Annotated in this window: 40 protein-coding genes; 12 read left to right on the top strand and 28 right to left on the bottom strand. The window is 64.1% G+C overall.

Going from position 1 to position 43,903, the window contains the following annotated elements; translation table 11 throughout:
• Both ACIQ67_RS08520 and ACIQ67_RS08525 read left to right on the top strand, forming a co-directional pair.
• A partial coding sequence (locus ACIQ67_RS08520; protein ID WP_397533937.1) for an FAD-dependent oxidoreductase occupies positions 1-474 on the top strand: 474 nt, incomplete at its 5' end.
• A gap of 90 nt (positions 475-564) precedes the next feature.
• The gene (locus tag ACIQ67_RS08525; RefSeq protein WP_397533938.1) at positions 565-2,115 is read left to right on the top strand and encodes a methyl-accepting chemotaxis protein; all 1,551 of its coding nucleotides are present in this window, start codon (positions 565-567) and stop codon (positions 2,113-2,115) included.
• A 47-nt stretch (positions 2,116-2,162) separates the two neighbouring features.
• Here ACIQ67_RS08525 and rpiA read toward each other — a convergent pair whose 3' ends face one another.
• The 4 genes from rpiA to ACIQ67_RS08545 form a co-directional block, all read right to left on the bottom strand.
• Complete coding sequence (rpiA, locus tag ACIQ67_RS08530) at positions 2,163-2,834, bottom strand: ribose-5-phosphate isomerase RpiA (RefSeq protein WP_397533939.1); 672 nt, start codon at positions 2,832-2,834, stop codon at positions 2,163-2,165.
• Between the two features lie 81 nt (positions 2,835-2,915).
• On the bottom strand, positions 2,916-4,385 hold the full coding sequence (locus ACIQ67_RS08535) for a carotenoid oxygenase family protein (RefSeq protein ID WP_397533940.1): 1,470 nt from the start codon (positions 4,383-4,385) through the stop codon (positions 2,916-2,918).
• Positions 4,386-4,394: 9 nt separating this feature from the next.
• A complete protein-coding gene (locus ACIQ67_RS08540; RefSeq protein WP_397533941.1) occupies positions 4,395-4,838 on the bottom strand; it encodes a DUF2141 domain-containing protein in 444 nt (147 codons plus the stop codon).
• Between the two features lie 145 nt (positions 4,839-4,983).
• The gene (locus ACIQ67_RS08545) at positions 4,984-6,108 is read right to left on the bottom strand and encodes a 3-deoxy-7-phosphoheptulonate synthase (RefSeq protein WP_397533942.1); all 1,125 of its coding nucleotides are present in this window, start codon (positions 6,106-6,108) and stop codon (positions 4,984-4,986) included.
• Between the two features lie 96 nt (positions 6,109-6,204).
• Here ACIQ67_RS08545 and ACIQ67_RS08550 point away from each other — a divergent pair, with 96 nt between their 5' ends.
• Both ACIQ67_RS08550 and ACIQ67_RS08555 read left to right on the top strand, forming a co-directional pair.
• Positions 6,205-7,245, top strand: coding sequence for a quinone-dependent dihydroorotate dehydrogenase (locus ACIQ67_RS08550; RefSeq protein ID WP_397533943.1), 1,041 nt, complete (start codon positions 6,205-6,207; stop codon positions 7,243-7,245).
• An 88-nt stretch (positions 7,246-7,333) separates the two neighbouring features.
• Positions 7,334-7,837, top strand: a complete 504-nt coding sequence (locus ACIQ67_RS08555) for a hypothetical protein (RefSeq protein WP_397533944.1) — start codon at positions 7,334-7,336, stop codon at positions 7,835-7,837.
• A gap of 24 nt (positions 7,838-7,861) precedes the next feature.
• On the opposite strand, the gene parC is transcribed toward ACIQ67_RS08555, so the two are convergent.
• Genes parC through ACIQ67_RS08570 form a run of 3 tightly spaced genes read right to left on the bottom strand, consistent with a single transcriptional unit; the run spans position 7,862 to position 13,270 of the window.
• Complete coding sequence (parC, locus tag ACIQ67_RS08560) at positions 7,862-10,201, bottom strand: DNA topoisomerase IV subunit A (RefSeq protein WP_397533945.1); 2,340 nt, start codon at positions 10,199-10,201, stop codon at positions 7,862-7,864.
• A gap of 43 nt (positions 10,202-10,244) precedes the next feature.
• The gene (locus ACIQ67_RS08565) at positions 10,245-11,282 is read right to left on the bottom strand and encodes a histone deacetylase family protein (RefSeq protein WP_397533946.1); all 1,038 of its coding nucleotides are present in this window, start codon (positions 11,280-11,282) and stop codon (positions 10,245-10,247) included.
• A complete protein-coding gene (locus ACIQ67_RS08570) occupies positions 11,282-13,270 on the bottom strand; it encodes a DNA topoisomerase IV subunit B (RefSeq protein WP_397533947.1) in 1,989 nt (662 codons plus the stop codon). The genes ACIQ67_RS08565 and ACIQ67_RS08570 overlap by 1 nt, the downstream gene beginning before the upstream one ends.
• Positions 13,271-13,345: 75 nt before the next feature.
• Here ACIQ67_RS08570 and ACIQ67_RS08575 point away from each other — a divergent pair, with 75 nt between their 5' ends.
• From ACIQ67_RS08575 to ACIQ67_RS08600, 6 genes are all read left to right on the top strand, one after another.
• Positions 13,346-14,569, top strand: coding sequence for an MFS transporter (locus tag ACIQ67_RS08575; RefSeq protein WP_397533948.1), 1,224 nt, complete (start codon positions 13,346-13,348; stop codon positions 14,567-14,569).
• Positions 14,570-14,577: 8 nt separating this feature from the next.
• Positions 14,578-14,703, top strand: a complete 126-nt coding sequence (locus ACIQ67_RS08580; RefSeq protein WP_397533949.1) for a hypothetical protein — start codon at positions 14,578-14,580, stop codon at positions 14,701-14,703.
• A gap of 31 nt (positions 14,704-14,734) precedes the next feature.
• Positions 14,735-15,349 carry a class I SAM-dependent methyltransferase gene (locus ACIQ67_RS08585; protein ID WP_397533950.1) on the top strand — a complete coding sequence of 205 codons (615 nt, stop codon included), beginning with the start codon at positions 14,735-14,737 and terminating at the stop codon, positions 15,347-15,349.
• 55 nt (positions 15,350-15,404) lie between these two features.
• Positions 15,405-16,286, top strand: a complete 882-nt coding sequence (gene dapA, locus ACIQ67_RS08590; RefSeq protein WP_397533951.1) for a 4-hydroxy-tetrahydrodipicolinate synthase — start codon at positions 15,405-15,407, stop codon at positions 16,284-16,286.
• 80 nt (positions 16,287-16,366) lie between these two features.
• Complete coding sequence (gene bamC, locus ACIQ67_RS08595; RefSeq protein WP_397533952.1) at positions 16,367-17,560, top strand: outer membrane protein assembly factor BamC; 1,194 nt, start codon at positions 16,367-16,369, stop codon at positions 17,558-17,560.
• Between the two features lie 114 nt (positions 17,561-17,674).
• Positions 17,675-18,463 (top strand): MBL fold metallo-hydrolase, encoded by a 789-nt coding sequence (locus ACIQ67_RS08600; protein ID WP_397533953.1) that lies wholly within the window; start codon positions 17,675-17,677, stop codon positions 18,461-18,463.
• Positions 18,464-18,565: 102 nt separating this feature from the next.
• Here ACIQ67_RS08600 and ACIQ67_RS08605 read toward each other — a convergent pair whose 3' ends face one another.
• The 3 genes from ACIQ67_RS08605 to ACIQ67_RS08615 all read right to left on the bottom strand — a co-directional run bounded on the left by ACIQ67_RS08605 (position 18,566) and on the right by ACIQ67_RS08615 (position 20,556).
• Positions 18,566-18,760 carry a hypothetical protein gene (locus ACIQ67_RS08605; protein WP_397533976.1) on the bottom strand — a complete coding sequence of 65 codons (195 nt, stop codon included), beginning with the start codon at positions 18,758-18,760 and terminating at the stop codon, positions 18,566-18,568.
• Positions 18,761-18,927: 167 nt separating this feature from the next.
• Complete coding sequence (locus ACIQ67_RS08610; protein WP_397533954.1) at positions 18,928-19,422, bottom strand: hypothetical protein; 495 nt, start codon at positions 19,420-19,422, stop codon at positions 18,928-18,930.
• A 15-nt stretch (positions 19,423-19,437) separates the two neighbouring features.
• Positions 19,438-20,556: a JmjC domain-containing protein gene (locus tag ACIQ67_RS08615; RefSeq protein ID WP_397533955.1), complete on the bottom strand. Its 1,119-nt coding sequence runs from the start codon at positions 20,554-20,556 to the stop codon at positions 19,438-19,440.
• Between the two features lie 41 nt (positions 20,557-20,597).
• Between ACIQ67_RS08615 and ACIQ67_RS08620 the strand changes: the two genes are divergently transcribed.
• The gene (locus ACIQ67_RS08620; protein WP_397533956.1) at positions 20,598-21,119 is read left to right on the top strand and encodes a peptidylprolyl isomerase; all 522 of its coding nucleotides are present in this window, start codon (positions 20,598-20,600) and stop codon (positions 21,117-21,119) included.
• 22 nt (positions 21,120-21,141) lie between these two features.
• On the opposite strand, the gene dut is transcribed toward ACIQ67_RS08620, so the two are convergent.
• Together dut and coaBC are read right to left on the bottom strand one after the other, a co-directional pair.
• On the bottom strand, positions 21,142-21,591 hold the full coding sequence (dut, locus tag ACIQ67_RS08625) for a dUTP diphosphatase (protein ID WP_397533957.1): 450 nt from the start codon (positions 21,589-21,591) through the stop codon (positions 21,142-21,144).
• Positions 21,588-22,805 (bottom strand): bifunctional phosphopantothenoylcysteine decarboxylase/phosphopantothenate--cysteine ligase CoaBC, encoded by a 1,218-nt coding sequence (coaBC, locus tag ACIQ67_RS08630; protein WP_397533958.1) that lies wholly within the window; start codon positions 22,803-22,805, stop codon positions 21,588-21,590. The genes dut and coaBC overlap by 4 nt, the downstream gene beginning before the upstream one ends.
• Before the next feature lie 82 nt (positions 22,806-22,887).
• On the opposite strand from coaBC, the gene ACIQ67_RS08635 reads away from it, so the two are divergent.
• Positions 22,888-23,631, top strand: coding sequence for a YoaK family protein (locus tag ACIQ67_RS08635; RefSeq protein WP_397533959.1), 744 nt, complete (start codon positions 22,888-22,890; stop codon positions 23,629-23,631).
• On the opposite strand, the gene trmB is transcribed toward ACIQ67_RS08635, so the two are convergent.
• The 16 genes from trmB to ACIQ67_RS08715 all read right to left on the bottom strand — a co-directional run.
• Positions 23,606-24,334, bottom strand: coding sequence for a tRNA (guanosine(46)-N7)-methyltransferase TrmB (gene trmB, locus ACIQ67_RS08640; protein ID WP_397533960.1), 729 nt, complete (start codon positions 24,332-24,334; stop codon positions 23,606-23,608). The two genes, ACIQ67_RS08635 and trmB, sit on opposite strands and share 26 nt — an antisense overlap.
• Before the next feature lie 35 nt (positions 24,335-24,369).
• Positions 24,370-25,686 carry a thymidine phosphorylase gene (deoA, locus tag ACIQ67_RS08645; RefSeq protein WP_397533961.1) on the bottom strand — a complete coding sequence of 439 codons (1,317 nt, stop codon included), beginning with the start codon at positions 25,684-25,686 and terminating at the stop codon, positions 24,370-24,372.
• Positions 25,687-25,690: 4 nt separating this feature from the next.
• A complete protein-coding gene (gene deoC / locus ACIQ67_RS08650) occupies positions 25,691-26,455 on the bottom strand; it encodes a deoxyribose-phosphate aldolase (RefSeq protein ID WP_397533962.1) in 765 nt (254 codons plus the stop codon).
• Positions 26,452-27,303 (bottom strand): purine-nucleoside phosphorylase, encoded by an 852-nt coding sequence (locus tag ACIQ67_RS08655; protein WP_397533963.1) that lies wholly within the window; start codon positions 27,301-27,303, stop codon positions 26,452-26,454. Before ACIQ67_RS08655 ends, deoC begins: the two co-directional genes overlap by 4 nt.
• A gap of 19 nt (positions 27,304-27,322) precedes the next feature.
• Positions 27,323-27,748 carry a cytidine deaminase gene (cdd, locus tag ACIQ67_RS08660; RefSeq protein WP_397533964.1) on the bottom strand — a complete coding sequence of 142 codons (426 nt, stop codon included), beginning with the start codon at positions 27,746-27,748 and terminating at the stop codon, positions 27,323-27,325.
• Between the two features lie 4 nt (positions 27,749-27,752).
• A complete protein-coding gene (locus ACIQ67_RS08665; RefSeq protein WP_397533965.1) occupies positions 27,753-28,727 on the bottom strand; it encodes an ABC transporter permease in 975 nt (324 codons plus the stop codon).
• Entirely contained in the window at positions 28,720-29,841 is a 1,122-nt protein-coding gene (locus tag ACIQ67_RS08670) for an ABC transporter permease (protein ID WP_397533966.1), read from the bottom strand. Before ACIQ67_RS08670 ends, ACIQ67_RS08665 begins: the two co-directional genes overlap by 8 nt.
• Positions 29,838-31,436 carry an ABC transporter ATP-binding protein gene (locus tag ACIQ67_RS08675; protein ID WP_397533967.1) on the bottom strand — a complete coding sequence of 533 codons (1,599 nt, stop codon included), beginning with the start codon at positions 31,434-31,436 and terminating at the stop codon, positions 29,838-29,840. Before ACIQ67_RS08675 ends, ACIQ67_RS08670 begins: the two co-directional genes overlap by 4 nt.
• A gap of 82 nt (positions 31,437-31,518) precedes the next feature.
• Positions 31,519-32,505, bottom strand: a complete 987-nt coding sequence (locus tag ACIQ67_RS08680) for a BMP family protein (protein ID WP_397533968.1) — start codon at positions 32,503-32,505, stop codon at positions 31,519-31,521.
• A 238-nt stretch (positions 32,506-32,743) separates the two neighbouring features.
• Complete coding sequence (locus tag ACIQ67_RS08685) at positions 32,744-33,427, bottom strand: serine protease (RefSeq protein ID WP_397533969.1); 684 nt, start codon at positions 33,425-33,427, stop codon at positions 32,744-32,746.
• A gap of 77 nt (positions 33,428-33,504) precedes the next feature.
• A complete protein-coding gene (locus tag ACIQ67_RS08690; RefSeq protein ID WP_397533970.1) occupies positions 33,505-34,815 on the bottom strand; it encodes a GNAT family N-acetyltransferase in 1,311 nt (436 codons plus the stop codon).
• Between the two features lie 113 nt (positions 34,816-34,928).
• Positions 34,929-37,670 (bottom strand): XrtA/PEP-CTERM system TPR-repeat protein PrsT, encoded by a 2,742-nt coding sequence (prsT, locus tag ACIQ67_RS08695; protein ID WP_397533971.1) that lies wholly within the window; start codon positions 37,668-37,670, stop codon positions 34,929-34,931.
• 61 nt (positions 37,671-37,731) lie between these two features.
• Complete coding sequence (gene prsR / locus ACIQ67_RS08700; protein WP_397533972.1) at positions 37,732-39,099, bottom strand: PEP-CTERM-box response regulator transcription factor; 1,368 nt, start codon at positions 39,097-39,099, stop codon at positions 37,732-37,734.
• On the bottom strand, positions 39,096-41,234 hold the full coding sequence (gene prsK / locus ACIQ67_RS08705) for an XrtA/PEP-CTERM system histidine kinase PrsK (protein ID WP_397533973.1): 2,139 nt from the start codon (positions 41,232-41,234) through the stop codon (positions 39,096-39,098). Before prsK ends, prsR begins: the two co-directional genes overlap by 4 nt.
• Before the next feature lie 99 nt (positions 41,235-41,333).
• On the bottom strand, positions 41,334-42,719 hold the full coding sequence (locus tag ACIQ67_RS08710; protein WP_397533974.1) for a TIGR03013 family XrtA/PEP-CTERM system glycosyltransferase: 1,386 nt from the start codon (positions 42,717-42,719) through the stop codon (positions 41,334-41,336).
• Positions 42,720-43,295: 576 nt separating this feature from the next.
• On the bottom strand, positions 43,296-43,903 hold a 608-nt coding region (locus ACIQ67_RS08715; RefSeq protein WP_397533975.1), incomplete at its 5' end, for a branched-chain amino acid ABC transporter substrate-binding protein.

A 43,903-nucleotide genomic window follows, 5' to 3' on the forward strand; every position in this document is an offset into this window, starting at 1 on the left:
CACGGCTGGCCGGTGCCGCTGCTGCCGGTGGCCGGCGCTGGCTACGCGATTGCCGATGGTCGCGGCGGTCTGTGGTGCGGTGCCACTGCGCAGGACGAGGATCTGGATCCCAGCCTGCGCGTCAGCGACCACACGCTGAACTTGGCGCAGTACCGCAGCCTGGCCGGAATGCCAGAGGTGCCAGCGCTCGACCTGCCGCCGCAGGGACGCGTCGGCTGGCGCCTGCTGAGCCCGGACCGGCTGCCGGTGCTAGGGGGCTTGGTCGACCCCGCCTACGCCGGGCGTGATGATCAGGTGCGTCTGATGCCGCGGCTGCCGGGCCTGGCGATCTGCACCGCGCTGGGCTCACGCGGCATCGGCTGGGCGGCCCTGTGCGGTCAGGTCCTGGCCAGCCGGCTGAGCGGCTCGCCGGTGCCGCTGGAGGCAGGGCTGTTAGACGCGCTGGATCCTGGGCGCTGGCCGCACAAGACATGAGGCGCAAGCCTCATGCCGGGGCCAGTTTCTGCCGATAACCAGCTGCGATGCAGCAAATCCACCGCCTGCGCGCCCGCAACGGAAACCAGCATGTTCGAATTCTTTCACCACCGCAGCATCGGCCAGAAGCTTGGCCTAGCACTAGGCACCGTCCTGCTGGTGTCCTTCATCGGCGCCGGGCTGGGTTACACCGCGCTGGCACGCGTGGCGCACCAGTCGGAACTGATGTATGGCCAGGACCTAGCGGCCGAACGCGCGGCAAGCGACTGGTACCGGAACATCACCAATGGCGTGAACCGCACCAGCGCGATTGCCATCAGCACCGACGCAAGCCTTGCCGAGTTCTTTGCACCGTCAGCGGCCGCTTCCACCAAGCAATCCAGCGAACTGCAGAAGGAGCTGGATGGGTATATGGTGAGCGCAGCTGAGCGCAGCATGTTTGACAAGCTCTCAGAGACTCGCAAGGCCTACCTTGCCAGCCGCGACGCCGTCAGCGCCGCTAAGAAGGCTGGCGATGCCGAAGCGGCTCGAAAGATCTTCGATCAACAGTTCCAGCCGGCGGCCGCTCAGTTTCAGGAAGCTATCCAGGGCATCGTGCAGCACAAGCGCGCCGCACTTGATGCCGCTGCCAAGCACGTCAGCGAGACCAACTCACGTGCCCGCACTGCACTGTTGGTGTTCTCTCTGATCGCCCTGGGCATGGGCGTGTGGATGGCGCTGGCCCTGTCGCGAAGCATCGCATCGCCCCTGCGCGGTGCTGTCGGCGTTGCGGAGTCGATTGCTCACTTTGACCTGACCCGCCAGGTACCCCACGGCTCGGGCGACGAGACCGGTCATCTGTTGCATGCTTTGCGGGAAATGCAGTCCCAGCTCCTGAAGCTGATCGGCGATGTGCGCGGCTCGGCTGAAAGCATCAGCACCGCCAGTGCCGAGATTGCCACCGGCAATCACGATCTGTCGGCGCGCACCGAGCAGACCGCCTCCAACCTGCAGGAAGTGGCGGCGTCGATGAGCCAGCTGACCGGCACTGTGCGGCAGACCGCCGACTCGGCGATGACAGCCAACCAGCTGTCCGCCTCTGCCGCCGAGGCCGCGCAGCGCGGCGGCAAGGTCATGGGCCAAGTGGTCTCCACCATGGACGACATCAGCACCAGCTCGCGCAAGATCTCAGACATCATCGGCGTCATCGATGGCATCGCATTCCAGACCAATATCCTGGCGCTGAATGCAGCGGTCGAGGCCGCGCGTGCTGGCGAGCAAGGCCGGGGCTTCGCGGTCGTGGCCAGCGAGGTGCGTTCGCTGGCACAGCGCAGCGCCGATGCGGCCAAGGAAATCAAGACCCTGATCAATGCCAGCGTCGAGCGCGTGGACAGCGGCTCACGCCTGGTACAGGACGCCGGCGGCTCCATGCAGGAAATCGTCGCCAGCGTGCAGCGGGTTGCAGACATCATCGGCGAGATCAGCGCCGCCGCGCGCGAGCAGGCCGACGGCATCAACCAGGTCAACGCAGCCGTCACCCAGCTTGACCAGATGACGCAGCAGAACGCAGCGCTTGTCGAGGAATCGGCCGCAGCAGCGGAAAGCATGAAGGACCAGTCGCAGCGCCTGGGTGAGGTGATCTCGGTGTTCAGGCTGCGCTGAGCCCGGCAGCACTCAGGCGCTTGGCTTGAAAGGCTGCCTGCACAGACTCAGAAACTCAGCGTCTTCACGCCTTCAGCGGTGCCCAGCAGGCAGACCGAGGCGTGGTTGCGGGCGAACACGCCCACCGTCACGACGCCGGGCCACTGGTTGACGTCGGCCTCGAAGGCCTGGGGGTCGTTGATCGCCAGGCCGCGCACATCGAGGATGTGGCCGCCGTTGTCGGTCACCACGCCTTCGCGCAAGGTGGCCACGGCACCCAGCGCCGCAAAGCGGCGTGCGATCTGCGCCGCCGCCATCGGGATCACCTCCACCGGAAGTGGGAACTTGCCCAGGGTCTGCACCAGCTTGGATTCGTCGGCGATGCAGACGAAGCGCTCGGCCAGGTCGGCGACGATCTTCTCGCGCGTCAGCGCGGCGCCGCCGCCCTTGATCATGTGGCCCTGGTGGTCGATCTCGTCGGCGCCGTCGATATAGACCGGCAGGCTGGCGACATCGGCCGCCTCCAGGATGCGGATGCCCAGCGCGCGCATGCGCTCGGTGGATCGCACCGAGCTGGACACCGCACCGGCGATGGCGCGGTCGCTGGCGGCCAGCGCATCGATGAACTTGTCTACGGTCGAACCGGTGCCCACGCCGACGATGGAGCCCGGCTGCACATACTGCAGCGCGGCCTGGCCGACGAGGGTTTTCAGTTCATCTTGGGTCAGAGGCTTGTTCATGGGATCGGGGGCAAAGCTGCTAAGGAGGAGATAGGCGCATTATCCCAGCGCGCCCCCAAGCCCTGCCCCCATCAGACCGAATCAGCTCGCGTAGAACTTGCCGTGGAAGCCATAAGGCACCCAGTACGGCAGCCAGACGCGCGCCAGCGGCCCGGCACTCAGCGCTTCGGCATCGAACACGCTGGCGAAGCTGAGGCGGCGGCGCAGGTCGTAGCCCATGCCGACCAGCCAGCCCTCGCCCTCACGCTGGCTGCCGGGCTTGGGCACCAGCACATGCTCTTCCACCACCACGTCGGCGCCGAACACGAAACGCTCGCGCTGGCCGCTGTCCAGGTCCAGTCGCATCAGCGCATTGGCGCCCCAGCGCGCGGCCGCATCAGCGGCATGGGTATAGAAGACCTGGCGATGGCGCTGCGCCACCACGCGCGGATCTACCACCGGAAACTCCACCGCCTCATCGCGGCTGTCCTGGCGCAGGCGGCCGCTGGACAGCGACAGATGCAGCACAGCAGGTGTCGAGGCACTCTCTGCCGGCCGCTCGCCGCGCATCAATTGGCCCGCTTCCACATTGAACTCGGTCATCGGCGGCGAGCGCACATAGTCGAGGTGGATCTCGTCGCCCTCGTCCCAGGCGTTGCCGAAGTGGAACATCATCGTGGCCGGCATCTCCAGCAGGCGCTGGCGCTGGAAGTCGGCCTTGTCGATGACCAGCACGCGCGTGGCCTCGCCGGCCTGCCAGCGCATCGCCTGCACCATGCTCTGGCCGGCGCGGACCGCCTGCATGTCCAGGCTGAGCGGCGGCAGGAGGAAGATCAGATGGCGCTGCGAGACCACAAAGTCATGCACCATCGCCGGCACTGGCAGCTTCAGCACCGCATGCCTCAGCAGCTGTCCGCGCGGAGAGATCTGATAGACCACCAGGCGGCCGTTCATCGTGCCGAAGTTCCACAGCGTGCCGTCAGGCTCCAGCTTGGGATGGGCTGAGAAGGGCATGCCTTGCAGATCAGGCGCCCAGGCCTTGGGGCCGCGGGTCTGCAGGTTCTGCGCATCCAGCTCATAGGCGCTGCCGCCCTCCCACAGCGCATACAGCCGGCCATCGAGCTGCATCACGCTGGTGTTGGCGGTATTCAGACTGTCCGCGCCGCGGATCGGCAGTTCCGGCTTGATCGCCGTGCCCAGGGTGGGCAGCATGAAGCGGCCGGCCTCTTGCTCGGCGCGGAACTTGTTGGTGTTGACGAAACGCGCCTGGTGGCGCACGCCGCCATCTTCAAAGTGCCAGGCCTGCAGCAGGCCATCGCCGTCGAACCAATGCTCATAGCGGCGCCCGGCGCGTTCCATCAGGCCGGGCCCGTTGCGGTAGTACACGCCGCGCAGACCCTGCGGCAGGCGGCCCTCGATGCTCAGGCCCTGCGCCTGGCGGCCTTGGCCGTCCCAGCCTGCCAGCGGAGCCAGTTCCGGTGCGCCGGCCGCGAAACCTGCAGGCGCCGCGGCGATCGCCGATGAGCCGAGCAAGGTGCAGAGGCCCGCCATCAACAACTCACGTCTTTGCATGGCGGCCCCTCAGTTCAGCTTGACAGCGACACGGGAGCCGTTGGCGGTCGAAAGCACCGCCGCTTCGAAGCTTGGTGGGCCGAAACCACCGGCGGCATTGTTGGAGAAGCCGAAGGGTTCGAGCGGCATGCCAACCGGATTCATGTCCAGCCGGCCGTTGCCGTTCAGGTCATGGACGATGCTCAAGGCCAGCGCCCCTTCGGGCAAGCCGCTCATCTGAATCGTCAGTTTCCCAGCGATTGCCGACGCGGCTGCCGCACGCTGCACCGCCACGGGCTTGCGCAGCCAGTTCTGCGCATCGGCGAAGACGGCTACGAGCAGATGGCCCTCGGTGGAAGCCAGGCCCTGGACTTCGACTTCCAGATCGGCCGCGCGGGCAGCGCCAGTCAAGCCCAGGCCAAGAGTTGCTGCCAGCAGGGCCGCCAGCGGGCGCTTCGTGAGATCGTGTCGCATGCCTCATCTCCAGGTTCAGTGAAAGTAGCTGAACTCTAGAAAGACAAGGTGTGGCCTGCGAGCCACCTGCGACAAAACACAAGCGCATGTCGCCAACAGCTGCTGGCGCGGCGCGAACGGCTTGCGCCGTCAAGCCGCCTTTGGATCAGCGGCTGCGACGCGCGCGCACCGCGGCAGCCAGTTCGCGCAGCAGTGGCTCGGTCTGGGCCCAGCCAAGGCAGGCATCGGTGATGGAGACACCCGGCTTCAGATCGGCCTTGGTCTGGCCGTCCAGCAGGTCCTGACGGCCCGGCTGCAGATGGCTCTCGATCATCACGCCAGTAATGCGGGCGTCACCGCCGGCGATCTGGCCTGCGACATCGCGGCCCACATCGATCTGGCGCTCATACTTCTTGCTGGAGTTGGCGTGCGAGAAGTCCACCATCACCTGCTCGCGCAGGCCGGCGGACTTGAGCGCGTCGCAGGCAGCGGCCACCGACGCCGCGTCATAGTTCGGCGCCTTGCCGCCGCGCAGGATCACATGGCAGTCGCGGTTGCCACGGGTCTCGAAGATCGCGGCCACGCCCATCTTGGTCATGCCCATGAAGGCATGGCTGGAGCTGGCGGCCAGCACCGCGTCCGACGCCACCTTGATGCCGCCATCGGTGCCGTTCTTGAAGCCCACCGGGCAGGACAGGCCGGAGGCCAGCTGGCGGTGGCTCTGGCTCTCGGTTGTCCGCGCGCCGATGGCGCCCCAGGCGATCAGATCGCTGATGTACTGGGGCGACAGCAGATCCAGGAATTCGGTGCCCGCCGGCAGGCCCAACGCCGTCACGTCCAGCAAGAGCTGGCGCGCAAGCCGCAAGCCCTCGTTCATGTGGAAGGAACCATCCAGGCGCGGATCATTGATATAGCCCTTCCAGCCCACCGTGGTGCGCGGCTTCTCGAAATAAACGCGCATCACCACCAGCAGATCCTGGCTGAGCTCGTCGCGCAGGGTCTTCAGCAGGCGGGCGTAGTCCATCGCCTGGTCGTGGTCGTGGATGGAACATGGGCCTACCACCACCAGCAGACGGTCGTCCTGGCCGTGCAGCACGGCGCTGATTTCCTGGCGCGAACGCTCGACCAGATCCAGCGCGGCGTCAGGCACGGGCATTTCATCGAACAGCAGGGCCGGTGAGATCAGCGGCCGCACCGCGCCAATGCGTGTGTCGTCCGTGCGGGTGCTGTCGATTGTGGCGTCGACGGAACCGACCTCGCGGTCGTGCTGGTGGTCATCAAGAGGCTTCATGGCAGGGTTCGCGAATCAGGGTTGCGGGCATTATCGGCGCCACCAGGGACTGGATGGGGCGATGCGACAATTCAGACACCTCTTCGTCTGCGCACCATGGCCCTCGTCCCCTACGCCCTCACCCGCCCCTTTCTGTTCGGTCTGGATCCTGAACATGCCCATGAGCTCACCCTGGGATCCATCGCCCGGCTGCAGAACACGCCGGCCCAATGCCTGTGGGCGCAGGCCCGCATCGACGACCCGGTGATGGTGGCCGGGCTCAAGTTCCGCAACCGCATCGGCCTGGCCGCCGGCCTGGACAAGAACGGCCGCTGCATCGACGGCCTGGGCGCGATGGGCTTCGGCTTCATCGAGGTGGGCACGGTGACGCCCAAGGGCCAACCGGGCAATGACAAGCCGCGGATGTTCCGCCTGCCGCAAGCCGAGGCGCTGATCAACCGCCTGGGCTTCAACAACGAGGGGCTGGACAGCTTCATCGCCAACGTCAAGCGCGCACGCAGCTTCCGCGCGGGCGGCGGCCTGATCGGCCTGAACATCGGCAAGAACGCCGCCACGCCGATCGAGAACGCGGCGGACGATTACCTGATCGGCTTGAACGGCGTGTTCCCGCATGCCGACTACATCACCGTCAACATCTCCAGCCCCAACACCAAGAACCTGCGCGCGCTGCAGAGCGACGAAGCGCTGGACGCCCTGCTGTCGCAGTTGCAGACGCGCAAGCAGCAGCTGGAAGCAGCCAGCGGCCGCAAGGTGCCGATGTTTGTGAAGATCGCCCCTGATCTGGACGAGGCCCAGGTGGCGGTGATTGCGCAGACCCTGCTGAAGAACCGCATCGACGGCGTGATCGCCACCAACACCACGATTGCCCGCGACGCCGTCAAGGGACTGCCGCATGCCGAGGAGACAGGCGGCCTGTCCGGCCGGCCCGTCTTTGAGGCCAGCAACCGGGTGATCCGCCTGCTGCGCGCAGCGCTCGGCACCGGCTACCCCATCATCGGCGTCGGCGGTGTGCTCAGTGGTGAGGATGCACGCACCAAGCTGCAGGCGGGTGCCGATCTGGTGCAGCTCTATACCGGCCTGATCTACAAGGGCCCGGCCCTGGTTCGCGAGTGTGCCCAAGCCATGGCTCGCGCTTGAGCGGAAGCGGACTGTCGGCCGTTTGGCCAGGGCCTGCGTTGTGCATGGGTTCTGCCCGTCGACCCGCAGCAAGCGCAGGAGCTCGCGAATGAATCAGCAAACAGCCCTCCATTGGCTTGTCGCCACCAGTGTCGCCCTGTGGGGTGCCGCATGCGCCGTGGCCGCCCCTGCAACGCCATCGCCGGAAGGCCAGCCCAGCGAGGCCTTGTGCACCGCCCACTACGACCAGCAGTCGCGCCAGCTGGCCAAGCGCCTGGTCGAAAGCCCGGACGCCACCAAGGCCTCGCTGCGGGCCGAGCTGCAGCAGGTGCTGCGCCGCGGCACAGCCTTCGTGGGCCATGCCTACCTGGACTCCACCCCGGAGGCACAAGCCAAGGCCAAGCTTGAGCAAGCCAAGCAGGAACTTGCGCGCCTGACTGCGGCAGAGTTGGCTCAGATCGAGCCCGTCTGCGCACGCATGGCCGCCGCACTCCGCAAGGACGCGCCCGGCTGGCAGCGTCTGATCGCCGATCGGCTGGCCGAACGCCGCGCCGAACGGCTGCTGACCAGCGCGCAAGCCGAAGCGGACAAGAAGAAAGTGCCGGGCCCGTGACCAGGCCGGCCCGCTGACGGCCCGTCAGCCGCCCGACAGCACCCTCAGCACCTTCTGCAGCCCTTCAACCGATTTGCCTTTGCGCGCCCGCTTGCCGGCATAGCCTGCCAGGGCCGCACCCTTGATCAGTTCTTCCTTGGGCTTGCCACCGCGGCCGCTGCCCTGCACAAGCAGGGTCTGCGTGAAGGCCGCGGTGCTGACCAGGGCGTCTTTGGCTTCCAGATCGATCAGCGTGAGCCCGCGCCCGCCCTTGGGCTGGTGTTTGAGCTCGTCCAGCGGATAGGTCAGCAGCCGGCCTTCCAATGACAGGCATGCCAGCTGCACACCCAGCACCTCGCCAGCTGGCACCGGACTGGGCGGGAGCGGCTTCTCCTCGCCTTCCAGGCTCAGGAAGGTCTTGCCGGCCTTCTGACGCCCGACCAGATCACCCGTCAGCGCGATCAGGCCAAAGCCCCCTGTGCCGGCAAGCACCAAACGCTGAGTCGATGCGGCTGCAAAGTAGTGCGCGATCGAGGTGCCCGACTCCAGCTCGATCAAGGTGGTAATGGGCTGGCCATCGCCACGCCCACCCGGCAACAGGGACACCGGCACCGAGTAGACCCGGCCGTTGCTGCCGAACACGATCAGCGGGTCGACGCTGCGGCAGGGGAAGACGCCGTAGAGCTGGTCGCCGCTCTTGAAGGAGAGCGCGGCGGCATCGACCTCATGGCCTTTGAGCGCGCGCACCCAGCCCTTCATCGACACCACCACGGTGACCGGCTCGTCCACCACCTTGATCTCGGCGACGGCCTTCTTCTCTTCCTGGATCAGCGTGCGGCGCTCGTCGCCATAGGTCTTGGCGTCGGCCTCGATCTCCTTGACGATGGTGCGCTTGAGCACGCCGGGGTTGGCGAGGATGTCTTCCAGCTTGGCCTGCTCGTCGCGCAGCGCCTTCAGCTCCTGCTCGATCTTGATCGCTTCCAGTCGTGCCAGCTGGCGCAGGCGGATTTCGAGAATGTCCTCGGCCTGGCGGTCGCTGAGATTGAAGCGTTCGATCAGCGCGGCCTTGGGCTCGTCGCTGTTGCGGATGATGCGGATCACCTCGTCGATGTTCAGCAGAACCAGCTGGCGGCCTTCAAGCACATGGATGCGATCCAGCACCTTGGCCAGGCGGTGCTGCGTGCGGCGATGCACCGTGGCCTGGCGGTAGCCCAGCCACTCGACCAGGATCTGGCGCAGGCTCTTCTGCACCGGCCGGCCATCGGCGCCGATCATGGTCATATTGACCGGCGCGCTGCTTTCCAGGCTGGTCTGCGACAGCAGCGTGGTGATCAGTTCCTGCTGCTCCACGGTGCGGCTCTTGGGCTCGAACACCAGGCGAACCTTGGCCTCCTTGCTGGATTCGTCGCGCACACCGTCCAGCACCGACAGCAGGGCCGCCTTGAGCTGCAGCTGCTCTGCGCTGAGCGCTTTCTTGCCGGCCTTGACCTTGGGGTTGGAGAGTTCCTCGATCTCTTCGAGCACGCGCTGAGAAGAGACACCATGCGGCAGCTCGGTCACCACCAGCTGCCACTGGCCGCGCGCCAAGTCTTCGATCTTCCAGCGTGCGCGCAGCTTCAGCGTGCCGCGGCCGCTGCGGTAGGCGGCCTTGATGTCATCGCTTGATGAGATCAGCTGGCCACCGCCCGGATAGTCAGGCCCCGGCAGCAGCGCGAACAGTTCGTCGTCGCTCAGCTTCTCGTTCTTCAGCAGCGCCACGGCGGCGGCGGCGACCTCACGCAGGTTGTGGCTGGGCACCTCGGTGGCCAGGCCCACGGCAATGCCGCTTGCGCCGTTGAGCAGCACGAAGGGCAGGCGTGCGGGCAGCTGCCTGGGCTCCTGCGTGGAGCCGTCATAGTTGGGAGTGAAGTCGACCGTGCCTTCGTCGATCTCGTCCAGCAAGAGGCGCGTGATCGGTGCCAGCCTCGCTTCGGTGTAGCGCATCGCGGCAGCGCCGTCGCCGTCGCGGCTGCCGAAATTGCCCTGGCCGTCTATCAGCGGATAGCGCTGGCTGAAGTCCTGCGCCATGCGCACCAGGGCGTCGTAGGCGGCCTGGTCGCCATGCGGGTGGAAGCGGCCCAGCACATCGCCGACCACGCGGGCGCTCTTCACCGCCTTGGGGCCGCTGGCCGTGGTGAAGGCCAGGCCCATGCGCTCCATCGAATACAGGATGCGGCGCTGCACCGGCTTCTGGCCGTCGCAGACATCGGGCAAGGCGCGACCCTTGACCACAGACAGCGCGTACTCGAGATAGGCACGCTCGGCGTATTGGGCCAAGCCGGGATCGTCACCGCTGGCCGTCGGCTGCGGACGGGGATCGTCGAAATCGAAAGTGTTCTGGTTCATGTTCGTTCGCTGGCACCGGACAGGCCGGCGCCTGTGGGGTTCTTCAGCTCAGGTCCTCGAAACCCTGCAGCACTGCCACGACGTTGTGGCCAATCGCTTCGGTGGCATAGCCGCCTTCCTGCACGAAGAGCGTTTGCAACTGCATCGAGCGCAGCGCCTGCCCCATGCGGCGGAACTCGGGGCGGTCCAGCTTGAAGTGCGAGATCGGATCGCCGCCGTAGGTATCCACCCCCAGCGAGACGATCAGCAGCCCGGGCGCGTAGGCGTTGAGCTGGTCCAGTGCCTTCTCGAAGGCCTCGAACCAAAGCTCATTGCTGCTGCCCGCCGGCAGCGGTAAGTTGGCATTGAAGCCCAGGCCGGCGCCGGCACCGCGCTCGTCCGCATGGCCGAGGAAAAAAGGGAACTCGGTCTGCGGGTCGCCGTGCACGCTGGCGTAGAACACATCGGCGCGCTCATAGAAGATCGCCTGCGTGCCGTTGCCATGGTGGTAGTCAACATCCAGGATGGCGACGCGCTCCACGCCGGCGTCTCGCGCGGCTTGCGCCGCGACGGCTGCGTTGTTGATGAAGCAGTAGCCGCCGAAGAAATCCGCGCCAGCATGGTGGCCCGGCGGGCGGGTCAGTACATAGGCGCTGCGTTCAGCGTCCTTTAGCAGCAGATCAAGCCCGGTCAGCGTAGCCTGGGCGCCCCAGTAGGCAGCCTCCCAGGTACCGGCGGTCAGCGGCGAGCCGCTGTCCATCGAGTACAGGCCCATGCGGGCCGCAAAGCTCTTGGGTTCGACGTCCGAGCGCAGTGTGCGCACCGGCCAGACAGCCGGAAAGGCTTCGCCCTCGCCGCCCGTGGCCAGCCATTCGGCATACGCCCCTTCGATGAAGCGCAGATAGGCAGGCGCGTGGACGCGCTCGAGCGGCGCGCGGCCGTGGTCGACCGGCGGCAGGATTTCGCCCAGGCCGCTGGCCTGCAGCGCCTTCAGCACATAGTCGGCCCGCGCCGGCACCTCGAAGGCTTCGACCAGGCGGCCGCGGAAGAACTCCTTGCTAGCGGCGTGCGCGCCGTGGTGTCCGTTGTAGATGCTGCGCATCAGATGTCCACCTCGACGGAGTCGCCATGCAGCTCCATCAGCTCGCGCCGCGAAGCGGCCTCGCCCTTGCCCATCAATTTGTTGATCGCCTCTTCGGTCTGGCCAAAATCCAGCGCGCCGTAGGCGATCGGCATCAGTCGGCGGGTTTCGGGGTTCAGCGTGGTGTCCCACAACTGCTCGGCATTCATCTCGCCCAGGCCCTTGAAGCGGCTGATGGTCCAGCTGTTTTCCTTGGCGCCTTCCTTGCGCAGCTTGTCGAGTGCGGCCGTCAGCTCGCCCTCATCCAGCGCATAGATCTTGGCCGCCGGCTTCTTGCCACGGGCCGGTGCGTCAACCCGGAACAGCGGCGGCCGCGCGACGAACACATGGCCCGTCTCGATCAGCTTGGGGAAGTGGCGGAAGAACAGCGTGAGCAGCAGCACCTGGATGTGCGAACCGTCCACATCGGCGTCCGACAGGATGCAGATCTTGCCGTAGCGCAGATTGGAAAGGTCGGGCGTGTCGTTCTTACCATGTGGGTCCACGCCGATGGCCACCGAGATGTCGTGGATCTCGTTGTTCTTGAACAGCAGATCGCGCTCGACTTCCCAGGAATTCAGCACCTTGCCGCGCAGCGGCAGGATGGCCTGGGTCTCCTTGTCGCGGCCCATCTTGGCGCTGCCGCCGGCCGAATCGCCCTCGACCAGGAACAGCTCGTTATGCAGCAGATCGCGGCTTTCGCAATCGGTCAGCTTGCCGGGCAGCACAGCAACACCGGAGCCCTTGCGCTTTTCGACCTTCTGGCTGGCGCGCTGGCGGGTCTGCGCCTGCTTGATGACCAGCTCGGCCAGCTTCTTGCCCTGCTCCACATGCTGGTTCAGCCACAGCTCCAGCGCCGGTTTCACATAGGCCGAGACTAGGCGCAGCGCGTCGCGCGAGTTCAGGCGTTCCTTGGTCTGGCCCTGGAACTGCGGGTCCAGCACCTTGGCCGAGAGCACGAAGGAGGCGCGCGAGAACACATCGTCGGGCATCAGCTTGACGCCCTTGGGCAGCAGCGAGTGCATCTCGATGAAGCCCTTGATCGCACCGAACAAGCCGTCCTTCAGGCCCGACTCGTGCATGCCGCCGGCCACCGTGGGGATCAGGTTCACATAGCTCTCGCGCATCACGGCGCCGTCTTCGGTGAAGGCCACGCACCAGGACGCGCCCTCACCTTCGGCGAAATTCTCGGCTTCGGACGCGGTGGCGAACTGCTCGCCCTCGAACAGCGGAATCAGCGGATCGGCATTGAGCGACTGCATCAGGTAGTCGCGCAGGCCGCCCTTGTAGAGCCAGGTCTGCAGCTCGCCGCTCTTCTCGTTCTTCAGCGTCACCGTGACGCCAGGCATCAGCACGGCCTTGGAGCGCAGCAGGTGCACCAGCTCGTTCTTGGGCAGCTCGGCCGCCTCGAAATACTTGGCGTCGGGCCAGACACGCACCGTCGTGCCCTGCTTGCGGTCGCCGCTGGCCGTTGGCCGCACGCTGACGGGCTCGACCACATCTCCATGCTCGAAGGCCAGCTTGGCCACCTGCTTGTCGCGCCAGACCGTCACCTCCAGCCGTTTGGCCAGCGCGTTGGTCACCGAGACGCCCACGCCGTGCAGGCCGCCCGAGAAGCTGTAGGCGCCGCCCGAGCCCTTGTCGAACTTGCCACCGGCGTGCAGCCGGGTGAAGACGATCTCGACCACCGGCACGCCCTCTTCCGGGTGCAGGCCGAAGGGGATGCCGCGGCCATCATCCTCGATGGAGATCGAGCCATCGGCATGCTGGACCAGGTCGATGCGCTTGCCGAAGCCGGCCAGCGCCTCGTCGGCCGCGTTGTCGATCACTTCCTGGATCACATGCAGCGGGTTATCGGTGCGGGTGTACATGCCCGGTCGCTGCTTGACGGGCTCCAGGCCTTTCAGGACGCGGATCGACGCCTCGCCATAGGTAGCCGGACTGCTTGGGGAATTCGCTTTGGTCGCCATGGGCGCGGATTCTAGGCACTGCGCAATGCGCCCAAAGAGACAGCGACCCTCTCCGGCTTTGGCTACAGTGCATGGATGTCTGCCCAAATTCCCGCCGCACCCAAGTTGTCGATGAACCAGGTGCTGCTGTGCGGCGCGCTGATCGTCACTCTGTCGATGGGCATCCGCCATGGCTTCGGCCTATGGCTGCAGCCGATCACCATGGACCGCGGCTGGACTCGCGAGACCTTTGCCTTTGCGCTGGCGATCCAGAACATCGCCTGGGGCATTGCCGGCCCGGTGACCGGCATGCTGGCGGACCGCTTCGGCGCCTTCAAGGTGCTGGTGGTGGGGGGCATCCTCTATTCGCTGGGCCTGGTGCTGATGGCGCTGTCGACCTCGGGCCTGGCCTTCACCGGCAGCGCCGGCCTGCTGATCGGCCTGGCGCAGTCGGGCACCACCTATGCTGTGATCTATGGTGTGATCGGCCGCAATGTGGCACCGGAGAAGCGCTCCTGGGCCATGGGCGTGGCCGCGGCGGCCGGTTCCTTCGGCCAGTTCCTGATGGTGCCGGTGGAAAACTGGCTGATCGCCGGCACCGGCTGGCAGAACGCCTTATTCGTGCTCGCCCTGGCCGCCTTGCTGATCGCACCGCTGGCCTGGGGCCTGCGTGAACCCGCGCAGATGGGGCCGACTGGCGGCCACAAGCAGAGCATTGCGCAGGCGCTGCGCGAAGCGTTCGGCTACCGCAGCTTCCAGTTGCTGATGCTGGGCTACTTCGTCTGCGGTTTCCAGGTGGTCTTCATCGGCGTGCACATGCCCAGCTACCTGAAGGATCAGGGGCTGAGCCCGCAGGTCGCCACCTACGCGCTGGCGCTGATCGGCCTGTTCAATGTGTTTGGCACCTATATCGCCGGCAGCCTGGGCCAGCATTACCCCAAGCGCTACCTGCTGTCAGGCATCTATGCGCTGCGCTCGGTGGCCATCGTGGTCTTCCTGAGCGTGCCGCTGACGCCGACGAGCGTCTACATCTTCTCGGCCGTGATGGGCTTTCTGTGGCTCTCCACCGTGCCGCCGACGAATGCCATCGTGGCGCAGATTTTCGGCGTGCAGCACATGTCCATGCTGGGCGGCTTCGTGTTCTTCAGCCACCAGATCGGCAGCTTCCTGGGGGTCTGGCTGGGCGGCAAGCTCTACGACTCCAGCGGCAGCTATGACATCGTCTGGTGGCTGGCAGTGGCGCTGGGCGTGATGGCGGCGCTGGTCAATCTGCCGGTGCGCGAACAGGCCATCAGCCGACCGGCGCTGGCACCGGCCTGAGTGTCAGTATGCGCAAGAGCCTCAGAATCCTGGTTTGGCTGCTGCTGGCAGCGACGCTGGCCGCGGTCTTTCTGGCCTATACCCAGCCGGCGCTGATGGTTCAGCTCTCCGAGCAGCTGTGGGCCTGCTTCTGAAACACACTGGAATGACACGCAAGGAAGGCGCATGACCGAGAAGAAGGCCGTGGTGATCAACGCCGCCGCGGCGGCTGGCCCCCATGGCAGCGGCGCCCCCTCCCCCTGGCTGCTGCGCTGGACGCAGGCCATGGCGGCGGGCAAATCGGCGCTGGACCTGGCGTGCGGAGCAGGCCGCCATGCCCGTCTGCTGGCCGCGCGCGGCATGCAGGTCACTGCAGTCGACCGCGACATGCAGGCGCTGGCGGGACTGCGTGGCCTATGTGAGGTGGTGCAGGCCGATATTGAGGCCGGGCCCTGGCCCTTGCCCGGCCGGCAGTTCGACCTGGTGCTGGTCAGCAACTACCTGTGGCGCCCCTTGCTGCCCACCATCTGCGCCAGCGTGGCGCCAGGCGGATGGCTGATCTACGAGACCTTCGCCGCCGGTCAGCAGACCATCGGGCGGCCGTCCCGGGCTGAATTCCTTCTGGAACCGGGCGAATTGCTGAAGGCCTGCGAGGACTTGCGGGTGGTGGCTTTCGAGGACGGCTACGAGGGAGGCAATGAGGGAGGCAGCGGCCCCGTCAACCCGCGCTATGTGCAACGCGTTGCAGCGCTGCGCGCAACCCCGATGACCGGGGTTTACCAGCGATACCTGCTCGACTGACAGGCCCCCACTCCCGCCCTGAGTAGAATCAGACGATTACTAGGAATTGTTTTCCATGAAACCCATTGTTGGCAGCATCGTTGCGCTAGTGACGCCGATGCATGAAGACGGCAGCATCGATTACGAGGCCCTGCGCGGCCTGATCGACTGGCACATCGCCGAAGGCACGGACTGCATCGGCGTGGTCGGCACGACCGGCGAGTCGCCCACTGTCAGCATGGAAGAGAACCGCGAGGTGATCCGCGCCGCGGTCGAGCACGCCAAGGGCCGCGTGCCCATCATGGCCGGCACCGGCGCCAACTCCACCGCCGAAGCCATCGAACTGAGCCGCTATGCCAAGGCGGTCGGTGCCGACTGCACGCTGTCGGTCGTGCCCTACTACAACAAGCCCAGCCAGGAAGGCATCTACCAGCATTACAGGGCCATCGCGGAAGCCGTCGACATCCCGATGATGCTGTACAACGTGCCGGGCCGAACCGTGGCGGACATGCTGCCTGACACCGCCTTGCGCTGCGCCAGCCTGCCCGGCGTATTCGGCGTCAAGGAGGCCACCGGCAACATCGAGCGCGCGGCCTACCTGATCAAGCACGCGCCGCAGGGTTTCTCGATCTATTCCGGCGACGATGGCACCGCCATTGCCCTGATGCTGCTGGGCGGTCATGGCAATGTCAGCGTGACGGCCAATATCGCACCGCGCGCCATGCATGAACTCTGCAAGGCCGCGCTGGCCGGCAACGTGCGTGAAGCCACCCGCATCCACATGCAACTGTTGGGCTTGCACAAGCAACTGTTCTGCGAACCGAGCCCGGCCCCGGCCAAGTGGGCGCTGTCGCAACTGGGCCGTTGCAAACCCGATATGCGCCTGCCGATCACGCAGATGACGCCGGCTGGCCAAGCCGCCGTCAAACAGGCCATGCAGGAGGCCGGGCTGCTCTGAGAGCGGGCCTGTCTTTTTGCGTCTTTCATTCAGTTTCTTGACCCGGCACCGTCAAAATGGCCCGCCGCAGACCTTCGGAGATGTCCAGCGTGACCCGTTCCTCTACTACCGACCGCAAGCAGATCGCTGCGCGTCTTGCCGGCGTGGCCCTGTTGGCCTCCCTTGGTGCCTGCAGCTCCGTCGAAGGCTTGCTCGGCTCGGACAAGGTCGACTACCGCAGCGGCGCGCGCCAGACCCAGGGTCTTGAAGTCCCGCCCGACCTGACGCAACTGGCGCGCGACAGCCGCAGCCAGGTGCAGGGCGGTGCGGTCAGTGCCGCCGCCCTTCAGCAACAACAGCAGGCCGGTGCAACAGGTGTGCGCCCCTCTGCAGCGGGGACAGCGCAAGTGGCGCTGAGCTCAGCTGGCGAAGTACGCCTGGAGCGCTCAGGTGAAGTGCGCTGGCTGCGCAGCAGCCAGTCACCCGAACAGGTCTGGACGCAGGTTCGCGCCTTCTGGCAGGAGCGTGGTTTCGAGATCACCAAGGAGCAGCAAGAGCTCGGCGTGATGGAGACCAACTGGGCTGAAAACCGCGCCAAACTGCCCCAGGACTTCATCCGCAGCGCCATTGGCCGCGTGCTGGACTCGGTCTACTCGACCGGCGAGCGCGACATGTACCGCACCCGCATCGAACGTGTCGCCAGCGGTGGCACGGACATCTTCATCTCGCACCGCGGCATGCAAGAGGTCTACAGCAACAACCAGCGTGACCAGACGGCCTGGCAGCCGCGCGCGGCTGACCCGATGCTTGAAGGCGAGATGCTGTCGCGCCTGATGCTCAAGCTTGGCGGCAAGGCCGATGCGCCCGCTGCAACAGCGGTTGCAAGCACGCCGGCACCGGCGAAGACTGGCCTGCCTCCCGGCCCGCAGATGCGCAGCAGCCGCGCCCTCAGCGATGTGCCGGACAGCCTGCAGATGAATGAAGGTTTCGAGCGCGCCTGGCGCCGCGTCGGCCAGTCGCTTGACCGCCATGGCTTCACGATCGAAGACCGCGATCGCAACCAGGGCCTGTTCTATCTGCGCTATGCCGACCCGAACCAGGCCGGCAAGGAAGAGCCCAACTTCTTCCAGCGCCTGTTCAAGGGCGAGCAAGCTCAGACCGCCAAGCGTTATCGCATCTCGGTGAAATCGGAAGGCGAACGCAGCACCATCAGCGTGCTCGACGACAAGGGCCAACAGCAGACCACCGAGATCGCCAAGCGAATCCTGAACTTGCTGATGGACGATCTGCGCTGATCCAGCGCTGAATGCCTGGAACGACGCCGCCATTTGCAGGGCCAGCCCTGTGGAGGGCGGCGTTTAACTTTTCCAGAAGAGCCAGATCCGGCATTGCACACGCCTTGAAGCCCCATGCGCTTTTGCAGTTTAGGCAGCGGTAGCGGCGGCAATGCCACGGCCATCGAAGCGAGCCAGGGCATAACAAGCACCTGCGTGCTGATCGACTGCGGCTTCAGTGAGCGCGAACTGAAGCGTCGCCTCGCTCGCGCCGGTCTTGTCCCGGAGGATTTACAGGCCCTGTTCATCACCCATGAGCATGGCGACCACGTGGGCTGCGCACTCGCACTGAGCCAGCGTTACCGCATTCCCTTGTGGACCAGTCGCGGTACCTGGCGGGCCATCGCATCAACGCGCAACGCCGCAGCATTCGATCAAGCGCTGCTCCACCTGTGCCGCAACGGCGATCTGCTCGAGTTGGGCGACCTGCAACTGCAGCCCTTTGCCGTACCCCACGACGCGAACGAGCCGCTGCAACTGCGCGCCAGTGACGGGCAGCGCCGGTTCGGGCTACTGACCGATACCGGCAGCAGCACGCCGGCCTTGATTGCGGAACTGCAGGGCTGTAATGCGATGCTGCTGGAGTGCAACCATGACGAGGACATGCTGCGCGCCGGCCGCTATCCACCGTCCCTGAAACGGCGCATCCTCGGCTCGCATGGGCATCTCTCCAACGCGGCCGCAGCGCAGATCCTGGCAGACTGCCAGCACGCGGGCTTGAAGCGAGTCGCCGCAGCCCATCTGAGCGAACAGAACAACACGCCAGCACTCGCCGCCTTGGCGCTGGCCAGCGCACTGGGTGCCGCACCTGAGGATATCCTCGTCGCGAGCCAAGCTGAGGGCCTGGCCTGGCAATCTGTCTAGCGAGGCGGCTGTATCCAGTGAAACAGGCCAAAGTTCAGGCCCAGAAATGACAAAAGCCGCTTGGCCTGAGCCAAGCGGCTTTCGAAGCAGTCGGCGAACCGATTACTTGCTGGCAGCGTCCGAAGCAGCGGCAGCAGGTGCCGAAGCGACAGCAGCCGGAGCCGATGCGGCTTCCGAAGCAGCAGGAGCGGGAGCAGCAGCAGGAGCCGGAGCAGCAGGAGCAGCTTCTTCCTTCTTGCCGCAAGCAGACAGGGCAACAGCAGCCAGCAGGGAAGCCAACAGGATCGACTTTTTCATACTTGTCCTCGAATCGTTGAGACGACGATTAATTACCGGTAATTTTTGAAGCCACACAGCAGTTCAGCACTGCACAAACACCGCGGACCTCAGCAGAACAAGACGCAAAAGGCCTCGAGCGCCCCTTACATCTAGCCAACTATTCTAACCTCAACTCGGGAAAATCCTTACAACCCAAGTGTGCTCGCTGCAAACGATTCCGTAGCACGTTGCTCAATCGCATCAAACCATTCCCGCGTGCCGATCAAGTCAGCCGTTTGAACGCTGCACACCGCCCGCCAAGCCCTTGAATCCAACAGTTTCAGGCTGAACAAACCAGGTGCGAGCATGGCTGCTAATGGACCACCTGCCGGGAGCTCATCAGGCGCAAACTGGCGCGCCAAGAGCACGTGATCAAAACGCTGCCGCCACTGGACGAAGCGCGGATGGCGGCTGCGGAGGGTGTCGAACTGAGCCGCGAGAAGATGCAGGCGCCTGTGCGGAAGCGCCCACCGCGTCAGCGCGTCCAGCACGGCAGGGTCGGACAAGGGCCACTGGCTGAAGTCGGCATCCATCCAGCAGAACTCGCGGCAGCCACGCTCAGCAGCGACGCTGATGCCCTTGGTCAACGCGTCCACAAAGTCCGCTCGGGACGTCACCAGACCTTCGGGCAACTCACTCATCTAGGACTCCTGCGATCAAGCCAGCACGTGCAGCCAACCGTCCTCGACCCATTGGCTCAGCAACTCCCGCGCGCCCACCGACAGACGGCCGACGTCTTTTGCGCCGAGTTCCCGAGCGTCAGCCAGACTGCGCATCAGGCGAGCATCCCGGCCGCTAGCTCGGAAAGACTCGCCGTTGAGAAACACATGCGCCGGGTCGTACATCATGCGGCTGCGATCATCCAGACGCACGGCACAGCCAGGGGCCAACTCCCCTCCCGCGTCAAACCAGACCTTGGGCTTGGGCTCGGTCAATGCCTCGCCGAGAGCGCGCTCCAACGCAAGCGGCTCCCTGACGGCCCGGTCGATGGCGTCACGGGCAAAACTCAGCAAGGCAGGCGGAATTTCGCCAGGATGCGCGGTCGCCGCCTGGGCCGGATCGGCGTAGATGCGATTGTTGTAGGCGCGAGACTCATCATCCATCAAGCGGGGCAGCAACTCGCGCGCCAACTCGGCGCGCCACGGCGTGCGGAAACCGACCGAGCAGGTCATGCATTCACCGATGGCAAGGCCGTCATGCGCCCAACCAGGCGGCAGATACAGCATGTCGCCCGGCTCCAGCACGTACTCCTGCTCGGGCTTGAAGTTGGCAATCAGCTTGACCGGCACATCATCGCGCAGCACGGCGTCTTTCTGCGCGCCGATGCGCCAGCGGCGCTTGCCATGCACCTGGATCAGGAACACGTCGTAGGAGTCGAAATGCGGCCCCACACCACCGCCGTCAGTCGCATAGGAAATCATCAGGTCGTCCAGACGCGCCTCGGGCACGAAGCGGAACTGGCTCAACATGGCATGCGCGGCAGGCAGATGGAGATCCAGCCCTTGCACCAACAAGGTCCAGTTCGGCTTGTTCCACGCCGGCAGCTTTGCCACCGGGCCGTGCCGCAAGGTCCAACGCCCATCGAAAGAGCTGATCAGGCGTGACTCGACGTCCGCATTGGCGGCCAGTTCCGCCAGCTCGCGCCGCGTGGCTGGCGGCTGCACGCCGGGCATGGCCTGGCGCACCAGCAGAGGCTTCTTCTGCCAATGGCGGCGCATGAACTGGGCGGGGCTCAGGCCTCCGAGCAAGGGGGTCGCGGTCGAGATATTATCCATGCCGGAATTGTCACCGCGTGGCGGTGTGAAACAATCCGACCATGCAAATTTCTGCCCCATGTGTCGTCTCCCTCAGCTGGAGACTCGAAGATGCCCAGGGCCAGTTGATCGACGAACTGGCCGAGCCGATGGAGTTTTTCTACGGCGGCGACGATCTGTTCGCGCGCGTCGAGCAAGAGTTGGCAGGCCAGGAAATCGGCTTCGAGGCCAGCCTGGCGCTGCAGCCTGATGAGGCTTTCGGCGACTACGACTCGAAACTCGTGTGCTTTGAGAAACGAGCGTCCTTGCCCGATGCCGTCAGCGAAGGCATGCAGTTTGAAGGTCTACCAGAAGGCGCCCGCAGCGAAGGCATGCCGGCAGACATCGTCTACACGGTCACTGAGGTCTACCCCGAGCATGTTGTGCTCGATGGCAACCATCCGCTGGCCGGCATCGGCCTGCGCATGCACCTGAAGGTGCGCGACGTGCGGGAAGCCACCGAAGAGGAAGTGCAGGCTGGCAGCGTCGGCGAAGCTGTTTTCAGCGTGGTCAATGGCGCGCCGCCGGACGCGCAGATTCACTGAACCGAGCCGGCCCGAGGCTCAGTCAGCCCTTGCCGGTTGAACCGAACCCGCCTTCGCCTCGCTGCGTCGCGTCGAACTCCTCGACGCGACGGAATGTGGCCTGCACCACCGGCACCAGCACCAGCTGGGCGATGCGCTCCATCGGCTCGATCACGAATGCGGTCTGGCCACGATTCCAGCAGCTGACCATCAGCTGGCCCTGGTAGTCGGAATCGATCAGGCCGACCAGGTTGCCGAGTACGATGCCGTGCTTGTGACCCAGGCCAGAGCGCGGCAGGATGACCGCAGCCAGGCCGGGGTTGCCGATGTGGATGGCAATGCCCGTCGGGATCAGGCGGGTCTGACCGGGCTCCAGCGTGAGTGCCGAATCCAGGCAGGCACGCAAGTCCAAGCCAGCCGAACCGGGCGTTGCGTACGCGGGGAGTTGCTCGGCCATGCGGGCATCGAGCACTTTCAGGTCAACAGTCGTCATCGTTTTTCAGTCAGTCGGTCAGCGATTTCGCGCACCAGATCGCGCGCAAGACTCAGCTTGTCGTTGTGCGGCAACTCGCGCTCACCCTGCGCATCCACCAGCAGCAAGGCGTTATCGTCGCGTCCAAAGGTCGCCGGGCCCAGGTTGCCGACGATCAGCGGCACCTTCTTGCGCTCGAGTTTTTCGCGCGCATGCCGGGCCAGATCCTGGCTCTCGGCGGCGAAGCCCACGCAATAAGGCCCGTCGGGCAGAACCGCCACGGCTGCGAGGATGTCGGGGTTCTCGGTCAGTTCGAAGACCGGCGACACCTTCTTGCCGTCCTTCTTGATTTTGTGCGCATTCGTCTGCGCCGGCCGCCAGTCGGCCACCGCCGCAGTGGCGACGAAGATCTGATGCGAGGTGGCCAGCGGCAGCACCGTGTCATGCATCTGCTGCGCCGTCTGCACATCGATGCGTCGCACACCGGCCGGCGTCGGCAGATGGACGGGACCGGCCACCAGGGTCACCGAGGCCCCGGCCTCAGCGGCCGCACGGGCAATCGCGAAACCCATCTTGCCGCTGGACAGATTGGTGATGCCGCGCACCGGGTCGATCGGCTCGAAGGTCGGCCCCGCCGTAATCAGCACCGTCTTGCCGGCCAGCAGCTTGGGCTGGAAGAAGGCAATCAGTGCGTCGCGCAGCTCCTCGGCTTCCAGCATGCGGCCGTCACCGGTCTCGCCGCAGGCTTGCTCGCCATGGCCAGGGCCTAGCACCCTAGCACCGTCGGCCTGGATCTGCAGCACATTGCGCTGCGTGGCCGGGTGCAGCCACATCTCGCGGTTCATCGCGGGCGCCACCAGCAGCGGGCAGCGCTCGGTCGGGCGCGCCAGTGCGGTGAGGCTCAGCAGATCGTCCGCCCGCCCCTGCGCCAGCTTGGCAATGAAGTCGGCGCTGGCCGGCGCGATAAGCATCACATCCGCTTCGCGGCTGAGGTTGATGTGGGCCATATTGTTGGCCTCGCGCGCGTCCCATTGGTCGGTGTAGACGCTGCGCCCCGACAAGGCTTGTAGGGTTACCGGCGTGATGAAGGCCTGCGCGGCCTCGCTCATCACGACCTGCACCGTGGCGCCGGCCTTCACGAGCAGGCGCACCAGCTCGGCACTCTTGTAGCAGGCGATGCCGCCCGAGAGGCCCAGCAGCACATGCTTGCCAGCGAGTTGCTTCGATTCAGACATGGCGCGCACTCTATCAGGCCCCAGCCATGCCGCTGCGCCTGCGCGGCAAGGCAAACGCGATCGCGAGGCTTATGCTTGCGCGATGCCTGTCGACTACCTTGCCGAGCTCACAGCCCCAGAACGCAGCGCCCGTGCCAATCTGCATCTCGGCATCGGCCTCGCATCGATCGCGGGCGCCTTGAATGCCGGTGGCTTCCTGGCGGTCGGGCAGTACACCTCGCACATGACTGGCATGGTCTCGGCTGCAGCAGATCATCTGGCGCTCGCCCAGCTCTCACTGGCGCTGGGTGCTTGCATGGCGGTCGTGGCCTTTCTGCTCGGTGCAGCGAGCACGGCCTTGCTTGTCAATTTCAGCCGGCGGCATCGGCCTGCCTGGGCCTACGCGCCCACGCTGTTGCTGGAGGCGGCCTTGCTGCTTGTTTTCGGCCTTGTTGGCAGCGCAATGCTGCCGCACCAGATTGAGCGCGTGTCGCTCACCGCCTTGCTGCTTTGCTATGTGATGGGTCTGCAGAATGCGCTGATCACCAAGATCTCAAACGCCGAGATCCGCACTACCCATGTGACGGGTCTGCTGACCGACCTGGGGCTGGAACTGGGCAAGCTGCTCTACTGGAACCGCAGCTACAGCGGCGCGGCGCCCAAGGTCGAGGCCAATCGGCGCAAGCTCAAGATCCACGCCAGTCTGGTGCTCGCCTTCTTCATCGGCGGACTGGGCGGCGCGCTCGGCTTCAAGCACGCCGGCTTCATTTCCACCGTGCCAATGGCGCTGGCGCTGATCGTGCTGGCCGTGGCCAGCCTGATCAAGGCGCCGGCTGACGCCGCCTGAACACCAGGTCCCAGACGCCGTGGCCCAGCTTGAGGCCGCGGTTTTCGAACTTGGTCAGCGGCCGGTAGGCCGGCTTCTCGGCAAAGCCGGCGGCGCTGTTTTCCAGTTGCGGCTCGGCCGACAGTACCTCCAGCATCTGCTGGGCATAAGGTTCCCAGTCGGTGGCGCAATGCAGATAGCCGCCGGGACGGATGTGCTGCACCAGCTTGGCGACAAAGTCGGGCTGGATCAGCCGGCGCTTGTTGTGGCGCTTCTTGTGCCAGGGGTCGGGAAAGAAGATGTGCACGCCAGCCAGCGAGCCGGGCGCGATCATCTGCTCCAGCACCTCGACGGCATCGTGCTGGAAGATACGGATATTGCTCAGCTGCTGCTCATCGATCAGCTTGAGCAGTGCGCCAACGCCGGGCTCATGCACCTCGCAGCCGATGAAATCGTGGTCGGGCAGCGTCTTGGCGATCTGCGCCGTGGCGCCGCCCATGCCGAAACCAATCTCCAGCACCAAGGGCGCCTCACGGCCGAAGACCTCGGCCGGGTTCAAGCGCTCGGGCTTGAAGGGCAGCACATAGCGTGGCCCCAGCTCCGCAAGCGCCTTGATCTGCCCCGTACCCATGCGGCCGGCGCGCACCACGAAGCTCTTGATGGCGCGGCGCGGCGGGCTATCGGGCATCAGCGCCTGATCGGGAGAGTCGGGGGTGTCGGACATGGGGCGGGCTTCGTGGCAACAACAGGGGCGGCAGTCTAGCCGACCGTGGCCTGCAACAGGGCGGGCGCCGTCCAGGCGCCTGAGGCATCGCCGATCTCGCAGGCGGCCTGCAAGGCCGCCACCGCGCGCTCTGCAGCCGCCGCGTCGGCCGCATGCACCATGGCCAGCGGCTCACCGGCAGCAAGAACATCGCCAAGCTGGCGCATCGCGCTGAAACCGACACGGTGATCAATCGCATCGCCCGGCTGGCGGCGACCGCCGCCAAGCTCAACGATGATCAAGCCCACGTCACGGGTCTTCATGGCCGCCAAGCGGCCAGCGCGCAGCGCCGGCACCGGCAGCACGACCGGTGCGGCAGCCAGATAGGCAGCGGGCCGCTCCATCAGATCGCTCGGCCCGCCCAGCGCCACCACCATCTGAGCAAAGCGCTCAGCTGCCGCACCGCTGTCGAGCGCGACCTGCAACTTGGCCCGAGCCTGCACCTCATCTGCCGCCAGGCCGCCGATGATCAGCATTTGCGCGCCCAGTGCCAGCGTCAGCTCGTGCGTGCGTGCTTCGCGGGCATCGCCGCGCAGATAGTCGATCGCACCCAGCAGCTCAAGGCTGTTGCCCACCTCGTGGCCCAGCACCTGGTTCATGTCAGTGACCAGCGCACGGGTCTTGAGGCCGGCTCCTGCCGCCACCGCCACGATGCTCTCAGCCAGCTGGCGCGCCATCTCCGGCGTGTCGGCAAAGGCACCGTTGCCGCACTTGATATCCATCGCCAGGCCTTGCAGTCCGCTGGCCAGCTTCTTGGACAGAATGCTGGCGGTGATCAGTGGCACGCTCTCGACCGTGGCGGTGACATCGCGGATGGCGTAGAGCCGCTTGTCGGCCGGCGCCAGATCAGGCGTCTGGCCGATGATGGCGCAGCCCAGCGTGCGCACGATGCGGTCGAACTCTTGCGCCGCCGGCATGGTGCGATAGCCGGGAATCGCCTCCAGCTTGTCCACCGTGCCGCCTGTATGGCCGAGGCCGCGCCCGGCGATCATCGGCACATAGCCGCCACAGGCCGCCACCAGAGGTGCCAGCATCAGGCTGATCTTGTCGCCCACGCCGCCGCTTGAATGCTTGTCAAGCACCGGACCAGGCATATCGGGCCAGGCCAGCACGCGGCCCGAATGCATCATCGCGCGCGTCAGCGCCACCGCCTCGTCACGGCCCATGCCGCGCAGGAATACGGCCATCGCCAGCGCGGCAATCTGGCCCTCGCTCCAGCTGCCGTCGACCAGGCCGCGGACGAAGCTGTCAATCTGCGCCGCGTCGAGCGCATGGCCGTCGCGCTTGGCGCGAATCACTTCCTGGGCCAGCATCTTCTCAGTACCCCTGCGACGCCAGCGGCGCAGCAGTGCCACCCAGCACCGCCTCGATGTCGTTCAGCAAGCCGCTGGCGCCGAAGCGCAGGCGACGCGGATTTAGCGACGCCACGCCGAGCTTGTCCGCCGCCAGCTCCAGGTAGATCTGTGCATCCGCGACGCTGCGGATTCCGCCGGAGGCCTTGAAGCCGGCGGCCCCCATGCCGCTGGCTGCGATCTCGTTGAGCATCACGCGCGCCGCCTCAGGCGTCGCCGAAACAGGCGTCTTGCCTGTGCTGGTCTTGATGAAATCTGCGCCAGCCACCAGGGCCAGGCGGGTTGCATCGGCGATCAGCTCCGGCGACTTCAGCTCGCCGCTCTCGATGATGACCTTGAGTGTGAGCGGCCGGCTGGCGTGGCGGACCTCGGCCAGGAACTCGGCGACCTCGCTGTGCTGGCCTTGCAGCAAAGCGCGGTACGGCAGCACCACATCAATCTCGTCTGCGCCGGCTGCCGCGATCGCGGCGACATCTGCCAAGGCCTGCTGCATGTTCAGCTCTCCCGCCGGAAAGTTGGCCACCGCCGCCACCTTGATCTCGGCCGGCAGCGCCGCCCGCGCCTGCGCCACAAAACGCGGCCAGACGCAGACCGCGGCAACGCGGCCATGCAGGCCTTGCGCGCGCTGGCACAGGGCTTCGATATCGGCGGCACTGTCGCCGTCGTTCAGGCTGGTCAGGTCCAGGCACTGCAAGGCCAGCCGCGCGGCGTCCTGTCGAGTCATGGTCATGCGTCGCTCTTCAGCGAAGCCAGCCCGGCCATGCCGGACACCACATCAGCCAGGAACTGCGCGGCGCGCGAACCCGAGGCCTCGGCCTGTTGCAACGTCAGCGCATGGGTCAAAGCCTCGGCCGACAGCCCGGCCGCCATATTCGTCATCAGCGCCAGGCCCATCACGCGCAGGCCGCAATGGCGCGCCAGGATGGTCTCAGGCACGGTGCTCATGCCCACGGCGTCGGCACCCCAGGCGGAGAACATGCGAATCTCGGCCGGAGTCTCGAACTGCGGCCCCAGGGCCCAGACATAGGTTCCCTCGCCAAGCATGACGTTCTGTGCCTGCGCGATCGCCTTGGCATGGCTGCGCAACTCGGCATCGTAGGCACAGCTCATGTCGACGAAGCGCTCGCTGCCCAGCTCGCCCACCAGGGGTGATCGCTGCGGCGCGTTGATGTGGTCGGCGATCAGCATCAGGCTGCCGGGCGGCATCTGGCTGCGCAGCGAGCCCGAGGCATTGGTCTGCAGCAGAACCTTGCAGCCCCAGCGCTTGAGGCTTCGCAGGGCGCCGGCCATGCCGGTGCATTCGCCGCTTTCATAGGTATGCGCGCGGCCGCGCAGCATCACGACACGCTGCTCGCCGATGCGACCGACGACGATTTCGCTGACATGGCCTTCGACCTTGGGCTTGGGGAAAGCCGGCAGCTCGGCATAGGCCAGTGATTGCGCGTCCTCAACCTTCTGCACAGCGCCGGCCCAGCCGGAACCCAGCACCACGGCCACTTCCGGGGCGCTGCCGAAAAGCGACTGCAACTTGGCAACCGTGGCTTGAATCAGGGGTTCGAGAGTCTTGTTGTCGATCATGGGAATACTTCCTTGGGCCTCAGGGCTTGTTCAGATGCTCGGGGCCGAAACTGAAGGGCAGCAGCTCTTCCAGGGTCCAGTGCTGACGGATGCCGCCGGGATCGGCGGCGATGATGAGCAGGTCGGCTGCGCCGAATTCGCGCAGCTTCTGGCGGCAGCCTCCACAGGGCGTGATGATGTCAGGCCCAGGCCCGCTGACTAGCACGGCGCGGGCGCGCCGCCCGCCAGCCATCACCATGGCGCCCAGTGCCGTCGCTTCGGCACACCAGCCTTGCGGATAGGCGGCATTCTCGATATTGGCGCCAACATGGACGCGGCCTTCGTCATCCAGGATCGCGGCGCCGACGGCGTAGTTCGAATAGGGTGAGTGCGAATGCGCGCGCGCGCCCAGCGAGGCGGTGAGCAGGCGCTGCTGCAGATCAAGGGGCAGGTCTTGCCACGACATGCTGTCAGCGCTCCTTGATATAGGGCCGGCCCAGGGCCTTGGGTGCCATGGCCTGGCCGATGAAACCGGCAAGCAGCACCACCGTCAGGACATAGGGCAAGGCCTGGATGGCCTGCACCGGGACTTCGCCGCCGCCCAGTGCCGCCGGAAGCATGGCGCCTTGCATGCGAATCGCAACCGCATCGAGAAAGCCGAACAGCAGGCAGGCGAACATGGTGGGCACCGGCTTCCACTTGCCGAAGATCATCGCAGCCAGCGCGATAAAGCCGCGACCGGCGGTCATGTTCGGCGAAAAGGAAGCGTTCTGGGCCAGCGTCAGGTAGGCGCCGGCGAGTCCGCACAACATGCCGTTCATCATCAATGCGGCATAGCGCAGCCGTGGCACCGAGACACCAGCGGCGTCCACCATGGCCGGGTTCTCGCCCACGGCGCGCAGACGCAGACCGGGTCGAGTGCGCTCCAGGAAGAACCAGACCAGCAGGACCAGGGCGAATGCCAGATAGACGAGCACGTTGTGGCTGAGCAGGCCGTGGCCAATCACCGACTCAAACCAGCTGCCCGCCGCAGGCTCAGCCCAGCTTGAGCTCAGGCCGGTGAGCCGGACGTCAGGCTTGATGGGCGGCGTCTGCCCGCCTTGGGCGAACCAGGCAATGCCGAGAACCACCGTCAGGCCGGCGGCCACCATGTTCAGCGCCACGCCGGTGACCACCTGATCGCCGCGGTGTGTGACACAGGCGAAGCCATGCATCATCGACAACGCCACGGCCACGGCCACCGCAGCCACCAGGCCCAAGCCTGTCGAATGCGTCGCGGCCCCCGCCGCCGCTGCCGCGAACGCAGCGAACAACATCTTGCCCTCAAGGCCGATGTCGATCACGCCGGCGCGCTCGCTCAACATGCCGGCCAATGCGCAAAGCAGCAACGGTGTGGTGACGCGCAGCGTGGAAGCCAGCACTGAACCGATCATGACTTCATCCATGGCTGGACTCCGCACGCTTGGCGAACAGGCGGTAAAGGCGAGCAAACAGCGGCACACTGACCATCGCCATGGCACCGGCAAAGAGGACGATCAGACCCTGCACGGTCACCACCATCTCGCGGCTGAAACCGGGAATCTCGAAGGCCACCTCGACTCCGCCCTGGTAGAGCAGGCCGAACAGCAGCGCTGCGAGCACGATGCCTACCGGATGATTGCGCCCCATCAGGGACACCGCGATACCGGTGAATCCAGCGCCGGCGACAAAGTCCAGCGTCAGCTTGCCTTGCACGCCGGAAATCTCATTGACCGCCACCATGCCAGCCAGAGCACCGGAGAGCCCCATGGCAACGAGTACTTGCAGCCTGGGGCGGATACCGGCGTAATGCGCAGCCTTCGGTGCGCTGCCCACCGCTCTCAGCGCGTAGCCGGCGCGGCTCTTCCAAAGGAACCACCAGACGAACACGCAGGCCAGCAGGGCCAGCAGCAGACTCAGGTTGAGTGGCGACGAAGGCATGTCGAAGCCCAGCGACTGCGCAATGCCATGCAGACTGGGCATGCGGGAGGACTCACTGAAGCTCGCGCTCTCAACGGCCATGCTGCCCTTGGGCCGCAGCACGTTGACCAGCAGGTAGACGTTCAGGCTGGCCGCCAGGAAGTTAAACATGATGGTGGTGATGACGATATGGCTGCCGCGCCAGGCTTGCAGGTAAGCCGGGATCAATGCCCACAAGGCACCGAACAGCGCGGCCGACAAGACCAGCAGCGGCAACAGCAGCGGCGCCGGCAAGCTGGCGCCCAAGGCCAAGGCGAGTAGTGCCACGCCCAGACCGCCGAAGGTGGCCTGCCCTTCTCCACCGATATTGAACAGCCCGCCATGGAAGGCGACGGCGACCGCCAGACCCGTGAAGATGAAGGTGGTGGCGTAGTACAGCGTGTACCCGATGCCACGAGCACTGCCCAGGGCGCCCTGCATCAGCACGGCGAGCGCATGCGAGGGGCTCTGCCCGATGGCCAGCACCACCAGACCGGCCACCGCCAGAGCAATGGCGAGATTCCAAAGCGGCAGCACGCCCAAGTCGATCCAGCGCGGCAATTGATGTGCCTGTTGACTCATCGTTCGGACACTCCCATGTCTTCTTCGCTCCGGTTCATGGGTGCCTGGGCCGCCATCAACAAGCCCAGTGTCTTCTCATTGCATTGGTCGATGTTCAGCTCACCGGTGATACGTCCGCTGTTCATCACGATGACGCGGTCAGCCAGCGCCAGGATTTCGTCGAGTTCGCTGCTCACCAGCAGCACGGCACAACCCGCATCGCGCAGCGCACGCAACTGACCATGGATGAACTCGATGGCACCGATATCCACGCCACGCGTAGGCTGCCCCACCAGCAGCACCGCGGGGGCCTGAGCGATTTCACGAGCCAGGATCAACTTCTGCTGGTTGCCGCCAGAAAATTTCGACGAACCCAGCAGCGCGTTGCGCGGCCGCACGTCGAAGCGCTCCATCATCTCCGCCGTCTGCTCGCGAAGATGCGATTGCCGCATCCCCAATCCCAAGGGCGCAGCGCGGTACTGCGCTTGATCCTGGTAGCCCAGCGCTGCGGTCTCCCACGCTGGAAAGCTCATCACCATGCCGCACACCTGCCTGTCTTCGGGCACATGCGCCAGCTTGAGCGCACGGGCACGCGACGGGTCCAGCCATTCGTCAGCGCTGAATTCGGCATCGCCCAAGAGAAGTCGGCCGGCACTTGGCACGGCCATGCCGGCCAACACTTCGAGCAACTCACTTTGTCCGTTGCCTGACACACCGGCGACGCCAACAATCTCGCCTGCATGCAAGCGCAGCTCGACATCGGACAGCAGGGCTACGCCCTGCTTGCTGCGCAGGCTGATCCCCCGGCCGTGCAGGCGCAGCGACTCGCCGATCGGCGCCGCGCCGCTGATGCGTCCCAGATTGACCTTGCGGCCCACCATGGCCTCGGCCAGGCCTTCCTCACTGGTCTGACTGATGGCGCAGCTGTGGACCACCTGCCCTGAGCGCATCACGGTCACCTCATCGCACAAGGCCATCACTTCCTTGAGCTTGTGCGTGATGAGAATGATGGTCGTCCCTCGCGCCCTGAGGCGGCGCAGGGTTTCAAAGAGCTGCTGAGTTTCTTGCGGCGTCAGAACTGCCGTCGGCTCGTCCAGGATCAGCAGCTTGGCGCCGCGGTAGAGCGCCTTGAGGATCTCCAGGCGCTGCAGCTCGCCCACCGGCAGATCGGCCACCTTGGCATCCAGGCTGACATGCAGACCGGTTTCGAGCATCAAGGTCTCGAGCTGAGCCTTGACCTGCCGCTTGGCGCGCGTCAGAAAGAAGCCTGGCTCGGCGCCGAGCATGACGTTATCCAGGCAAGACAAGGTGTCAACCAGCATGAAGTGCTGATGAACCATGCCGATGCCCATCGCAATGGCCTGCTCCGAGTTGGGGATCGCCACTTCGCGCCCCGCCATCTCGATATGCCCAGCATCGGCCTGGTAGTAGCCATACAGAATGGCCATCAGGGTGCTTTTGCCAGCGCCGTTCTCGCCAACCAGGCCATGCACGGTTGCGGGCGCCACCGCGAAGCTGACGTCGCGGTTCGCCTGCACCGCACCGAAACGCTTGCTAATGCCGCACAGGCGCACCGCTGGGGTTTCGGTGCTCGCGGCCGGGTTCGTTGCTGTCATGCCTAGGCTTGCTGGGGACACAGAAATGACTGAGGGCAGCAGCCCCGGTGCTTCCGGCGGCCCTGCCCTCAGATGTGTTCGCTCAATACTTGCAGGCGTTGTCTGCCATGAAGTCTGCAACCTTGATCTTGCCAGCGATGATGTCGGCCTTGTAGGCGTCAGCCTTGGCCTTGATCGCTGGTGTCACCAGCTTGGCGTTGTGCTGATCCATCGCGAAGTCGACACCGCCTTCCTTCAGGCCCAGCGCGCTCATGCCAGGCTTGTAGCTCTTCAGCACGTTGTACACAGCGACGTCGACCCGCTTGACCATCGAGGTCAGCATGGTGCCGGGCTGCATGTGGTTCTGGTTGCTGTCGACGCCGATGGCCAGCTTGCCGGCGTCCTTGGCCGCCTGGTAGACACCTGCACCGGTTCCACCCGCTGCTGCAAAAATGACATCGACGCCCTTGGAGAACTGGGCCTTGGCCAGCTCACCGCCGCGGGTAGGGTCGTTCCAGGCACTTGCGGTCGTGCCTGTCATGTTTGCCGACACCTCGGCCTTGGGATTGGCGGCCTTCGCGCCTTGTTCGAATCCGCACTGGAACTTGCGGATCAAGGGGATGTCCATGCCACCGATGAAGCCCACCTTGCCGCTCTTGCTGGCCAGCGATGCCATCGCGCCAACCAGGAAACTGCCTTCATGCTCCTTGAACACGACAGACTGCACGTTCGGCTGATTCACCACCATGTCGATGATGGCAAAGTTCGATTTCGGGAACTCCTTGGCCACCTGGTCCAAGGCTGAACCCTGAGCAAAACCGATGGAGATGATGGGGTTGGCGCCCCGCTCCGCCATGCGACGGATCGCTTGGACGCGCTGGGTGTCATTGCTGATCTCAAACTCGAGATAGTTCTTGCCTGTCTCCTGCTTCCAGCGCTCGATGCCGCGGTAGGCCGCTTCATTGAAGGACTTGTCGAACTTGCCGCCCATGTCGTAGATGATGGCTGGCTGGGCCAGCGCTGTGGCTGCCGCGCCGAACAGGGCAGCCGCGACTGCGGCTTTGGCGAATTTGGTGATAGCAAGCGTCATGGCGTACCCATCAAGGCTGGTTAGGACTGAGATGTGAAGTCGGCTTGCAGCGCCCGGCCCAGGGGGGCCAGAGGCTGCACAGCGCATTGTAGGAAGCCGCAGTGTAATGTCTGGCTATGGAAAACGCTAAACGTTTGCGCCCCAGTGTTTATGCGGGTATTGCCAAGCTGGCCGCACTCCAGCGCAAGCCTGTGTGCATGGCGCGTTGATGGGCTGCAAAGCCCGGTAGCGCGTCTGCTCAGGGCTTGAGCAGACGATTGACGGCCGAGCTCGGGATGGCGTAGCTGATGCCGCTGGGGTGGCTCAGCGCCGACTCTTTGCTGCCCTTGACCAGCACCATATTGATGACCCCGACAACACGTCCGGTGTCGACGTCGAGAACCGGCCCACCGCTGTTGCCTGGATACGCGGTGCCGTCCAGCTGAAGCACATCGAAAGTGCCTTCCCGCAGACGCCGGATCGACGCGTCATTTAACCCCTGCGCTCCAGCCTGAGGCTGGGCGATTGGAACGATCGACGAAATCATGCCGCGGTGCGTGACCGGTGCGAATCCGAGTGCGTTGCCGATGGGAAAACCCATGAAAGCGACCTGCAAACCCTCGCGGACCTCCTCGTCATTGGCAAGCATCAGCGCGGGCGCCGCCGGCCCGTCAAACCTCAGAAGCGCCAAGTCACGGGTGCGGTCAACGGTGAGCACCGAACAGGACCTCATGCTCCACTGCCCACGGCTCACCGGAATCTGAACGACAACGCGCCGGCCAGAGCCATCCAGGCGAGCCGGCGGCGGCAGAACATGCGCGTTGGTCACGACCAGATTGCCGTCTCCCACCACGAAGCCCGTGCCGCTGAAGCCGAACCGAGGGCTGTCCGTCTCGCCAAAGGTACCCACCAGCACGACCGAAGGCTTGCTGCGCTCGATCAAGCGTACGTAGTCTGCAGCGTGGACTTGGCCGCATAGCCCCGCCCCTGCTACCCCGGCGACAAGGAGCGCCCTGCGCCTCATCGGGACAGATCCGATGCCGTCAAGCCGGTCTCCAGTGCGGCCACGCATTCACGCCAGACTCGATCGGGTTCATCCAGGCGGAAGCCGATGAAGCTGCGCCCGTCGCTGTCCTTGCGGCGCACAGCGGTTGCATGGACATGCGCGCGCTCTGCTTCACCGAGCGCAATGACAGCCTCCCCCACCGACCCCACCGGCAATTCATGCTGACACTCAGCCTGAAATCCCAGCAAGGAGATCTCGATCACTTGAAGCTTGATGATTTGCTGGCCGTTTGCAATGTTGACCGACATCTCGCCAGGGCAACGAATCGAGTGCCTTTGATGCTGCCGAAGCGGGTGCTGGGCCGCTCCTGCGCCGACTTCGCTGCTTGCAGCGCTCAGCATGGGCAAGACCCTGCGGTATTCAACCATGCTGTAGATCGACCACAACAGGGCCTTCTTTCGATCGTCCAACTCCGAGAAACGCTGGGTGCGCTGATTGAAGAAATGGTCAAGCAATGAGGGTGTCATGACCGCGTCGTTGGTCGTGAAGTAGCGCCTCTTTGGAACGTTGATGTTCTCCAGTCGCGTCTGGAAGAAATACTTGTGCAGGTTCTTGCGAGCCCGCTTTCCTTTGTAGCCCGCCTTGAATACTTCAGAGGCGTGTTTCAAGTCAAGCGTGGCGCCGACGGCAGGAGCGCCGTTGGCGAAGTCATAGTTGTCGACCGTCCGCTCCTGCAAACGTTGAAAGAACAGCAGCGCCTCGTACAACTCAATACGGTCGGGGTTGACCGCAATTACCAGATGCCGCGTGTCAAAGTACTCGGTGCAGTACTCATGCATGAACTTCATCAGCGGAAACAGGATCGCTCCGCCTGTCTTGCGGAAATCCGGGTGCACAGCCAAGGCCGAGATCTCGGCGATGTTTCCACCCTTGGCTCTCACATGTTCCAGATCAAAGACCGACTGCAAAGGGAAACCGAACACGCCCTCGCGAATCATTGAAATCGTGCCCACAACCCGCCCGTCGTAGAGGGCACACAAGGTCGTCGTGGTCGGCAGTGCGTGGTAATCCGTTACGCGCAGACCGGAAGGGTCGGGCTTCATGAAACCGCTGCCGACATAGGCGTCATGAAGGATGCGAAAACAATCCTCCAGCTCCGCCTGCGTTTCAGCGATCTTGAGTTGCAGGCGCAGATCCGGTGCCGGGTCGCAATCCACCATGGATCGGTAAAAGCGATGCCGAACCGACCGCGGGAGATGCGCGAAAAGATCGCGCAGCCACTGATGGAATCGCTTCTTGAAACTTGAGCGCCGAATCTGGGTCATACCTCGTCTGCGTTATGAACTCCATACACCTAGCAAGAACTGCGAGCGTCGGAGCACTGCCTCAGGCTAGCAGAGGCAACGCAATGTAACAAGCTGCTGCTGCAAGCCTATCGTCAAAGCTTCGCCTGCAGACGTTTGACCTCTTCCTGACGAGGGAACTTATCGCCCAGTGCCGCCAACTGTTTGAGCTCCTCGGCCGCTTCGGCTTTCTTGCCTGCACGAACATAGAGCTCGGCAAGATGAAGGCGATGCGGATGGAATTCAGGCGCAAGCGTGACGGCTTCGCGCTGCAACGCAAGAGCCTTGTCCATCTGCCCGCTCGTCGCCAGGATTTCTGCCAGGGTATCCATAAAGGCTGGACTCTTCGGGCGGAGCTCGTTAGCGCGCTGCGCAAGCTCAAGCGCACCGGGCTTGCCAGCTTTATGCAGCAACCACGCAGTGTTGTTAGCTGCTACCGGATGATTGGGCTGCAGCTTCAACACCGTTTGATAGCGTGCCAGAGCAGCCGTCGTGTCGCCTTGGGCAAGCGCCTGATCGGCCAAGTAGAAGACGAAAGCAGGGTCTTTGGGATTCCGGGCAATCCACTGCGCCTCATGCTTCTTCGCCTCATCGGCCTTACCACTCGACAGCAGCGCCATGTGAATTTTCATGGCCAGCGCACTGTCATTTTCTATGTCCAAGCCCTTCCGGTAGGCCTGGACCGCCGCATCCCACTTTTTGTCGGCGTACTCAAAATCACCTTCCAGCGTGAAAGGTGCCGCCGACTTGGGGAACTGCGCTTTCATGGTGCGCAACACCGCCCTGACCTCAGTGGGCTTGCCCGCTTCGCGCAGGACGGTGATCAGCATGCCGTACGGCTGCTGCACATCAGGCTTCAGGGCGATCACGCGCCTCAATGTCTGCGCGGCACCGTCATAGTCCTTGCGTGAGAACTGCAACTCGGACAAGCGCACAAGCGGCGTCGCCGAGTCTGGCTGGAGTGAGACCGCCTTGTTTGCAGCAATCAACGCCTGGTTGAAGTCACCTGCAGCAGCTTGCGCTTGACTCAAGGCGCTGAGGATATCCACGTTGTCAGGCACGGCGGCAACGGCATCCTGGGCACTCGCAAGCGCCTGCTTCACATCTTTCTGTTCAAGCTTAAGCTGTATCTGCGCCAAGCGGAGCTGGGGCGCCTGTGGGTTCTGCTTGATCGCCTTGCTCAGACGCTCCAGCAGCTCTTCGGGCTTCGCTCCCATGTCCTTGCGCAGTCCGATCAAGGCCATTTGAGCCTGCACATTCTGCGGCGCCTTGTCGATGACAGCCTCGAACCGGCGTACTGCGTCCTCGGGCTTCTTTGCGGCGATATCCAGCGCAGCCAGCGAAGCAAGCGCAGGCATGTAGGCCGGAGACACCTTCAGCGCAGCGTCGAAACCCTCGCGGGCTTTGGCGGTGTTACCACGCAGCAGCTCGATCCGCCCACGCAAAGCGGCTGCGGTCGGCTGGCCTGCTTGCTTGCGCTCGACCGCGTCAACTGCCTTCAGTGCCTGGTCAAAGTCCTTCTTGCGCACCAAGGTGCTGATGAGGGCCATATCGGCCAGCACGCTCTCGTCTGACACAGCGATGGCGCGCAACTCCTCCAGCCCCTGTTCACTCTGGCCCTTGCCGATGTTAGCCATGGCCAGCGCAGTGCGGCTGCGTGAATCCTTGGGATTCAGCTTGACGGCCTGGGCAAAGTAGGTTTCGGCCAGCTTGGCGTCGCCCTGCTGCAGCGCCGCTTCTGCCAGTATTGAAAGGGCTTGGGGATTGGGTTCCTTGCCTTCGACAAGGTCGTGAAGCGTTGCCTGGGCCTTCTTCGGCTCGCCGCTGCGCAGGTAGGTGCGGGCAAGCGTCAACTTGGCAGGCAGGGAGTTCGGCGCTGCCTGAAGGGCCTGGCGAAGATAGGTCTCGGCTTGCACCAACTCATTGCGCCGGTAGGCCACAGCGCCTGCGATTTGCAGGGCATTGGGATTCTTTGGGGTCAGCTTCAGCAGGGCCTGTGCCTGCTCATTGGCCGCCGCCAGGTCGTTTCGCTGCAGTGCCAAGCGTGTGGCGAAGTAGCGAACCTGTGGCAGGTTCGGCGCAATCGCCTGCATCTTCTTCAATGCGTCCTGAGCCGCTTCGTTGTCCGCCTTGGACAAGCTCAGCAGAAAGATCCCAGACAGCGCACCGATGCTCTTGGGGTCGTGTTTCAGTGCTTCGCGATAGGCGCTGAGAGCCTCCTCAGGGCGATTCAGCCCGCCGCCCAGAAGGTCGCCCTTCAATTGCCAGCCCTGGCTAAATTCTGGCTTCTTCGTCAGGACCGCATCCAATGTCGCCAAGGCTTCTTCAACACGACCTTGCGATGCGCGCAGTCGAACGTCCAGCAGCTGCGCCTGCGAGGAGCTGGGGTCGGCCTTCAGCGCAGCATCCAGACTCTCGCGGCCCTTGTCTGTCTTGCCCGTCGCCAGATAGGCGCCAGCAAGGGTGAGCTTCAGATCAGCCGCTTGCTTGGGATCGCTCAGCGCGGTCTGCGCGTACTCGGCCAGAACCTTCTCAGGCTGGCCCTGCAGCAGCAGAATCCTGGCAAGCAAGGGGGTGAGTTGCTGACTGTCGTAATTGAGCTCTTTGGCTTTACCCAGCTCGATAGCGGCACCATTGACATCGCCCCCGTCAAGCAGCAGCTTGCCCAGCAGGAAGCGAGCCTCTGCAGACGATGCATTCTTCTGCAGCGCGTTCTTGAGTTGAATGACAGCAGCCTTGCTGTCGTTCTTTGCTATGTGCGACTTGGCCGACGCAATCAGCGACTCTGGTGAGTCACCAAAACAGCCCGCCAGTACCGCAGACAAGCCGACGGCCAAGATCAAGCCAGCACGTTGATTCGAACGCTTCACAATCTCTCCCTTGTTCCAGCCCTGCGGGCTATTTGATCTGCAAACGACTCATCAGGTCGTAGAGCGTCGGGCGACTCACGCCCAGGATCTCAGCCGCCTTAACGATGCTGCCAGCCGAGCGCGCCAGCGCAGCGACCACCGCCTGACGTTCGGCTCGCTCGCGGACACTGCGCAAATCCAGCGAAGCCAATTCCTCATCCCCCTCATTGGCCTCAGGGGATGGGAGGCCGATATCGTCAGCCGTGATTCGATCGGCGTCGGCCATGATGGAGGCCCGTTTCATCAGGTTCTGCAATTCGCGAACATTGCCTGGCCAGCCGTAAGTCTCGATGGCTCGCACCGCGTCCTCGCTCAATGTCAGTGCCGGCCGGCGCTGTTCAGCGGCGAAGCGCTTCAAGAACGAGTGACAAAGCAGAACGGCATCACCTTGCCTTTGCCTCAGCGGCGGGATGTCAACGACGATCTCCGCCAGGCGGTAATAGAGGTCCTCGCGGAAACTGCCTTGGCTGATCAAGTGCCGCAAGTCCTGGTGAGTCGCGCCCACGATGCGAACGTCGATGGGAATCTCCTGGCGTCCGCCGACTCTCTCAATGGCTCGCTCTTGGAGAAAACGCAGCAACTTTGCTTGCAGGGGCAAAGGAAGGTCGCCAATTTCGTCAAGCATCAAGGTGCCGCCGTTGGCCGTTTCAATCTTGCCGATGGTGGTCTTGCTTGCCCCGGTGAACGCACCCTTCTCGTACCCAAACAGCTCGCTCTCGAGCAGGTTCTCAGGAATGGCCGCACAGTTGATCGCAACAAAGCGCCCTTTGCGCTTGGATGCATCATGCAGTCCTTGAGCCAGAAGTTCCTTGCCGGTACCGCTCTCCCCGAGCAAAAGGACGGTGGCATTGCTGGGAGCGACCTTCTCGATCGTCCTGCAAATCTTGAGCATCCGCTCATCGCGCGTGATGATGCCGCCCACCGTGTCGGAACTCTGCTGCGCTTGCAGTCGGCGATTCTCCTGCTGCAAGTCGTAGAGGCGAAAGGCCCGCTCAACCGTGAGGGACAGGGCGTCCGGGTCAACCGGCTTGGCGAGAAAATCGTAGGCACCCAGGCGAATGGCGCGCAGCGCGTTCGCCTGATCGTTCTGCCCGGTCAGTACGATCACTTTGACCCCAGGATCAAGCTCCATCAGTTTTTCAAGCAGCTTGAAACCCTCGGACACCGAGTCCTGATCAGGCGGCAGGCCCAGGTCCATGGTCACCACAGCCGGCTGGTGACGTCGAAACTGCAGCACTGCGGACGCAACGTCGTCTGCCTGGACTGATTCAAAACCGTCCAGCGACCACTTCAACTGCTTCTGCAGCGCAAGATCATCCTCGACGATCAACAAAGGTTGGGCACGGACCGAACTCATTTGAAACTCAGCATGCCGAGATCAGACGTCTGACCGGCGTGAAACAGCGGCAAATGGATCGTTACCTTGGTGCCCTGCCCGATTTCGCTCTCCACGTTGATCTTCCCCCCAAGTTCCTGCAAATACTGAAAGCTCTCGAATGCGCCAATACCCATGCCATTGGGCTTCGTTGTCTGAAAAGGCTTGAACAGTCGCGTGCGGATGAATTCATCGCTCATGCCGCAGCCAGTATCTCCGACCTCGATACAGGCGTTGCTCCCATGCCGATCCAGGGTCAACCAGACTCGCCCATCTTCTGGCGTCGCGTCGAATGCATTTTGAACAACATGACCAATGACTCGTTCGATCCGCTCCTCGTGCCCACGAGTACTGACCGCCGTACGAATCTCCACAACCAATTGCCTGCCTTTGCTGTGTGCACCTGTGGCCAAACGCTTGGCGATGGGCACCAAGTCAACACCTTGTGATACGCCGTGCGGTGTCGAACCTTCGCGCAACTGAAGCATCAACTGGCGCATTTTCTCCAACGAGTTTTCCACTGTGGCCAGCATATCCTCCTGGAACTCCGGGTTGTCGCGCAGCCTGCGAGCGTTCTTCATCATCAAGGACAACTGCGTCACGATGTTCTTCAGATCGTGCACCACGAAGGCTGACATGCGGTTGAATGCATCGAACTTGCGCGCCTCCAGCAACGCCTCGGTTGACATCATCTGCGCCAGGTAGCTCGCGGCTTGGCTGCTCGCGGTGCGAAGCAAGTCGCGGACCTCCCAGTTCACGTCGACCGGTGTTCTTGGCCGCCCCAGGACAGCGAAGCCAATAAGGTTTGCCCCCACGGGCAACGGGACGAGAAGCCAGTAGCGATCATCGGAGCGCATCCACTGCGGCACGACCAAACCAGGGTGTCTCTGCGGCTCGTTGCGCAACTCGTCAAGATTCACAATCCAGCCGGTCTCTTGGAGATAAACCGCAAACTTGGCGTCGGCGGATTCCGGCTCGTGGATCTCGGGAAGATTCCATCTCGCTGACTGCTGATAGTCACCGGCCCCACCAAGACGCAACCAAAGCACGCCCGACGGGCTTTCGACGAGATTGGCAAGGCCGCGAATCGCCGAGATGCCTAACTCCTGAGGGGAGTTCTGCGACGACAACATGGCCGTGAACCGAAGCCATTCTTCCCGGTAGTCGTATCGGTAACTGAAGAAATGCTTGCTGATGTAGACACGAAGCTTCGCGCGCATCGAGCCCGACAGCAGCGCAAGCAGCAATGTCAGCAAAGCCACCGCGATCAACGCGATCTGCATCGCCCGGCCCCAGTCCCCTCCGGTGTAGCGGATGTAGTAGCCGACACCGGAAACCAGCAAGAGGTAGAGGCCTGCCAGCAACATCGTCGCCGAATGAAAGACGACGGCGCGAGACACATGCAGCTTGCCCAGCCAGTCGACACGGCGCCGGCTGGCAAGGTAAAGCAAAGGGACAGCGAAACTGTGAATCAAGGGGCGGACGCCCAACGCGTCAGGATCGATGCCCTGAAACAGCGCCGCCTGAGAAAACAGGTAGAGGTCAAAGGCAAACACCACGCCAAGGCCCAGGCAAACGGGCTTGACTCCCCAACGGGCTTCACTATCGACGTTGCGCAGCAGCTGCTCCACCAAGAGCAGACCGATCACGCTGAGCGCAAGCCATCCATAGGCCAACGGACGCATCCAGACCACGGCGCGCAAGTCACTGAACTCCCTGCCCAGGTTCAGTAGCAGAACCACCGTCAGCACGGCACCCGTGCCCCATAGCAGCAAACGCCGTACCTTGTCGGCCGGCCTAGCCGCCTCCGGCACGCGCAGGAGAAAAAGGACGAAACACAGCAGCAAGGCGTAGCGCAGCCAGTCCAGCCAGGGCACCACCGAGGCCTGCCAAGTCACGCTGGCGGTCGACAGCTCTGAGACCAATCCAGCAATCGCCCACACTGCGCCGGCGAGCATGGCAGCAAGGAAGACTTGCCCGGCGCGCCCTCCGACCCTCAATGAGTGACGCGTGCGCCAGACATACGCCCCCAGAAAGGCCACGTATGCGAACGCCGCAGCCCCGAAAGAGACCAGACCCAAATTGAAGTGAGGTTCAAGCATGATCGAACGAATCATGCCCGACTGGAACCCGGTTGCACGAACTCATCAGCTTGCAGCCATCGTTGGCCCAGCAGTCAGGCCCCCAGCAAACAGGACCAGCAAGATCAAGCTTGATCAGCGCGCACCCTTGCCGGTCAGGACGACCGCGACCGTTTCCAGCATGATCAACAGGTCAAGGAACAAGGTGTGATTCTTGACGTAGTACAGGTCGTACTGAAGCTTCTCGACGGAGTCTTCAACGGTCGAGCCATACTCATAGCGCACCTGCGCCCATCCAGTGACGCCCGGCTTGACGCTGTGACGAACTGCGTAATAAGGAATCTTGGCAATCAGTTCGTCAACAAAGTACTGACGCTCGGGACGAGGCCCAACCAAGCTCATTTCACCGCGAAGCACATTCAACAACTGAGGCAATTCATCGATGCGAACGCGCCGGATGAAGCGACCAACCTTGGTGACCCGGTCGTCGTTGACGGTGGCCCAGCGTGGTTTGCCATCCTTCTCGGCATCAGTACGCATGCTGCGAAACTTGATAACCTCAAAGACCTTGCCGTTCAATCCGACACGCTCCTGGCGGTAAAACACCGGACCGCGAGATTCGAACTTAATCAGCAAAGCTGTGACCGCCATGATCGGCAGAGCCAGCAACAGGATAAGTGCCGAAAAGAGAATGTCGAAAACACGCTTCACACTGGTGCGAAGCACGCCTTGGTTGAAACCATCACCAAAGATCAGCCAGCCCGCATTGACGTGACTGATCTTGATCTGGGCCAGCGTCTTCTCGAAGTGCGTTGCGATGTCAACAACGCGCACGCCGTAGAGCTTGCAATCGAGCAATTGGCGCAAAGGCATGCTGCCTCCACGTCGCTCTGACAGTGCAACGACGATTTCGTCAACGCCGAGCTTGAGTGCCGTTTCAGTCAGAGTCCCCTGGGGCTCAATGATTTCAGCGCGCGCGACATGGGGCTCCGTCTCATTCGGCCCAGGAAAGTAGCCCAGAATCTGCGCATGCGGATCAGCGCTCTTGAGCGTGTTGCCGACGGCACGAGCAACCTCGCCTGAACCGAAGATCAAGATCTTCGTACGATTGCGGGATTGTGCGATCGAGTGCGCTGCATAGACGCGATGGACCAGCACAGCTGCGACAGCCGCCATCGCCGCGATGGTCATCAGTTCGCGGCTTTCGCTGAAGTCCGCGGGCAAGAGGCTGAAGATTCCGTAGGCGATCGGCAGTGCCAGCAGCAATGCCAGCAGTGCGCGGGCACACGACTCAGTCACCGAACGGTTGTGAACATGCTGATAGAAGCCCGTCGCCGAGTTGATCACGAACATGCACCCAGCCAAGGACAGGCCATGAGATGCCGCAAAGGGGATCACTTGGCCGGCCTGTTCACCCTGGCTCAGCGTCACCGCCAGCAAGGCGAAGATGATCAGCCCGAGGTCAAAGAAGACCTGGAGTAGCGTCCGCCTGTGCAAGTAGTGATTGAAAACTCGAATCATGCTCTTTCCCCAAACGCTCTGCTCAAGCATCCCTAAGGTCTACCCGAACCCACTTCCCTGTCGCTCTGGTGCAGCAAAACAAGGATCGACTGCAATGGCCTTACTGCCTGTCGGACCCACCCTCTCCACGACTCAATGCGTGTACAAGCAACACCCGACTGACTCAGCAACTCACCATGCCCAGGGACGCTTTCTTGCTGGAGGATCATGCCCTCCTGTCTGCCGCTTGAAAGCCCCCCGTTTAGAGGGTTACCCTGCCCGAATGCCAACTGATACCGCGGGGCTGTGATGCAACACAAGGGGCAAACCCAACTCCGCGACCGGGCGCAGTAGAACGCAAAGCAGCGAAGGTGCCACGTGAAGAAATCACAAGCAGCCACGCTTGTAACCAAGCTGTATGACGCTTCCCCGGAGAGCATGCAATTCGCCGCAGCCCCAAGGCTGCCGTGAGGACATCGCCGCATGAGCAAACAAAAAAAGCGTCCACCTTACGGTGGACGCTCTCAGGGGGCTGAGCAGCAGCCGGGCTGATCCCGGACCGCCCTCAGATTCGTTGGTTTGCGATTGCCGCTTCGATCAGCGCACCACAGCGATCTGCTCGCGTGCACCGGCCTTGTAGGTGAACAAGGTCAGCGCGCCGTTCTTGATGTCGCCCTTGTTGTCGAACGCGATCGTGCCCGTCACACCCTTGTAACCCTCGGTCTTGGCCAGCACCGGCAGGTACTTCGCCGGCTCAGCCGAGCCCGCCTTCACCATCGCCGCCACCATCACGTTCACCGCGTCGTACACGTACGGTGCATAAATCTGCACGTCCAGCTTGTACTTTGCCTTGAACTTGGCCTTGAAGTCGTCCATCGACTTCTTGGACTCGCCTTCAACACCACCCGCCTCAGCACACACCACCTGGCCATCGCCCATGGTGCCGGCCGCCAGCTTGGGCAGCTCGCCCGAGCAGATGCCGTCGCCGCCCATGAACTTGGCGTCAATGCCCAACTGCTTCATCTGGCGCAGCATCGGGCCCGCCACAGCGTCCATGCCGCCGAAGAACACCACATCCGGCTTCTTGCCCTTCAAGGAGGTCAGGATGGCGGTGAAGTCCGTGGCCTTGTCGCTCGTGAACTCACGACCCACCACCTTGCCGCCCGCGCCCTTGACACCCTTCTCGAACTCGTCCGCCACGCCCT

This window comes from Roseateles sp. (assembly GCF_044373315.1).
Lineage (GTDB): Bacteria > Pseudomonadota > Gammaproteobacteria > Burkholderiales > Burkholderiaceae_C > JACDQM01.

Bases quoted from the DNA above. Each gene is read 5' to 3' on its own strand.
- ACIQ67_RS08710 (WP_397533974.1), bottom strand. From the start codon at position 42,719: ATGATTCGAGTTTTCAATCACTACTTGCACAGGCGGACGCTACTCCAG.
- ACIQ67_RS08545 (WP_397533942.1), bottom strand. From the start codon at position 6,108: ATGAAGCCTCTTGATGACCACCAGCACGACCGCGAGGTCGGTTCCGTC.
- ACIQ67_RS08550 (WP_397533943.1), top strand. From the start codon at position 6,205: ATGGCCCTCGTCCCCTACGCCCTCACCCGCCCCTTTCTGTTCGGTCTG.
- ACIQ67_RS08675 (WP_397533967.1), bottom strand. From the start codon at position 31,436: ATGACAGCAACGAACCCGGCCGCGAGCACCGAAACCCCAGCGGTGCGC.
- ACIQ67_RS08655 (WP_397533963.1), bottom strand. From the start codon at position 27,303: ATGATCGACAACAAGACTCTCGAACCCCTGATTCAAGCCACGGTTGCC.
- coaBC (WP_397533958.1), bottom strand. From the start codon at position 22,805: ATGTCTGAATCGAAGCAACTCGCTGGCAAGCATGTGCTGCTGGGCCTC.
- ACIQ67_RS08585 (WP_397533950.1), top strand. From the start codon at position 14,735: ATGACCGAGAAGAAGGCCGTGGTGATCAACGCCGCCGCGGCGGCTGGC.
- deoC (WP_397533962.1), bottom strand. From the start codon at position 26,455: ATGACCATGACTCGACAGGACGCCGCGCGGCTGGCCTTGCAGTGCCTG.
- ACIQ67_RS08525 (WP_397533938.1), top strand. From the start codon at position 565: ATGTTCGAATTCTTTCACCACCGCAGCATCGGCCAGAAGCTTGGCCTA.
- ACIQ67_RS08635 (WP_397533959.1), top strand. From the start codon at position 22,888: ATGCCTGTCGACTACCTTGCCGAGCTCACAGCCCCAGAACGCAGCGCC.
- rpiA (WP_397533939.1), bottom strand. From the start codon at position 2,834: ATGAACAAGCCTCTGACCCAAGATGAACTGAAAACCCTCGTCGGCCAG.
- ACIQ67_RS08670 (WP_397533966.1), bottom strand. From the start codon at position 29,841: ATGAGTCAACAGGCACATCAATTGCCGCGCTGGATCGACTTGGGCGTG.
- ACIQ67_RS08680 (WP_397533968.1), bottom strand. From the start codon at position 32,505: ATGACGCTTGCTATCACCAAATTCGCCAAAGCCGCAGTCGCGGCTGCC.
- ACIQ67_RS08615 (WP_397533955.1), bottom strand. From the start codon at position 20,556: ATGGATAATATCTCGACCGCGACCCCCTTGCTCGGAGGCCTGAGCCCC.
- trmB (WP_397533960.1), bottom strand. From the start codon at position 24,334: ATGTCCGACACCCCCGACTCTCCCGATCAGGCGCTGATGCCCGATAGC.
- ACIQ67_RS08555 (WP_397533944.1), top strand. From the start codon at position 7,334: ATGAATCAGCAAACAGCCCTCCATTGGCTTGTCGCCACCAGTGTCGCC.
- ACIQ67_RS08575 (WP_397533948.1), top strand. From the start codon at position 13,346: ATGTCTGCCCAAATTCCCGCCGCACCCAAGTTGTCGATGAACCAGGTG.
- ACIQ67_RS08605 (WP_397533976.1), bottom strand. From the start codon at position 18,760: ATGAAAAAGTCGATCCTGTTGGCTTCCCTGCTGGCTGCTGTTGCCCTG.
- ACIQ67_RS08610 (WP_397533954.1), bottom strand. From the start codon at position 19,422: ATGAGTGAGTTGCCCGAAGGTCTGGTGACGTCCCGAGCGGACTTTGTG.
- deoA (WP_397533961.1), bottom strand. From the start codon at position 25,686: ATGCTGGCCCAGGAAGTGATTCGCGCCAAGCGCGACGGCCATGCGCTC.
- ACIQ67_RS08600 (WP_397533953.1), top strand. From the start codon at position 17,675: ATGCGCTTTTGCAGTTTAGGCAGCGGTAGCGGCGGCAATGCCACGGCC.
- cdd (WP_397533964.1), bottom strand. From the start codon at position 27,748: ATGTCGTGGCAAGACCTGCCCCTTGATCTGCAGCAGCGCCTGCTCACC.
- ACIQ67_RS08565 (WP_397533946.1), bottom strand. From the start codon at position 11,282: ATGCGCAGCATCTACAACGGACACCACGGCGCGCACGCCGCTAGCAAG.
- ACIQ67_RS08580 (WP_397533949.1), top strand. From the start codon at position 14,578: ATGCGCAAGAGCCTCAGAATCCTGGTTTGGCTGCTGCTGGCAGCGACG.
- ACIQ67_RS08665 (WP_397533965.1), bottom strand. From the start codon at position 28,727: ATGGATGAAGTCATGATCGGTTCAGTGCTGGCTTCCACGCTGCGCGTC.
- parC (WP_397533945.1), bottom strand. From the start codon at position 10,201: ATGAACCAGAACACTTTCGATTTCGACGATCCCCGTCCGCAGCCGACG.
- bamC (WP_397533952.1), top strand. From the start codon at position 16,367: ATGTCCAGCGTGACCCGTTCCTCTACTACCGACCGCAAGCAGATCGCT.
- prsK (WP_397533973.1), bottom strand. From the start codon at position 41,234: ATGATTCGTTCGATCATGCTTGAACCTCACTTCAATTTGGGTCTGGTC.
- ACIQ67_RS08540 (WP_397533941.1), bottom strand. From the start codon at position 4,838: ATGCGACACGATCTCACGAAGCGCCCGCTGGCGGCCCTGCTGGCAGCA.
- ACIQ67_RS08535 (WP_397533940.1), bottom strand. From the start codon at position 4,385: ATGCAAAGACGTGAGTTGTTGATGGCGGGCCTCTGCACCTTGCTCGGC.
- ACIQ67_RS08570 (WP_397533947.1), bottom strand. From the start codon at position 13,270: ATGGCGACCAAAGCGAATTCCCCAAGCAGTCCGGCTACCTATGGCGAG.
- ACIQ67_RS08690 (WP_397533970.1), bottom strand. From the start codon at position 34,815: ATGACCCAGATTCGGCGCTCAAGTTTCAAGAAGCGATTCCATCAGTGG.
- dapA (WP_397533951.1), top strand. From the start codon at position 15,405: ATGAAACCCATTGTTGGCAGCATCGTTGCGCTAGTGACGCCGATGCAT.
- dut (WP_397533957.1), bottom strand. From the start codon at position 21,591: ATGACGACTGTTGACCTGAAAGTGCTCGATGCCCGCATGGCCGAGCAA.
- ACIQ67_RS08620 (WP_397533956.1), top strand. From the start codon at position 20,598: ATGCAAATTTCTGCCCCATGTGTCGTCTCCCTCAGCTGGAGACTCGAA.
- prsR (WP_397533972.1), bottom strand. From the start codon at position 39,099: ATGAGTTCGGTCCGTGCCCAACCTTTGTTGATCGTCGAGGATGATCTT.